Origin of the sequence: Bacteroides sp. ZJ-18 (assembly GCF_011038705.2) — a bacterium.
GTDB lineage: Bacteria > Bacteroidota > Bacteroidia > Bacteroidales > Bacteroidaceae > Bacteroides > Bacteroides hominis.
The window spans coordinates 4,729,065-4,786,590 of sequence record NZ_CP072198.1; the positions used below are offsets into that span (position 1 = coordinate 4,729,065).

Sequence of the window (57,526 nt, forward strand, 5' to 3'; positions counted from 1 at the left end):
GGATCTACTTCATCTGCTCCATCGAAGGTCCAGTCGGGACGGCACATCCATAAAGTAGTCTGCGGAATGCCCAAGCGGACACATTCCATCGATATCTCCATCGAAGCAGGAATCACGGTGACGTGCAGATTCTCCGTACGTATCCTTTCGGCAATAGCGAGCAATGCCAGATATACGGTCGATCCGGAGCCAGCCCCAATGACCTCGCCTTCTTGTACGCGCATGGCAATCATACGGGCCAACCTCTCTTTACTCTCCCGGTTGGTTATCGTGTCCGACCATTGGAGATGTTCCATCAAACTACTTTCCCATTTCATAATAAAACCTGTTTATAACAGATAACAACTTATTTCACCCTACGGTTCAGCTGGTTATTGGCTTTTGAGGGTTTCGACTTTCCGATCCGCTTACCGGTAGGTTTCTTGCCTCCCGAAGCTTTGGGACGTCCGCTACCCGGACGGTCATTGCTATTTCCGCTCTTCTTCATAAAAATCTTCATTATAATATTTACCTAAATACCTGCGGGCTATGAAATCCCAGTTCTCGTGCAACAGCCTCCTGCCATCCCCGAAAGGAAAAGCGACCTCCGGCAATAAGCCGTGCTGCATGGCATAGTGCAACAAGTCGATGGGACAAAGCCCCGGAATATAAAACAATTCGGCCCCTTCTTGTTCGGCAATCTCCGGATTATATTCCGGATTTCGTTCGTCGCGGAAACAAGCGGCAATATTGGGAGCCAGCAAGACACCTTTCGGATTGGCAAAAAACACAAAATCTTCTTCATCGGCCAACTCGGGCATTAACGAATCTTCTTCATCGGCCCACTTCAACGCATCGACACAGAAGCGACGCAAATCAACATAGTCTTTTAAATATACAATCTGTTTTCCTCCGGAAGCACTCAGGAAGTTCGCTACATCACGGGGGAGATTCATTTCCGGCAAGACATCCAAAACAGGACCCGGAGGGGGTAACAAGGCACGGACATCCGGAAACCACTCCGTGGATTCATCACCGGTAAGGGGAGCCTGTTCAAAATGGGCATCGAGCACCGCATATACATCGGATGCGAGCTGAAGCAGAGAACTGTCAAACGGATTCCAAGGAGACGGAGAACTATCCGTGACAGGAGAAAGAAGCGTCCACAGCAGAAAAGATACATCCTCGGGATTTATTTCATCATCGGCATACGACTCTGTCAGTGTGTAAAAAGGCAGGAAACGTCCATACAACTGTTTATGCAACCGGATGAATGTATTCCAGCTACCGGAATTATTCACACAATCTTCCAGATACCAAGTGAAATAGAGAACAGCCCGGTTCTTATGAATCATCTGTCCGGTAAGCTCCGACTTCTCAAATACGGGCAACAGCCTGTTGGCAAAATCCACGTACCACTGATCGGTATCTGCCGATTGCATGCGTGGATGGGCTTCCATCCACTGTTGACGATATATTTTTTGCAATTTCATGAATTGTAGTGTTGATTTACGGAAACAAATGTACTTCTTTTCTGATAAGATTAGCTACATTTGCGGCAATTAATGAACTTTACGGCAATGGATATTACGCTCAGAACGCTCACGGAAAACGACTTGCCTTTTGTAAAAGACATCTACGATTATTACACCCTCCACACGACAGTGGTGTACTTTGTACACTGCGCCTCCATCGACGAACTGAAAAACTACATCCCCGTAGGCGATCCCGTCTACCGGTCGTTCATCATTGAAACTCCCGAAGGAACTCCTTGCGGATTCTGCTATTTCGCACGTTTCAAGCCCCGAGAAGCCTTCCGCATTTCGGTAGAACTGACCCTCTACCTGAAGCCGGAGTTCACAGGTCAGGGGTATGGAAAACAAACCATACTCCGACTGGAAGATATCATCCGGCAAGAAGGCTTCAGCAATATAATGGCACTGGTTTCGGGAGAAAACGAAGCCAGCATACGCCTGTTTGAGAGATGTGGCTTCGAGTGTTGCGCAAACATCCGGCAGGTAGCGGAAAAGTTCGGCAAAAAACTGGATTTGAGGATGTATCAGAAAATTATTTCAGACAATTCATACCTCACTCCCTGAAAGTCATGAAAGCCGATGATAAAAACACATCCACACAAAAAGTTCTCTTCAAATCTGAAGGCACGATTAGATAAAGAACTATAAATGAGGAAACATTACGTGGCAATATTTGTATATACAGAAAATTATAGGTAATTTTGCCACAGAATATAGAAGAAGAGCAGAATGAAAACGGTTAATCAAATTATTGGAGAGAATCTAAAAAAGATTAGAGAGTTATCCGGTTTTACGCAAGAACAAGTAGCACGATCTATTAATATAGAACGCTCTACTTACAGCAATTACGAAGGAGGAACAAGAGAGGTTCCTTATACTATTTTGGAAGATATCTCAAATTTATTCGGCTGTGAACCTTTTATATTGTTTGAGGACAATATTCAGACGAATAATGAAATCATGGCTACAGCTTTCAGAATTTCAGATTTAGGAGAAAATGACCTGAAAGAAATAGCTGCTTTCAAGGATATCGTAAAGTCTTATCTCAAAATGGAACGCATTGCCCAAAATGAAGCCGAATAAATTTATCATAGAGAAGCAAGTCTCAGAATTTCGCACGGACAATGGGCTTAGTGCCACCGAGCCCATCACCTTGAAAAGTTTACTTTTGAAACTAAACATACTCACTGTTTTCAGACCTTTATCCGACAACTTCTCAGGAATGTGCTTGAAAGATAATTCAGAGCACCGTTTCATGCTTATCAATTCTAATCAACCACGAGGAAGGCAACACTTTACGATAGCTCACGAATTATACCACCTTTATATAGAGAAAAAACCGGCTCCTCACAAATGTAATCCGGGATGTGGCAGCAAAGATCCGATAGAACAATGTGCCGACATGTTTGCTTCCTCTCTATTAATGCCGGAGGGCGGTATATGCCAGTTAATACCTGAAATGGAATTAAAAACCAAAAACATCTCGATGGCAACAGTCCTAAAACTTGAACACTATTTTTCCGTTTCCCGTTCCGCTCTATTGTATAGATTACAAAATATCGGACTTATAACAGAAAGTACACGTTCCAAATTGGCAGAAATAAAAGTAAAATACTCTGCCAAATGTTTCGGATATGACACAGCTTTATACGAACCGGCCAACGAAGGACTGGTTATCGGTGATTTTGGTGAAAAAGCCCGCAAGCTATTCGAACAGGAAAAAATTTCAGAAGGTCACTATATAGAGTTACTCCATAAAATAAACATCAATGGAACACAAGAAAACGAAGATAGTACTCGATGCTGATGTAATTATCCATTTCATGGAGGCTAATTATTTCTCAATATTACCCGATATATTTCCGGAGTACGAATACTTGATATTGGATGTGGTATATAATGAAATTTCCCAAAATTCCGGTACAAAAGATTTTATAGATAAGTATCTCCATTTCTTCCCTAAATTGAAAAAAGAGTTTTTTTCCCCAAAGAGGGAATCAATGAAAGAGTTCTTTTTATTGCAACGCACTCTGGGAAAAGGAGAAAGTGCATGCATGATCTATTGCAGAGACAACCGAGACGTATTGGGGAGCAGTAACCTGAAAGACATAAAAGAATATTGCTCCAAGAATAATATTACCTATCTGACTACACTTGATTTTTTATATTATGCTTACTGCAGAAAGAAAATGACAGAGCAGGAGTGTAAGGAATTCATGCAGGAAGTAAATAATGCGGGAAGTAAACTTCCAATCATCGACATAACCCAATATGCATGTACCGTACAAATTTAAACTCACACATTTCAAGAAAACAAGACCAACACAACGACAAAGCCCTATCGCAGATTACATAAACAATCACATTTCCTTCCTCTACGCTGTAACTCTATTATGCAATCTGCGACAGCAATGCCCCTTCCGTCCGCTCTCAGAGTCTTTTTAAAGCCAGCTTAATGACTTTCTCCACCGGAGCATCGGGCTCTTCCTTCAGAATGGCAAGCACCACTTTCTGAGAAGGCGCTGCGGCAAAGCCCAGCATCGTCAAGGCGGCAACGGCTTCTTCCTGCACTTCCGCATTCATGGCCGGAAGCAATGTACCGGTCACTCCTCCGGTGGCAGCAGCCACAGCACCCGTTTTAATTTTGTCTTTCAAATCGACAATGACCCTTTGCGCTGTTTTCAGTCCGATACCCTTCACCGTCTTCAGCATATTGGCATTTTCGGTACTGATCACATTTACCAGTTCGGCCGGTGAAAGAGCGGAAAGAATCATGCGGGCCGTGTTTCCTCCAATGCCCGAAACGGAAATCAGCAGCAGGAAAAGTTCCCGTTCCTGCTTGTCGACAAAGCCATATAAAACGTAAGCATCTTCGCGGATGGCTTCGTAGATATAGAGTTTACAACTGCTCTTACCCTGAATGGCAGAATAAGTGTTGAGTGATATATTAACGGCATATCCTAATCCGTTACAATCGATAACTGCGGTTGCCGGACTCAGTTCGGCAATCTCGCCTTTGATGTATTCTATCATAATGGTTATAATCAGAACGCAAAGATAATAAATATTGTGCTTCACGAACCTTGAATAACAAAAACTAACTTTAACACCCCTAAGAGACCTGAAAACAAAGAAAATGACTAATTTTGCAACCGAAATAAAGAAATGTGTTAAACAAAACCAATAAAAAGATGAAAAAAGTAAGAGCAGCCATCGTAGGTTATGGCAATATTGGTCGTTATGTGCTGGAAGCCCTCCAAGCGGCTCCCGATTTTGAGATAGCAGGTGTGGTTCGTCGTGCAGGTGCCGAGAACAAACCGGCTGAACTGAATGATTACGCAGTAGTTAAAGATATAAAGGAACTTCAGGGAGTAGACGTGGCTATTCTTTGTACTCCGACCCGCAGCGTTGAGAAATACGCAAAAGAAATCCTCGCAATGGGAATCAATACAGTGGACAGTTTCGATATCCACACCGGAATCGTAGATCTCCGCCGTGAACTGGGTGCTTGTGCCAAAGAACACGGGGCGGTATCGATCATCTCGGCCGGATGGGATCCGGGAAGCGACTCCATCGTACGCACCATGCTCGAAGCAATCGCCCCCAAAGGCATCACTTACACCAACTTCGGTCCGGGTATGAGCATGGGCCACACGGTAGCCGTGAAAGCAATCGACGGAGTGAAAGCGGCTTTATCGATGACTATCCCTACCGGAACAGGAATCCACCGCCGCATGGTATACATCGAACTGAAAGACGGATATAAATTTGAAGACGTGGCAGCCGCAATCAAATCGGACGCTTATTTCGTGAACGACGAAACCCACGTAAAGCAAGTGCCGAGCGTGGATGCACTCTTGGACATGGGACACGGTGTAAACCTGACCCGCAAAGGTGTATCGGGAAAAACCCAGAATCAGTTGTTCGAATTCAACATGCGCATCAATAATCCCGCACTGACCGCACAGGTACTGGTATGCGTGGCACGCGCTTCGATGAAGCAGCAACCGGGATGCTACACCATGGTGGAAGTACCGGTAATCGACCTGTTGCCGGGCGACCGCGAAGAATGGATCGGACATCTGGTATAAATCTGCTGCCTGATACAAGATACTTCTAAAAAGGAAAGGATGACCGCAGATTTTAAGAGGGTGTGTCGAAACTCTCAAATCTGCGGTCATCTTATTAAATTGCTACCACATCACCTATATACACACGAATGGAGAACAAGCGATATTCACACGGCGAAGAATTATCCAACACCCTAAGTCATGGTGCAGGTATTCTGTTAGGTATCACCGCAGGATATTTTCTGTTGGAAAAAGCACTTGCCAACCCACATCCCTATTGGGCGACAGGTTGTGTGCTGGTCTACCTGGCGGGAATGCTGGCATCCTATATCAGTTCGACCTGGTATCACGGTTCAAGACCCGGCAGCCGTAAAGAACTTCTCCGCAAATTCGACCACGGCGCCATCTATCTGCACATAGCAGGCACTTATACCCCGTTTACCTTATTGGTATTGCGCCATGCCGGTGGCTGGGGCTGGGGAATATTCGCTTTCGTATGGCTGTCGGCCATCGTAGGCTTCATACTGGCCTTTAAAAAACTGAAAGAACACAGTAATCTTGAAACAGTCTGCTTCGTCGGAATGGGTTCTGCCATCCTGGTAGCCCTGAAACCTTTGATGGACTGCCTCTCCGCCATCGGAGCTTCTCCCGCCTTCTGGTGGCTTATCGGAGGAGGGGCTTCCTACATCATGGGAGCCGTATTTTATTCGTTGCGAAAACCTTATACACATGCTGTTTTTCACCTGTTTTGTCTGGGCGGAAGCATAGGGCATATCATAGCTATCTGGCTGATTCTTTAGCAAACTTCATTTAAATTTCATGCCCGAAAGTTTCCCGTTTTGGAAAACTTTCTGTATCAGGAAGAAAGAAAAGTTCTCCAAAAATTCTTGTTAAAACAAGAACAACTTATTGCTTTAACTGTTACCTTTGTAGCAGATTTCAGCACTAAAAAGAGGTTTAGTCACGAGGGAACGCTGTGCAAATCGGCGACAGTACCCGCTGCTGTAATTCTCTGAGAATCCGCACACTATGCCACTGCGCCCAGCGTGGGAAGGCGTTGCGAGGGAGAGATAAGTCAGAAGACCTGCTGAAAAAGTAAACATATTAAAAAAAATCTAAAGCTTTCGGGAGTTAAAGTTATGAACTACGCGGAAATTTGTATCATCAAACGAGATGGTAAAAGGGAGGACTTCTCCATCAGTAAAATCAAGAACGCTGTATCAAAAGCGTTTAGTGCCACAGGAATCAATGATGAACAGCAATTGATTGCTGACATCACGATGAACGTAATCGGACAATTTGCATCTCCTACCATTACGGTAGAAGAAATTCAGGACCTGGTAGAAAAAGAGCTGATGAAGGTTCGTCCGGAAGTAGCCAAAAAGTACATCATCTATCGGGAATGGCGAAACACCGAACGAGACAAAAAGACCCAGATGAAGCATGTGATGGACGGTATCGTAGCTATCGATAAAAACGATGTCAACCTGAGCAACGCCAATATGAGCAGTCATACCCCCGCCGGACAGATGATGACATTTGCCTCGGAAGTAACCAAAGACTATACATATAAATATCTGTTGCCGAAACGTTTTGCCGAGGCGCACCAATTGGGAGACATCCACATCCATGACCTGGATTACTACCCGACCAAAACCACGACTTGTATCCAGTATGACATGGATGACCTCTTCGAACGTGGATTCCGCACCAAGAACGGCAGTATACGTACTCCGCAAAGCATTCAAAGTTATGCTACCCTGGCTACCATTATTTTCCAGACTAACCAGAACGAACAGCACGGAGGTCAGGCCATACCGGCATTCGACTTCTTTATGGCAAAAGGGGTAAGCAAATCATTCCGTAAACACCTGGCATCATTCATCAGCTTCTATGTACAGATGAACAAGGGTGAAGAAATAGAAGAAAAGGCTATCCGTACAGTGATTGCCGAACATCTGTCGTCCATCAAAGCATCGGAACTGGAACGCGAAACGCTGCGCATGGCCCTGACTGCCCTACAGATCAATATCGACAAAGAACATCTGAACCAAATTATAGAGAAAGCATTTGTGCAGACTCAGAAAGATACGCACCAGGCCATGGAAGGCTTTATCCATAACCTGAACACAATGCACTCACGCGGTGGAAACCAGGTAGTGTTCAGTTCGATCAATTATGGAACAGACACTTCGGCCGAAGGACGCATGGTGATTGAAGAATTACTGAAAGCAACCGTAGAGGGACTGGGCACAAGGGGAGAAGTGCCGGTATTCCCAATCCAGATATTCAAGATAAAAAACGGAGTATCGTACACAGAAGCCGATTATGAAAAGGCTATGGCTAATTTCGATGCTGCCATGGAAGGTAAATTAAAATTTGAAGCACCCAACTTCGACCTGTTCCTGAAAGCTTGCCACACTACGGCAAAAGCACTCTTCCCTAACTTTATGTTTCTGGATGCCCCGTTCAACCAAAACGAAAAATGGGACGCCAACGACCCGCAACGTTACCGTTACGAACTGGCCACCATGGGATGCCGCACACGTGTGTTTGAGAACGTAGCCGGCGAGAAATCGTCTTTGGGACGCGGAAACCTTTCGTTCACTACACTCAATATGCCGCGCCTTGCCATCGAAGCCCGTATCAAAGCAGAAAATATGACGGAGGACGGACACAATAAAGATGCCGTCGAGAAAAAGGCTAAAGAAATTTTCATCGAATCGATACATGAAACGGCTACCTTGATAGCCGAACAACTCTACGAGCGCTATCAATATCAGCGTACAGCCCTGGCACGCCAATTCCCCTTCATGATGGGAAATGATGTATGGAAAGGAGGAGCTGCCCTGAACCCGAACGAACAAGTAGGCGACGTGCTGCGCAGTGGTACGCTGGGTATCGGCTTCCTGGGTGGACACAATGCCATGGTGGCTCTCTATGGAGAGGGACACGGACACAGCCAGAAGGCATGGGACACCCTTTATGAAGCCGTGCTGGAAATCAACAAGGTGGCTGATGAATACAAAGCCAAATACAATCTGAACTATTCGGTGCTGGCTACACCCGCCGAAGGACTTTCAGGACGTTTCACCCGTATGGACCGCCGTAAATACGGAAAAATCAAAGGAGTGACAGACAACGATTATTATGTCAATTCTTTCCATGTGGATGTAAAAGAGCCGATCAGCATTGTAGAAAAAATAAAAAGAGAGGCTCCGTTCCACGCTATCACCCGCGGAGGGCACATCACTTATGTGGAACTGGACGGAGAAGCCCAGAAAAACGTACGCGCCATTGCCAAGATCGTAAAAGTAATGTTTGACGAAGGTATCGGCTACGGTTCTATCAACCACCCGGTAGACACCTGCCACAACTGCGGATACAAGGGAGTGATTTACGATAAATGTCCCGTATGCCAAAGTGAGAATATCCTGCGCATGCGCCGTATCACAGGTTATCTGACGGGCGACCTGAGTTCGTGGAACTCCGCCAAACGGGCAGAAGAGAGAGATCGCGTGAAGCATCTGTAATAAAGTCATGAATATACTTTATACATATCCGGAAACGATTGTCGACGGAGAAGGTATCCGGTATTCCATCTATCTGGCAGGTTGCCGGCACGGCTGTCCGGGTTGTCATAATCCGGAAAGTTGGAATCCGCAGGCCGGAGATGAATTGACAGAAAAGCGTCTGGACTGCATCATCCGTGAAATCAATTCGAATCCGTTGCTGGATGGAGTGACTTTCTCCGGTGGAGATCCCCTTTACAACCCGGAAGCGTTTCTTCCGCTTATCCGGAGGATAAAAGAAGAGACAGGACAGAATATCTGGTGCTATACAGGATATACGTACGAAGAGATTCAGGCAGATCCGGCACTGGCTGCCGTACTACCTTATATAGATGTATTGGTGGACGGACGCTTCAGACAAGAACTTTACTCTCCACATCTGGAATTCAGAGGTAGCAGCAATCAGAGGATTATCAGGCTGACATACACATGAAGGCGTATCGGAAGCAGAACTACAGATGACACAGATTTACATGGATTGCTGATTCATTTTGCTGATTATCAACAATAAGATCCAGTGTAAATCTGTGTCATCCGTATTGAAAAAGACTTCCGCTACATGCCTCGCTGAAATTCATGAATTAAAAAAACTTATATATCATTGTACTCTCAAACCGAAGAAGCTTGACTTTGTTTACCTTTGTGGCAGTTCTTTTAAAAGGTTCTTTATGGCTCAGCTTACACAAACTTCGGAAATTGACGAAACTGACGGTCTCCCCCTCCATCGCCGCATCTGGGCAGTTGTCGGCATCTCTTTCGCCTTATGTATGTCGGTGCTCGACATCAATATCATCAATGTAGTACTCCCGACCCTCTCGCACGACTTCGGAACTTCACCTGCGGTCACAACCTGGATCATCAACGGGTATCAGCTCGCCATTGTGATATCGCTGCTTTCGTTTTCGTCGTTAGGCGAAATATACGGATACCGGAAGATCTTTCTTTCAGGCATTGCCATGTTCATAGTCACTTCCCTGATATGTGCCCTCTCCCATTCGTTCTGGACTCTGACCCTTGCCCGCATTTTCCAGGGCTTCAGCGCCTCAGCCATCACGAGTGTCAACACTGCCCAGTTACGTACCATCTATCCCCGAAATCAGATAGGAAGAGGAATGGGGATCAATGCCATGGTAGTGGCCATATCGGCTGCAGCCGGACCTTCGGTGGCAAGCGGCATTCTTTCCATCGCCTCGTGGCATTGGTTGTTTGCCATCAATGTCCCTCTGGGGCTTGCAGCCCTGATATTGGGATGCAAGTACCTGCCGAGAAAAGAAGAACGTTCCAACCGGAAATTCGATAAGCTCAGTGCCATAGCCAACGCTATCACCTTCGGACTGCTTATCTATACACTGGACGGATTTGCCCATCACGAGAAAAACGATTATATAGCCATCCAACTGGCTGTATTGGCCATTGTCGGCACGTATTATGCCCACAGGCAACTGAACCAGCCGTCCCCTCTTTTACCGCTCGACCTGCTGGGAATACCTATCTTCAGGTTATCGATCCTGACTTCCATCTGTTCGTTCACAGCACAGATGCTGGCTATGGTTTCTCTTCCTTTTTTCCTGCAAAACTCACTGGGATACAGCGAAGTAATGACGGGATTGCTGCTGACTCCGTGGCCCATCGCCACATTGGTGACAGCACCGGCAGCCGGATACCTTGTGGAGCGCATCCACCCCGGCATACTGGGTAGTATCGGTATGGCATTATTCTGCATCGGGCTCTATTCTTTATCTACATTAACAGCAGATTCATCGGTCATCAGTATCATTCTGCGATTGATGCTTTGCGGTGCAGGTTTCGGTATTTTCCAGACGCCCAACAACAGTACAATCATCTCTTCCGCCCCTACACAACGTTCGGGGGGAGCCAGCGGAATGTTGGGTATGGCACGGCTTTTAGGACAGACATTCGGTACAACGCTGGTTGCTTTACTCTTCAGTTTCGTAGTACACGAAAAAAGTACAGCGGTCTGTCTGATAGCAGGCAGCGGATTTGCTTTTGTCGCAGCAGTAGTGAGTAGTATGCGGCTTTCACAACCTTCTACGTTAAAGACAAAAACTCAATAATCATTCATTAGTATTCAGTCTCTCTCACAACTTCTACCAAGCGGGCAAAGTCCTCCGGATGTACATCTCCGATGTTACCGATACGGAAAGTATCCGCTTTTGAGATTTTTCCGGGATAGATAACAAATCCCTTAGCTTTCAGAGCAGTATAGAAATCTTTAAAATCGAATCCTGCTTTCGGGTAAAGGAAGGAAGTGATGATAGGCGACTGGATAGCATCATCGAGCAAAGTCTTGAATCCCAGCGAACGCATACCCTCCACCAATACCCGGTGATTCTCGCAATAACGCCGGTAGCGCGCCTCTACTCTTCCCTCTTCAATCAGTTCGGTAAGAGCTTGCTTGAATGCACGCACCACGTGGGTGGGTGAAGTGAAGCGCCATTTGCCATGTCCTTTCTCCATTGTCTCCCACTGGTCATAAATATCGAGTGAAAGTGAGCGGGCAACTCCTTTGCAACGCATCAACTCGGAACGACGGGCAATGATGAATCCAAAACCCGGCACACCCTGGATGCACTTATTGGCACTGCTGATCAGGAAATCGATTCCCAGTTCACTGACATCCATCGGGATACCTCCGAAGCTGCTCATAGCATCCACAATAAGCTTCTTACCATGCATTTTCACGACATGCGCCAACTCTTTCAACGGATTCAGGATACCGGTAGTCGTTTCGCAGTGAACGAAAGCCACGTGAGTAATGTCTGAGTTATTGCTCAGGTAATCGTCTACATAGTCTACCGATACCTGTTCCGTTTCTTCAAAAGCAAGGAGATCATAGTCGATATGATAATATTCGGCAATATTTCCCATACGGTCACCATAAGCACCATTACTGCAAATCAGAAGTTTATCGTTCTTTCCGATGGCAGCACCGATAACTGCTTCCACACAATAAGTGCCGCTACCTTGCAAAAGTACGGAAGTGTACTCCTCCGTATTGCGAGTGGCAATGCCTACCAGTTGTTTACGCATTTCCTCCACAATGTGCAGGTTATAATCCTCGTCCCATGTACACCAGTCGGTCATCATGGTTTCTTTTACGGTTTCTGATGTGGTAAGAGGTCCGGGAGTTAATAACAAATAAGGTTTCATATCGTTTTAAGAATTGAGTTTTGAATTAATAGTTTGAATCAGTGCGGGAAGTTCTTCGATGCTACGAATGACGTAAGAGGCTCCCGCAGCCAGCATACGTTCTTTGACTTCGGAGACGCGGGCTTCGAGTTCAGTTTCGGACAGACTGCCGGCCTCCTTCTCAGTAAGTGCCATTTCATTACTGCCCAACACGATTCCCACACTCCATACTTTAGCGTTGACACCTTCTTTGATGTCAGCAATGGTATCACCTACTTTAACCACGGTATCGAGACACGGCACGCCCAGTTTTGTGAGATTCTCGAAAACCATGTACGGAGCCGGACGTCCGGCAGGCAGCAGATTCGGAGTAGCACAATAGTCTACACGATAACCTTTAGCCTCAGCCGCAGGTTGCACCACGTCCATCATTTCACGTGTATAACCGGTAGTAGAGCCTATCTTCAGTCCTTCGGCACGGAGTTTTTCCAAGGTAGGGATTACACCCGGAATAGGATCTGTGTACTCTTTCAGAGAAGCAAAAAGATATTTCTCAAACAGCCGGTTCAGTTCCACCACGTCTTCCTCCGTCCAGTCACGCTGATAGCGGGCAGTGAATTGCTCGTTTACTTCGGGCATAGTCAGCAGTTCACGAATGTGCTGAATCTTGGGCAACCCCATCGGTTTCCGGGTTTGCACGACGTCAATCGTCAGCCCTTTTTCGGCAAAGGCCTTGATGAAGGCGGCCACCGGAGCGAAACATCCGTAGTCGACCGCAGTTCCGGCCCAGTCCATAATGATACATTCAATCTTTTTCATTTTATATCTATTTTTCCTTGTTTTTGAATCCGGTGCAAATGTAGGGCATAGCGGACAGAGCAAAAATGAATTTGCAGGATTCATTTCATTTATATTCTGCAGGGTTCTGCTGAAATATTAATGTAACATTCATATCATGATTATATAATCCAAAAGTCATATATTTGCAATGCAAACAACGTGTCGATATACCATGAACGAACTTGAAGAGATATACAAAAGAATAGAATACCTCCGTAACAACGGAGTGAAAATGAAGGAAATAGCCGACTGGATCAATATGGCCCCCAGTGTGTTGTCCGCACTCTATTCGAGTGTACTTCCTGCTTACCTGAATCTGCAAAAAACCAAAACACAGGAAGAGGCACTGGACGAAGCACTGGCTTTGGTGAACAATGTGTCGAAAAAACGCCTGCTTGGCAATCTGAGCGGAATGAAGGAGCGCTTGTTCGACCTGGAACCCGACCAGGAAACAAACAACATGGGAAATACGTTCCTGAAACTCCTGGAAAAAGAAATGCAGGGGTCTGTAGAAGAAGTGTATAATTATAGCGGTACATATCTGAGTTACAGTCTCTCTTCATCGACTGACAGTCTCAAGGCAGAACCCTATCTGATCTGCGCATCAGAGAATAATGATTACGTCAAAGTAGGCATGATCAATGCTTATAAATCGGTACATTGGGGAAGCGGCATCATCAGCAATCATCAAAACTCCTATCTGATGTTCAACGAACGGGAACTGCCACAGTTTGCCATGGTCACCATTTATCTGCAACTGCCACATTATGAATATCCCAACATGCTAAAGGGATTGTATCTATGCCTGGACTACAACCACAACCCGATAGCGCGGAGAATCGTCCTGGTGAAGCAATCGGACAGCACGGATATAGACGCATTTCTGAAAATGGAAGGCAGACTGATTCCCAAAGCGGAACTGACACCGGAAGAAGAGATCTATTATAACTATACATGCCAGGAAGGCGACTACATAAAAACCTGTACAGTACCGTCACCCAAGTTGGATGAATCGGATCTGGAGAGAGAAAAGAAGATGCTGAAAATATAAAAAACTACCATTAACGATCATAAACCACGAGCTGCAAGTATCCGCGGAATAATCACGCAATCACTTGCAGCTCGTAGTTTATTTATAAGATGTTACTTCCGTCTAAAAGAAGAACCTCAGTATATCATTGAAATTTGCCCAAATCAAGAGACCGAACAACAGGATCATACCCGTCATCTGTGCATATTCCATAAATTTATCACTCGGCTTGCGGCGGGCAATGATTTCATAGAACAAGAACAGTACGTGTCCACCATCCAGTGCAGGGATAGGCAAGATGTTCATAAACGCAAGGATGATAGACAGGAAAGCGGTCATGTACCAGAACAGATGCCAGTTCCAGGTTGCAGGGAAAATACTGCCGATGGTTCCGAAACCACCCAACTGTTTGGCACCCTCCTTGGAGAAGAGATATTTCATATTACCCACATAACCTTTCAACGTCTTCACCCCCAACGCCGCACCGGCAGGGAATGATTCGAAAAAGCCATACTCCTTCTTTATAACAGGAAGAAGCTGATCTGTATACTTATTGATCACTACTCCCATCTTAAAAGCAGAGTCAGTGACCACAGTCAACATATCCGTCTTTCCGTCGCGTACATAAGTCAACGTGATCTGGTGCGGATCGATGCTATCTTTCTGTAATGCTGCTGCATTCTTTCTTCGGTCAGCCATAGCCATCAGGAAGTCCGAATAAGAAATCGACTTTCCATCGAGGGCAATGATACTGTCCCCCTGTTGGATACCGGCCATTGCCGCAGGTGAATTGACCATCACACTGTCTACTACATAAGGATAGCGGAATTCGGCAAAACGAACACTGTCTGCCAGCAAACGCTGCATCATATCTTCCGGGATGTATACAGAGGCCTTTTTACCTTCACGCAACACCGTTACCTCACGTGCATCGGCAATCTGACTGAGCATGTCGGGATCATAACGTACAAAGTCCACTCCATCGGCAGACAACAAAATGTCTCCGTCCTGGAATCCCACCGCTTTGGCCGTTTCATTAAAATCCATACCCAACGGAGCTTCCTGCACGGGAACGTACTGATCTCCCCATTTAAACAAGATCATGGAATAAATGAACAAGGCCAGGAGGAAGTTGAACAACACGCCGCCTACCATAATCAACAGGCGTTGCCATGCAGGTTTGGAGCGGAACTCCCATGGTTGTTCGGGTTGTTTCATCTGCTCCGTATCCATTGACTCGTCAATCATACCGGCAATCTTGACATAACCTCCCAAAGGCAGCCAACCGACAGCATATTCTGTCTCACTTTTTTTAGGTTTAAATTTGAATAGTGTGAACCAAGGGTCAAAGAATAAGCAAAATTTTTCTACCCGTACTTTAAACAGGCGGGCAAAGAGAAAGTGCCCCCCTTCATGAATGATGACGAGCAAAGATAAGCTCATAATCAATTGCAGGGCACGGATTAAAAATGTTTCCATCAGATTATTTACAATTTATTTATTTACAAATTAATTCACGGGCAATCCGGCGTGCTTCCGCATCAGTTGCCACATAGTCATCATAGGTAGGAGTCTGTACGAAAGATACCTGCCCCATGGTCTGTTCTATCACATCACTCATGTCGAGAAAGCTGATTTCATCACGAAGGAAAGCAGCCACTACCACTTCATTAGCCGCATTGACAATGCAGGGCATATTCCCTCCCCTATACATCGATTCGTAAGCCAAGGCCAGATTACGGAACCGCTTGGTATCGGGTTGCTCAAAAGTAAGGTTCGTACATTTCGAAAAGTCAAGCCGGTCAAAAGACGAGTTGACACGATCCGGATAAGAGAAAGCGTACTGGATAGGCAGACGCATATCCGGCATACCCAACTGGGCCTTTACGGCTCCATCCTCGAATTGTACCATCGAATGGATAACAGACTGCGGATGTACTACCACCTCTATCTGACTGGGATGTACTCCAAACAGCCATTTAGCTTCAATCACTTCAAAGCCTTTGTTCATCATCGAAGCAGAATCAATGGTGATCTTGGCTCCCATTTCCCAATTCGGATGCTTCAATGCCTGCACCTTCGTCACGGTTTTCAGCTGATCCATGGTACATGTACGGAAAGGACCACCGGAAGCAGTCAGAATTACTTTCTCGATCGGATTGCCCACCTCTCCGGCCAAACACTGAAACACGGCTGAATGTTCAGAATCGACAGGAAGAATCGGTGTACGGTATTGCTGTGCCAACTGATTAATCAGCTCTCCGGCAACAACCAGCGTCTCCTTGTTGGCAAGCGCAATCGCTTTTCCGGCACGAATGGCATTCATGGTCGGCTTCAGCCCTGCATAGCCTACCATAGCTGTCAGTACGACGTCAATAGGACCGGACTCTACAATCTGGCATAAAGCGGCAGTACCGGCGTAAACTTTAACAGGCAGATCGCTGAGGGCCTCTTTCAGTTGTACATATTTCTCTTCGTTAGCTATAACCACAGCCTCAGGCAGGAACTTACGTGCCTGAGCTATCAGGAGATCTACCTTATTATAGGCAGTCAGTGCATAAACTTCATACAGTTCGGGATGCTCCTCGATAACCTGTAAGGCCTGTGTACCGATAGAGCCCGTAGAACCTAAGATAGCTATTTGTTTTTTCTTTATCTCGTTCATTATTAGAATACAATGTATTTTTCAGGATTAACCGGCCGTCCTCTGTGCCAAAGTTCAAAATGGAGATGCGGACCGGTAGTGAGCGTTCCGCTATTCCCGACCAGAGCAATTGCTTCACCGCCTTTCACAGTATCTCCCTCACGCTTCAGCAACGAACCGCAATGTTTATAGACTGATACAAAATCCTGGTTATGCTGTACCTCGATCAGATAACCGGTTTCGGCCGTATAAGTACTCAATATGACTGTACCGTCAAGGGTAGCCAGAACACTTTCATTGGGATTAGCGGCAATATCGGTTCCAAAATGTTTCTTCTCAGCATTAAAATGATCGGATATCATACCACGGGTCGGACGATAGAAAATCAATCCGTTCACATCGGGCTGAGAGGTAATAGAGGTCAGATTATATTTTTCGGTCTCTTCATATTGGCGACGGAAAGCTTCTTCACGTTCGGAACGGGCTATCAACGAATCTTCACGCATAGTGGTCAGTGAATCCATTGACTGTACGGTATCCACCCGCACTGTTCCGCTGAAAATATCTTGTATATTCATGATATACATATTCTGACGGTCCACCAGCTGTTGCAAAGAATCCACCCGCAAGGCATTCTCAACAACCTGCGCACGAATATCACTGTTCATATATCCCGGCAAATAGTTGCGTAAAGGGGTGAAAGTGATAATGGCAGCAGCAAACAGGAAAAGCAGGGTCAGAACCGAAAGTAACACGGAAAGCCCGTTCAACTTGGATACATGAAGTCCCACCACCTCTTCGAGCGTATTCTCGTTGATGATAGTGAGTTTGTACTTGAACTTAATATTGTTCCAAAAAGCTTTACTGCGTTTCTTTTTCGGCATTATTATAGGATATAGCGTACAAATGTAAGCATTTCGCTTTACTTGCCGCCTGTTTCTTTATGCTATTTAACTTTCTTCATCATCGCACTCGTCCAAAGACAGCAGGCCCTCGGGCAAATCGACTGTAATGATTTTGTGTTTCTGGTCAATACCGGCTATAAATTCTTCCTGTGCCGGAATCAGCAGTTCATCTCCATCCCGGTCCACCACAAACAAAGTGTTAACGGTAGATGTATCTACGTCTGTCACCTCACCTAAAGCACCGTGGTGAACATCTTCCACCCGAAAACCCACAAAAAAGCTCCATGACAGCTCTCCCGGTTCGGCCTCTTCTACATGCTCCACCGGGAAATAGACTTCCACATTGGTAAACATCCGGGCACGTTCGGCCGTATCCACCCCTTCAAGTTTTACCAAAGCGGTAGAGTCGGACCGAAAACGGTACTCTTCTATAAAAAAGGGAACAAAGATATCATCCAGCCGGCAAATCAGGTAATCGCAGTCCACCCGGTCAAAAATATCATCCGTAAAGGTAAACGACAATTCTCCGTGGATACCATGCGGTTTATTGAATAATCCGATCTTATATACGTCTTCTCTTCTTATCATATGCGTGTGATTCTGGCTCCGATGGCATTCAGACGCCCTTCAATGTTTTGATATCCCCGGTCGATCTGCTCAATATTATGGATCCGGCTAATGCCTTCGGCACTCATCGCAGCGATAAGCAAGGCGATACCGGCACGTATATCGGGAGATGTCATATTGCCACCCCGCAAAGTAAATCCATGATTATGACCGATAACGACTGCACGGTGCGGATCGCAAAGAATGATCTGGGCCCCCATATCAATTAACTTATCCACAAAGAAGAGGCGGCTTTCGAACATCTTCTGATGAATCAGCACACTCCCTTTCGCCTGGGTAGCCACTACCAGCATGACACTCAACAAGTCCGGAGTCAGCCCCGGCCAGGGAGCATCGGCAATGGTCATAATAGATCCGTCGATAAAAGATTCGATTTGATAACAGTCCTGAGCCGGTACATAAATATCATCTCCTCTCTGTTCGAGCTTAATGCCCAACCGACGGAAACTTTCAGGAATAATGCCTAAATTCTCGTAAGAGACATTCTTAATGGTTATTTCGCTACGGGTCATTGCAGCCATACCGATGAAACTGCCTACTTCAATCATATCCGGCAATACGGTATGATCCGTTCCATGGAGTTCGTCCACCCCTTCAATCGTCAGCAGGTTCGAAGCTATGCCGCTGATTTTTGCTCCCATCCGGTTCAACATTTTACAAAGCTGCTGCAAATAAGGTTCACAAGCGGCATTATAAATCGTAGTCATCCCTTTGGCAAGCACGGCAGCCATCACTATATTGGCTGTTCCGGTAACAGAGGCTTCATCGAGCAGCATATAAGTGCCTTTCAGCTCTTGTGCCGAAATCTCGTATACACCACGTTCTTCATTATAAGCAAAGTCAGCTCCCAGGTTCTGGATCCCCACAAAGTGCGTATCCAATCGCCGACGACCGATTTTATCTCCGCCCGGTTTGGATATCATTGCTTTGCCAAAACGGGCAACCATCGGTCCGATCAACATCACCGATCCCCGCAGGCTGGAACATTTCTTCAGGAATTCATCACTCTCCAGATAAGCGAGATCTACATTTTCAGCTTTAAAGCTATATGAATCGACACCTGTCTTCGCCACCGTTACTCCCATATCCCGCATCAATTGAATCAGGTTATTGACGTCCAGAATATCCGGGATGTTATTTACTGTCACTTCTTCGGCGGTAAGCAACGTAGCGCAGATAATCTGCAACACTTCGTTTTTGGCACCTTGCGGATGAATGTCCCCACTGAGCCTGTGTCCTCCTTCGATTACAAATGAAGCCATGTTTTAGGTGATTAGTGGTTAATGATTAATGATAATAATCTCCTTACTTAGAATTTTCTTCTCTGATTATTATTTCTCTGGTTATTGTTGTTATTCGTACGCGGACGATAATTCTGGGCAATACGTTCAGACATCAAACGCAAAATCTCGTCATCCATCTGCAATTTACCTCCTGAGAATTCAGCCAGATCTTCAGCGATCTTCCGGTCGTCCACCGTATCTTTGTTCCAAGCCATATAATCTTTCTTCATGTGATTGCAGATAAGGGCTACCAGATTCTTCTTTTCGTCCCCTTCCGGAAACTCACATGCCTTTTTAATCAACACTTCCAGTGTACGGCCATAGTGGCGATAACGGATCTTAGTGCTCGGATAAGGAATCGAATCGGGTTTCGTCACCAGATTGTCCTTGCGGATAATCTCGTAAGGATAGTCTATATCCAGCTTAAAGTCTGACATAATGGCCAGATGATCCCACAGCTTATGTTTGAAATCGGGTACATCTCTCAAATGAGGAAACATGTTACCCATGATATTGATAACGGTATTGGCACAACGCTGGCGTTCGGAACGGTCTTGTATAGTCAATGCAAAATCGACCATATTCTGGATACTGCGCCCATATTCGGGCAGCGGCATTCTTTTCTGTTGAGTATTATACTGCATGTAGTTAAATTTTAATTTGAAAATAGAAAATCCAAAGGGTTGAAAAGTATCAAAGTAACTTCTTGGGTTGGGAAGCCACAAACTCTTTCAGATAGAAGGGCTCAAAATAAGCCACATCTTTATAATCATTAATAGCAATCGCTTTTTCGGCAAGTGGAAACATCATCTTTGCCAATGGATGGATGTCGTCAATAAAATGCGCGTTGGGATGCGTAATCTTTTCACGGCACTTTGCTGCTCCGTTCCCAAAGAAATAAACCGGGTGCTTCTCTAAAAACTCAAGATAAGAATTTTCGTCTACAATGTCGGCTGAAATCTCACGCCTCACATTCAGCGCACGGTCGTATATAGCCGCATATACCTCCATTCTCCGGGCATCGATCATCGGACAAATCAGTGCGTCTTCGGGCAATTCGTGATAAAGCAATACCGGTACACTCAGTACCTCCAGTGTAGGAATACCGATTAACGGGACATTACGCCCGTAACAAATGCCCTTTGCCATTGAAACACCGATACGTAATCCGGTATACGATCCGGGACCGCAACTGACGGCAACCGCATCCAACGGAATAGCATGACTATCGATGAAAGACAATGCTTCATCTACAAATACTCCCAACGAAACGGCATGTGAAGGCCCCTTAAGGTCCTCTTTCACAAAAATATTCTGCCCGTCTTCACTCACAGCTACCGAACAAACGGCGGTAGAGGTTTCAATATGTAGGATACACGACATAATAATCAGATTATTAAATTGACGCAAATTTACATGATTATTTTCAGATTACCGCACCGAGATATAAATAAAGCGCATTTCCATTCAAAATCATTGCATTAAATTAAGTTTTTGCGTACTTTAGCAGACTATTTTATACAAGCAAAAGATAAATATAACAAGTTTTAAAATTAGAGATGAAACAGGCATGCTACTATATAATGCTGTTATTATTTGTAGAGTTGGCAGGTATCCCGACGACCGTACAAGCTACAGAATCAAGCGAAACGAAGCATTTTGCCGTTTTGTCAAATGACAGCCCGGCAGAAAAGTACAGTGACTACGGTACATCTGCAAAGGGGAAGTTCCTTCCCGACAGTTGTTACCTGTCACTCACTCAAGCACAAAAAGAAAAAGCACTCGCACGGCATGACTCACTAATCCGCAGCATAGAAGCAGGAAAAGCTCCGGAAAACATCAACATCGTCGAAATTTACCAGAACAGAGGGCATCTGTTGCGTTGTCTTCACCGATATAAAGAGGCTTGCGCAGCCTACGACCGATCAATGATCGTTTCCGACTCACTAATTAAGAAAGAGTATGGTGCACAAGTCGACTCCCTCCGCCAGAAACATGATGTAAATACATTATTACTTGAAAAAATAAATTTGCAGTCAGAAAAGCGTCAGGTAGCTTTCATCTTTGCTCTATGCATCTTGTTCATAGCTATCTGCATCAGCTTATATTACTACCAGACACTGGCCAAGACTCAAAGACTTCAAAAAGAGGTATTGCAACAGAGCATCAAAGCACAGGAGAGCGAAGAGGTGAAAGCATCTTTTATCAAATCCATCTGTCACGAAATACGTACACCGCTCAATTCTATCAACGGCTTCTCCGAAATATTAAGCGATGACTTCTCTACTCCCGAAGAACAAAAGGATTACCAGCTTATTATTCAGGAAAACACCCGTCTGCTCACCTCACTGCTCCATAGCCTGGTAGAAGTGGCCAATCTGGATAGCCTGACAGCAAGTCTCACACTGAAACCTATAGAAATAAACCACTATTGCCGTCTCGAAATGCAATATCTGGAAGAAACGGAAGGAAAACCGGAAATAGATTATCAACTCAATTTACCGGAGAACGATTATAAAGTCTATGCCCACCCGCAATATCTCAGCTTATTGCTCCGGGCTTTGCTGAACAACGCCAATAAGTTTACGACTCAGGGGTTCATCAATCTCAGTTGCCGGAAAGACAGCAGACGGAAGATGCTGATGGTCAGTGTTACAGATACGGGATGTGGAGTACCGACGGGCAAGCACGAATATGTTTTCCGGCGCTTCACCAAACTGGATACTTTCAGGCAAGGAAGCGGATTGGGACTTTACCTTTGTAAACTGATCATCAGGCACATGCAAGGAGATATCTACATTGACAAGACGTATACGAAAGGATCCCGCTTTATATTTACCCTACCGATGGAGAACGCTAAGAAATGAAAAAGAAATACTACATCTGGATTATATTGCTATTCATTGTAACAATATCCCAAGCCGCCCCTTCGATCAAGGACAGTTTACAAAACATACTGCAAAAAACGAAAGAGCCTACTCAACGTGCCGAATTACTAATCAATATATTAGACCTGTCCGATTCCTCACCCGATGAATTGGAAATCGCCCGGAAACTTTATTCCGAAGGGAAGAAAGCGGACGATAAAATGGCCATCGGCGCATCTCTCAGCACACTCACCATTCACTATATGCAGGATCTGGAAAAGAAAGATTCACTTACCCTTCTGCTGAACGAAGCAGAAAAGTTGCTGGAAAACTCAGATGAAGAGGGACTTGCCACCTATTACAAAATGACTTATAAAGCCCGGCTCCTGCAACTTGCTCCCCGGGAAGAAAGGGTAAAAGTCTGCAACCGGATACAGCAGGAACTGAACGACCGGAAAGAGTCGGAAACGCCTTATGAAAAGGCCGAACGTCTATTCCTCACCGGAGTGATCCATTATCTGTTAATGGCTATGACCGAAAATATAGATTATAAAAACGCCCTTCCCTATTGGGAAGAAGGATGGAATTTGGCAGAGGGTTTTCCACCTACTGCCCGCAAAAACTTTACAGGCAATCTATATATCATGCTAAGCGTGAGTTACCGCAGTCTGAAAGACAGCAAACGCCTGATGGAAGTATCTAACCAGTACTTGCAAAGACTGGATGAATATTTCAGTCGGGAAGATGTAATCCACCGGCGCCCTTACTTCTACAAAAACAGTTTATATGTGCTGTGCTACCAGCAACTGATGCTAAACCATCAATTGATAGGGCGACAGAAAGCACATGAATATTATCTGCGTTATTGTAACTATGTCCGTCACGGAAAAGGAGATGCCCTGTTACGCAATAAACTTTTTTTCTACGATTTAAGTCAAAGTTATTTCAGTAGTCTGGGCGAATATCCACAAGCACTCGCCTTTTGTGATTCACTGATCCAGATGGTAGAAACCGGTAAGGCTATCAATACGGCCTCGGTGACTCACTATAAGACCAAAGCCAAATTACTCCGGGAAATGGGACGTGCCGAAGAATCCTGTCAGGTTTACGACCGGGCTATGTTTCTGGCCGATTCACTGACCCGTAAAGAACAACTCGGCGAACTTGGAGAAATACAGGTAAAAAATGAAGTCGCACAACTGGAACTGGAAAAAGCGGACATTATTACCCGAATCAGGAACATTGCTTTTTACAGTACCATCCTACTGACTTTCGTTGTCATCGGCTTTACTGTTTATCTTTCAATCAACCTGAAACGTACCCGCAAACTACAAAAAGAGTTGCTACGCCAGACCCAAAAGGCTCAGGAAAGCGAACGAATGCAATCAAACTTCATCCGGTCGATGTATAACGATGTGCACATTCCTCTCAATCACATCAACAAACAGACTCAACTGATAGTAGGCACTTCACTTTCGCCCACCCAAAAGGCAGAATGTTCGGAACAGATAAAAGAGAGCTGCCAGCAATTGACTTCGCTATTGGATGAAATGCTCGAAAAGGCTTACCACGAAAGTTCGGCAGAAGCAAAAGATGCTCCGCCGGACCACGACTCTTTCATTTAACAACCGCCTTCCTCCCTTGCCCCCCCACAAAACCCTCCATTCGCACACAACGATGCGGAAGCAGCGCTTCGTTGTTTCTTTTTTAAGAAAGAATCCGACCGGCTATTACCGGAGAAGTGTAGTAGATTAACCATTGTCATACAACTCTTTATCCCAGCCCGCATACCTGGGCTGATAAGCCCACATACCCGGGCTGATGAGCCCGCATACCCAGGCCGATGAGCCCACATGCCCGGACTGAGATAAAGATCCGACCATTTGCACTAAAGAGAGTAAGGGAAATGAAATGCTTTTAGAGAGATTAACGGATAAGAAATTGGACATATCCATTTGTTTTCCAAACCGTTACTGCTGAAACACCCCCTAAAACAGCGGGTGGAAGATGGAAGATGGGGGTGGAAGATAAATGGCATAAAAACCGCATCTTCCACCAATCTATACATCTCACAATCAACGATATGCACTCTAAAAGGTGGAAGATGGAAGATCGAAACGTGTTTTTTGTATGGGAGGAAGACGGTTGTTAAATGAAAGAGCCGTGCCGCCCGATTAAACAAAATGTCTTTTTTATCCATTTACAGCGGTTATCTTAAAATTATCCCGTATTTTTGCACAAAACTTTTGGTAATATGATACAATCCATGACGGGATATGGCAAAGCAACTGCCGAACTTCCCGATAAGAAGATTAATGTAGAGATAAAATCGCTCAATAGTAAAGCGATGGATTTGTCGGCACGAATCGCACCGGCATACCGTGAAAAAGAGATGGAACTCCGCAATGAAATTGCACGTGTGCTGGAACGTGGAAAAGTAGACTTCAGCCTCTGGGTGGAAAAGAAAGAGTGCGCAGAAGCCGCCACTCCCATCAACCAGGTATTGGTAGAAGGATATTATAACCAAATCAAAGCTATCTCCGAAAACCTCCACATTGCAGTACCCACTGACTGGTTTCAGACTCTGCTCCGCATGCCGGACGTGATGACACGTACCGAAACACAGGAGCTAAGCGAGGAAGAATGGGGAATAGTATATGCAACCGTCAAGGAAGCTGTTTCACATTTAGTAGATTTCCGTAAGCAGGAGGGTGCCGCCCTTGAAAAGAAGTTCCGTGAAAAGATTGAAAACATTCATCGTTTACTTGAATCGGTAACACCTTATGAAAAAGAACGGGTGGATAAAGTTAAAGAACGAATCACAGATGCGCTGGAAAAAACACTGAGCGTAGATTATGATAAAAACCGTCTTGAACAGGAACTGATTTACTACATCGAGAAACTCGACATCAATGAAGAGAAGCAACGCTTGAGCAACCACCTGAAATATTTCATCAGTACCCTTGAAAACGGTAGCGGACAAGGTAAAAAGCTGGGATTCATCGCTCAGGAAATGGGACGTGAAATCAATACGCTCGGCAGCAAATCGAATCATGCTGAAATGCAAAAGATTGTGGTACAGATGAAAGATGAGCTGGAACAGATCAAAGAACAAGTGCTGAATGTGATGTAACAACGACAGATTATGAATTTAACAGAAAGAATAACTACCCCACCTCAAAAGGGTGAAGCCAAAATCATCATCTTTTCTGCTCCTTCCGGATCGGGCAAGTCGACAATTATAAATTATTTGTTGGGCCAGCAGCTGAATCTTGCATTCTCCATTTCAGCTACCAGCCGTCCGCCACGAGGAAATGAAAAGCATGGAGTAGAATATTTTTTCCTCACTCCCGACGAATTCCGCCAGCGCATTGCAAACAATGAATTTCTGGAATACGAGGAAGTTTATACCGATCGATTTTACGGAACTTTAAAAGAACAGGTAGAGAAACAGCTTGCTGCCGGCCAGAACGTAGTGTTCGATGTAGATGTGGTGGGCGGTTGTAACATAAAAAAATTCTATGGTGACCGTGCACTTTCACTTTTTATCCAGCCCCCTTGTATCGAGGAGTTACGTCGCCGCCTGATCGGGCGTGGCACAGATGCTCCCGAGGTCATTGAGAGTAGAATAGCCAAAGCCGAATATGAACTAAGTTTCGCTCCGAAATTTGACAAAGTAATCATCAATGATGACCTGGCAACAGCCAAGGCACAGGCATTAAAAGTGATTAAAGAGTTTCTGGGTATCGATGCGGAATAAGATCTGTGTTCTCTTATTTGTGATTATAGCATATGGAAAAAACTAAAACCGGAATCTTCAGCGGCTCTTTCAACCCGATACACATCGGACACTTGGCACTTGCCAACTATCTGTGCGAGTTTGAAGGGCTGGATGAAGTTTGGTTTATGGTCACTCCGCACAACCCCTTCAAAAAGCAAGCAGATTTATGGTCTGACGAGCTGCGTCTGCAACTGGTACAGCTTGCTATTGAAGGATATCCACGATTCCGTGCATCCGATTTTGAATTTCATTTACCTCGTCCCTCCTATACTGTCCACACACTCAACCGTCTGAAAGAAGTATATCCCGAAAGGGAATTCCAACTGATTATAGGCTCTGACAACTGGAAAGTATTTGACCAATGGTTCGAATCGGAACGTATTGTCTCAGAAAATAAAATACTCGTTTATCCTCGTCCCGGTTTTCCGGTAGATGCCTCACAACTACCCCCGAACGTACACTTAGCGCATTCTCCGATATTCGAAATCAGTTCCACCTTTATCCGTCAAGCTCTGGCTGCCGGAAAAGATGTGCGCTATTTCCTTCACCCGGCTGTGTACACGAAAATCAAAGCTATTCATTCCGCAAACGATGTAATGTAATCATCACAATTTCGGCCGGTGCTCCAATACGGATATTCTTGTTTGAAGTACCGATCCCATTGGTTACAATCATCGGAATTTTAGCTGAATTATATTTCAATCCTGTCAGGAACCGACTGCCATAATGCGAAGGAATGATGGGAGCATAGCCAAAAATACGTACCTGCCCTCCATGCGTGTGTCCGGCCAGCACCAGATCAGAATTAGCGACAGACACATCTTCGGCATAATCAGGAGTGTGTACCAACAGAATCACAAAATCCGATGAAGAGAGGGACAGAGTAGGAGAAACACCGTTATTGGCAAGATCAAACGGGTTACGTACACCGGCCAGAATAATCTGCTCACCATTGCGCCTCAACGTGTCAAGCTGATGTTCAAGAGGGCGCATGCCATAACGTTTCATTTCACGGATAATCTCATCATGACAACGTTCATAGTCGTTATTTCCCATCACACCATAAGTACCCAACGGTGTTTTCACTTTAGCCAATGCCGCAAAAAGTTCGGGTACAAACTGACACCCTTCCTGGTAATCACCTCCCATCAACAATACATCGGCATGCTGTGCGTTAAGCAAACGTACCAGACTCTCCAGCCCTTTCTCCTTGAAAAGGCTTTTATAATGCAAGTCCGAAATAAAGGCGATACGGAAACCATCAAAAGCTTCGGGAACATCACGATGGGTGAAATCGTATCTTTTCACCCGGTCGATCCCCGGATAAACAGAAGATACACTGACAGCAGAACTGGTGATATTTGTTCCCCGGGCTACAACAGGCGGAATCGAACGCGTTATCCCGGAAGAGGCAACCTGCCCCTTTTCTGCTGCTTTCCGTCTGGCAGAAAGTCTTTTGAGTCCGGAAGTATCAGGAGCAAACAACCGGGCCACTACATCGGAGCTGTCCGGACGAATGGAATCGGTATTCAATACCGGACAGGCAATCGGAGAAACCAGGTTTTTCTTTGATTTACAGGACGAAAGCAGCAATAAAAGTGCCGCCAATAAGTATATTGTTTTCTTCATATTCTCTAATATCAGGAGCGCAAAGATAGGCAAAAAAGCAAAAATATACATTTTTTTGCCCTATCTTTGTTCTCTTGAAACGAATTATATAGAAAAAGAGAATGGAAGAAGTAAGACGGAACTCGTTACAGGCATGGATACTTGCTGCCCGTCCCAAAACATTGGCAGGTGCCATTACCCCGGTAATGATTGGTTGTGCATTGGCTTATGCCGACGGAAAATTCAGTTGGATACCGGCATTAATCTGTTGTTTGTTTGCCGGCTTAATGCAGATTGCCGCCAATTTTATCAACGACTTATTTGACTTTCTGAAAGGTACCGACCGGGAAGACCGCCTCGGTCCGGAACGTGCTTGTGCACAAGGCTGGATTTCGGCGAACGCCATGAAGAAGGGCATATTCATAACAGTAGCCCTCGCCTGCCTGATTGGTTGTAGCCTCCTATTATATGGCGGCTGGGAATTGATCCTTGTAGGTACGCTATGTGTATTATTTGCTTTCCTGTATACCACAGGTCCTTACCCGTTATCCTACAAAGGATGGGGAGACGTATTAGTCATCGTGTTTTTTGGTTTTGTCCCGGTAGGCGGTACTTATTATGTACAGGCCCTCAACTGGACACCGGACGTTACGGTTGCTTCATTGGTGTGCGGACTGATTGTAGATACATTACTGGTAGTTAATAATTACCGGGACCGGGATGCCGACCGGAAAAGCGGGAAAAAGACGGTTGTTGTTCGTTTCGGTGAACCTTTCGGAAGATATTTCTATCTGTTGCTCGGCATCATAGCCGCTTGGCTCTGTTTCTGGTTTTTATTCAGCGGACATTTATATGCGACTCTCCTGCCTCAGTTTTACCTGTTTTTTCATATCCGGACCTGGAGAAAGATGGTACAGATACACAGCGGTAAAAAGCTAAACAGCATATTGGGCGAAACTTCGCGAAATATGCTGCTTATGGGGATCCTATTATCAATAGGACTGATTATAAACGGTTAACGTTTGCTATACATCCGTTCGTAATATTTCTGATAATCACCGCTGGTAACTTCTTCTACCCATTCCTGATTATTCAAGTACCATTCAATTGTTTTCACAATGCCCACCTCGAATTTCGTTTCAGGATACCATCCCAAGGCATTGGTGATTTTCGTCGGATCGATGGCATAGCGCTGGTCATGACCCAGACGGTCCTTTACAAACGTAATCAAGTCTTCATTGATCCAGTCAACCGAGATTTCACCATCGGCATTCTTTTCTTTCTTCTTCAATACTTCACGATATTCGGGATGTTCCGACATCAGGCGATGAATCGTTGCAATGGTCAACTTCACTATCTCAAGATTTGTCTTTTCGTTATGTCCACCCACATTGTACACTTCACCTTCACGTCCTTCACGAACTACCAAATCGATGGCCTTGCAATGATCTTCTACGTACAGCCAGTCGCGCACATTGCTGCCATCGCCGTACACCGGAAGTTTCTTACCCTCAAGAATATTCTTGATAATAAGCGGAATCAATTTCTCCGGAAAATGATAAGGACCGTAATTATTTGAACAGCGGGTGATGGTCACCGGCATCTTATACGTATCATGATAAGCCATAACCACCATATCGGCACTGGTCTTTGATGCACTGTAAGGGCTATGCGGACAGAGTGGAGTTGTTTCATGGAAATACCCCTCAGCCCCCAGCGAACCGTAAACTTCGTCGGTGGATACCTGATGATAGCGTACTCCTTTACGCCAGGTAGGATACCCGTATTCATCCTTACCGGTCACCCATGCACGACGTGCCGCATCCAACAGGTTTTGTGTTCCCAAAATATTGGTCATCAGGAACAGTTGAGGATTCTCAATGCTACGGTCTACATGACTTTCGGCAGCAAAGTTAACTACATAGTCAAATTTATACTCACCAAAAAGACGGTCAGCCAGTTCACGATCACAAATATCACCTTTTACAAAAAAGCAACGTTCGTTATCAATGTCGTTTGCAATTGTTCCGAGATTTCCGGCATAAGTCAGTGCATCGAGCACTACCACTTTGATATCGCTGTGTTTAGCCAGAATATACTTCAGATAATTGGCACCGATAAATCCGGCAGCACCGGTTACAAGATAAGTTTTCATATTCTTTATGATTGATTTATTAATTTGCTAAGTCTATCAGATATTTACCGTATTCGGTTTTTCCCAACTTCTCGCCCAGAGCTTTCAATTGAGATGAAGAAATCCATCCGTTACGCCAAGCTATTTCTTCAATACAGCTCACATAAAACCCCTGGCGGTTCTGAATAGTGGCTACAAAGTTGGATGCCTCAAGCAGGCTGTTGCAGTTTCCCGTATCCAACCAGGCAAAACCGCGCCCGAAAAGTTCCACTTTCAGCGTTCCCTCACCGAGATATAATTTATTCAAATCAGTTATTTCATATTCCCCCCGAACAGACGGTTCCAGAGCAAGTGCCTTTTCCGTCACCGTGGCATCATAAAAATAAAGTCCGGGTACCGCATAGTTACTTTTAGGTACAACCGGCTTTTCTTCTAACGAAATCACCTTTCCACTTTCATCGAACTCCACTACTCCGTAAGCACGAGGATCTTTCACATAATATCCAAAGATACAAGCTCCCTTCTCAAGAGTAGCCGCCCGGCGAAGCATGGCTGAGAAACCCTGCCCATAAAACAAATTATCTCCCAATATCAGGCACCCCGGTTCGCCATCCAGAAAGTCAGCTCCCAATACAAAAGCCTGAGCAAGTCCATTCGGCTGCTCTTGCACCCGATATGAAAAAGACATTCCAAACTCCTCACCGGTACCCAAAAGTTCACGGAACAACGGCAGGTCACGGGGAGTAGAGATAACCAGCACTTCCCGTATTCCGGCCAACATCAATGTAGAAAGCGGATAGTATATCATCGGCTTGTCATACACCGGCATCATTTGCTTCGATATGGCTTTTGACAGCGGATAGAGTCGGGTGGCACTGCCACCGGCAAGAATAATTCCTTTCATATTTTGAACATTATGAGTTACGGGCTACAGGTTACATACTGTAATAAACAATACATAAGTATCTCGCACAGTTACTTGTAATTTGTAGCACATTGCTTATGGCTTACATCTCTCAAACCTGTGACAAAGAACGGAAAGAAATCTGACGTGACAAAATAAAAATACAAATTTATTAACCGGCCAGTTCAATCACTTCCAAATCCTTGAACACACCATTATCTATGGCAAAACGGACCATTGTACGTACTTTATGAAATCCGGACATTCCCGCAGCACCGGGATTGATATGAAGCATGTCCAGTGTCTTATCATATTTTACCTTTAATATATGCGAGTGTCCGCTGATAAACAACTTAGGTGGATGCACCAATAAGCTTCCCTTGACAGACGGGTCATAATTTCCAGGATATCCCCCGATGTGCTTCATCAGCACTTCGGCACCGTCCACCGTAAAACGACTCACCTGAGGAAACATCCGGCGAATTTCCTGCCCGTCAATATTACCATACACAGCACGGAAAGGGCGGAAAGCCGCCAATTTCTGCGCTACCTCCACTGAACCAATATCTCCGGCATGCCAGATTTCATCGCAAGTTTCAAAATATTGCAAGTATTTTTCGTCCCACCAGCCGTGTGTGTCGGACAATAAGCCAACTTTTGTCATACTTTCTTTGTTTATCTCTGCAAAGGTAACTATATTTGGGCAAACCTTATATGCAAATGGGAAACAAATACCAATACTTTAAGAGAGATATCAGTTGGCTGTCATTCAACTACCGGGTACTTCTGGAAGCTGATAACGATCGATTGCCACTCTACGAACGTATCAATTTTATCTCTATTTATTCTTCCAACCTGGAAGAATTTTATAAAATCAGAGTAGCCGACCACAAAGCTGTCGCCTCCGGCGTAACAGAAGGATCAGAAGAATCCCAGCAGTCAGCCAAGGTTTTGCTGGAAGAAATCAACAGGGAAGTGAACCGGCAACTGGAAGACCGTATCCACATTTATGAAAAGAAAATTATACCTGCATTACGCAAAAACCATGTCATTTTTTACCAAAGCCGTAACGTTGAGCCTTTTCACCAGCAGTTCGTAAAAGACTTTTTCCGCGAAGAGATATTTCCCTACTTGCAACCGGTACCGGTATCCAAAGACAAAGTGATCTCTTTTCTACGCGACAACCGGCTCTACCTGGCTGTCCGCCTGTTTCTGAAAGACACAAAGAAAGAAGATGCCAACCATTTGCAATACTTTGTAATGAAACTGCCATATAGTAAAGTGCCCCGTTTCATCGAACTGCCCAAACATGGGAAATATTATTACCTGATGTTTATCGAAGATATTATCAAAGCCAATATTGGTGTCATCTTCCCGGGCTACGAAGTGGACTGTAGTTATTGCATCAAGATATCGAGAGATGCCGACATCATGATAGACGATACCATCAGCAGCGTCGATTTGGTGGAGCAAGTAAAGAAAAAGATTAAAAAACGCAAGATAGGTGCCGTATGCCGTTTTGTATATGACCGTGCCATGCCTGACGATTTTCTGGACTTTCTGGTAGATGCCTTCCGAATCCAACGTGAAGAGTTGGTACCGGGAGACAAACATCTGAATCTGGAAGACCTGCGCCATCTGCCCAATCCCAGCCATTCTATTCCCCGGATGGAGAAACCTGTACCGATGAAACTGAACCGGCTGAATGATAAGGAGTCTATTTTCAGTTACGTAGAAAAGAAAGATCTGTTATTATACTACCCTTACCACTCTTTCGACCATTTCATTCATTTCCTTTACGAAGCCGTGCACAATCCCGAGACCCGGGAGATCATGGTGACGCAATATCGGGTAGCGGAAAATTCGGCTGTCATCAATACCTTGATTGCCGCGGCACAGAATGGCAAGAAAGTAACGGTATTTGTAGAACTCAAAGCCCGCTTTGATGAAGAAAATAATCTTGCCACTGCCGAAATGATGAAAGCTGCCGGCATCAATATCATATATAGTATACCGGGACTGAAAGTTCACGCCAAAGTGGCCCTTATACGTCGCCGTAGTTTCAACGGAGAAAAGATTCACAGCTATGCTTACATCAGTACCGGCAATTTCAACGAAAAGACAGCAACGCTATATGCGGACTGCGGATTATTCACCAGCAATCCGGTCATCGTACATGACCTTACCAACCTCTTCCGTACCTTGCGCGGTAAAGAAAATCCCAAGTTCACCCGGCTGCTCGTGGCCCGTTTCAATCTGATTCCCGAACTAAACCGATTGATCGATAAGGAGATCGAACTGGCCGAGAAAGGAAGAGGCGGCAGGATCATTCTGAAGATGAATGCCTTGCAGGACCCTATCATGATTGACCGACTCTATGAAGCGTCACAAAGGGGTGTAAAAATAGACCTGATTGTGCGGGGCATTTGTTGCCTGATCCCCGGACAGGAATACAGCCGTAACATACGTGTCACCCGTATTGTAGACAGTTTCCTGGAGCATGCCCGCATCTGGTATTTCGGTAACGCCGGACATCCCAAAGTATATCTGGGTTCACCCGACTGGATGCGCCGAAACTTGTACCGGCGAATAGAAGCCGTGGTGCCTGTCCTCGACAGTGAATTACGGGAAGAAATCGTCGACATGCTGCATATCCAGCTATCAGACAATCAAAAGGCCTGCTTCGTTGATGAAAAGCTGAATAACATATTCAAATTCAAAGCAAGTGCTGCACCGGTCAGGGCACAGTATACTTTTTATAATTACCTTAAAGAGAAGAATGAAACATTTCTGTAACATGTATGACATTTCTCTGCAATACGAAAATCCGTCCTTTGCAGCCAGAAATAACATACACATTTATGGAGACAATTTATCTATGTATCATTATCTTCCTATTCGTGCTTGCCGTATTCGATTTGATGGTCGGCGTAAGTAACGATGCGGTAAATTTCCTGAATTCGGCTGTCGGAGCGAAGGCGGCATCTTTCAAAACAATATTGTTTATAGCCGGTGCTGGCATCTTCATCGGGGCCTCCTTATCAAACGGCATGATGGACATTGCAAGACACGGCATCTACCAACCGGAGCATTTCTACTTTGCCGAAATCATGTGCATCCTGCTTGCCGTAATGCTGACGGACGTCGTCCTGCTCGACGTTTTCAACTCAATGGGAATGCCTACCTCCACCACCGTTTCGATGGTATTCGAACTTCTCGGAGGTACTTTTGCCCTGGCACTGATTAAAGTGCACAACAGCGACACGCTGGGACTGGGAGATCTTATCAACACCGACAAAGCCCTGTCCGTCATCATGGCAATCTTTGTCTCAGTTGCCATTGCCTTCTTCTTTGGTATGCTTGTACAGTGGTTGGCACGTATGGTGTTTACATTCAATTATAAAAACAAGATGAAATACAGCATTGCCCTGTTCGGTGGCATTGCTTCCACTGCCATCATCTATTTCATGGTAATAAAAGGATTGAAGGACAGCTCGTTCATGACTTCTGAAAACAAGCAGTGGGTACAAGAAAATACAATGATGCTGGTAAGCTGTTTCTTCGTCATCTCTACCATCCTGATGCAGATATTACATTGGTTGAAAGTAAATGTATTCAAAGTAGTTGTCCTGCTGGGAACTTTTGCATTGGCATTGGCATTTGCGGGTAACGACCTTGTCAACTTCATCGGTATACCTTTGGCGGGTTACTCTTCTTTTATGGATTATACAGCTAACGGAACCGCTGTAGGCCCTGATGGTTTCCTGATGACCTCACTGATGGGTTCAGCCAAAACACCGTGGTACTTCCTGATAGGTGCCGGAGCCATCATGGTATATGCCTTGTGCACCTCCAAAAAAGCACATGCAGTAATCAAGACTTCAGTAGACCTCTCCCGCCAGGATGAAGGAGAAGAGAACTTCGGAAGCACACCGATAGCACGTACCTTGGTACGCTTCAGCCTCACGCTTGCCAACGGCATTTCACGTATTACTCCCGAAAGCGCCAAACGCTGGATGGATACCCGCTTCCGCAAAGACGAAGCCATCATAGCCGACGGAGCGGCATTCGACCTGGTTCGTGCCTCTGTCAATCTGGTACTTGCCGGCCTTCTGATCGCCGTGGGTACTTCACTGAAACTCCCCCTCTCTACCACTTATGTTACTTTCATGGTGGCCATGGGTACTTCACTTGCCGACCGTGCCTGGGGACGTGATTCAGCCGTTTACCGCATCACAGGTGTGCTAAGTGTCATTGGCGGATGGTTCATCACAGCCGGAGCCGCTTTCACCATCTGTTTCTTCGTTGCTATGATCATCCATTTCGGAGGCAGCATTGCCATCATCGCACTGATCGGACTGGCAGCATTCACATTGATCCGCAGCCAGTTGATATACAAGAAGAAAAAAGAAAAGGAAAAAGGCAATGAAACCCTGAAACAACTGATGCAAGCTACAAGTAGCCACGAAGCCTTGTCGTTGATGCGCAAACACACACGTGAAGAACTGGGCAAAGTATTGGAATATGCAGAACAAAACTTCGAACTGACCGTCACATCGTTCTTACACGAAAACCTCCGCGGACTACGCAGAGCAATGGGATCTACCAAATTCGAAAAACAACTGATCAAACAGATGAAACGCACCGGGACTGTAGCAATGTGCAAACTGGATAATAACACCGTACTTGAAAAAGGACTTTATTACTATCAGGGAAATGACTTTGCCAGTGAATTGGTATACAGTATCAGCCGTCTGTGCGAGCCCTGCCTTGAACATATCGACAATAACTTCAATCCGCTGGATGCCATCCAGAAAGGTGAATTCGGAGATGTAGCCGAGGACATCACCTATCTGATCCAGCAATGCCGCCAGAAGTTAGAAACCAACAATTACAATAACTTTGAGGAAGATTTGCGCCGTGCAAACGAACTGAACTCACAACTCTCACATCTGAAGCGCCAGGAGTTACAGCGTATCCAGAGCCAAACAGGCAGTATTAAAGTGAGCATGGTTTATCTGACCATGATTCAAGAAGCACAAAACGTAGTGACTTACACGATCAATCTAATGAAGGTAAGCCGTAAATTCCAAATGGAAACAGAAATCTGAAAACAAATATCCTCTTAAAATAAATAGGGCTGATTTCATTATTGAAGTCAGCCCTATTTATTTTAAGAGGATATAATCTTACCATTTAATCTCGGGGAAATAACTATTCAGGCAATTCCGGAGAGCACTTACCGTAATGGGCTTTACCAGCACCTCGGTTGCACCGGCCTCGATGGCATTATCCCGGTCCGAACTGAAGGCATAAGCAGTCTGCATGATGATAGGCAGGGTAGCTCCTTGTTGACGAATGATCCGGGTTGCTTCCAGTCCGTTCATAATCGGCATCTTAATATCCATTAAAATAGCCCACGCTTCTTTTCCGTGATCACGGTATAAATTCAGCATTTCTTCACCGTTCTTTGCCCATAGAATGTCGCATTTTTTACCGATAATAGCTTTAATCAATTTGAAGTTACTATCATCATCTTCGGCCACAAGAATAAGAGGACGAAGACTTTTTATTTCTTCATTTTCCATTTTATATAATAGGTTTACTTTTAATTCTACATTCAATCTTATTCGATTCAGCCCGCAAGGTATAAAAAAAAATCATAGTTTTGATTATCTTTGCGGCTAAAATTTAAAGAAGCGATATGATTTCAGTAGACGGATTGGCCGTGGAATTCGGCGGAACCACTTTATTTAGCGATATTTCATTTGTTATTAACGAAAAAGACCGCATCGCGCTCATGGGAAAAAACGGTGCCGGCAAAAGTACCTTGCTCAAAATTCTGGCAGGAGTACGCCAGCCTACCCGTGGCAGAATATCTGCCCCTAAAGAGTGCGTCATTGCTTATCTGCCCCAGCACCTGATGACAGAAGACGGACGGACGGTTTTCGAAGAGACAGCGCAAGCTTTTGCTCACCTTCACGAGATGGAAGCCGAAATAGAACGTATGAACAAAGAGTTGGAAACACGCACAGATTATGAAAGCGACAGCTATATGGAGCTAATAGAAAATGTGTCGACCCTCAGCGAAAAGTTCTACGCCATCGATGCCACCAACTACGAAGAGGATGTAGAGAAAGCACTGCTCGGTTTAGGATTCATGCGTGAAGACTTCCACCGGCAAACAAGTGACTTCAGTGGCGGATGGCGGATGCGCATCGAACTGGCAAAACTTTTATTGCAAAAGCCGGATGTACTTTTACTGGACGAGCCTACCAACCATTTGGATATCGAATCCATTCAATGGCTGGAGGATTTCCTGATCAATAACGGAAAGGCGGTAATTGTCATCAGTCACGACCGAAAATTCGTCGATAACATTACTACCCGCACCATCGAGGTGACCATGGGACGTATTTACGACTACAAAGTAAACTATTCCAAATACCTGGAATTGCGTAAAGAACGCCGCGAACAGCAACAGAAAGCCTATGAAGAACAACAGAAGTTTATCGCTGAGACAAAAGACTTCATCGAACGCTTCAAAGGTACCTACTCGAAAACACTTCAGGTACAAAGCCGTGTAAAAATGCTTGAGAAACTGGAAATATTGGAAGTGGACGAAGAAGACACATCAGCATTGCGCCTGAAGTTTCCACCTTCCCCACGTTCGGGAAACTATCCTGTCATTATGGAGGGAGTAGGTAAAACCTATGGTGACCATGTTGTTTTCCGAAATGCCACACTTACAGTCGAACGCGGAGATAAGGTAGCATTTGTCGGCAAAAACGGCGAAGGTAAATCAACGTTGGTAAAATGTATCATGAACGAAATAGAACATGACGGTACCCTGACGTTGGGGCACAATGTGCAGATAGGATACTTTGCGCAGAATCAGGCATCGTTACTGGACGAGAACCTGACTGTATTCCAGACTATCGATGACGTGGCCAAAGGAGAGATACGTAATAAAATACGTGACCTGCTGGGAGCATTCATGTTTGGCGGACCGGAAGAGTCGATGAAAAAAGTAAAGGTACTCTCGGGAGGTGAGCGTACACGCCTGGCCATGATCAAGCTGTTGCTCGAGCCTGTAAACCTGCTGATTCTTGACGAGCCGACCAACCACCTCGACCTGAAAACCAAAGACATCCTGAAACAGGCGCTGAAAGATTTCGATGGTACACTGATTGTAGTATCACACGACCGCGACTTCCTGGACGGGCTGGTGACCAAGGTATATGAATTTGGCAACAAAAAAGTAACAGAACACCTGTGTGGCATTTATGAATTCCTTGAAAAGAAAAAAATGGATTCGCTGCGGGAGCTGGAGAAATAAAATTGCCGCACCTTATCTTATTTAATATTTGATAACTAACATATGGTAACTTTTACCCGTTTAATTAAAACAGAGAGGTACAACCCCCATTTTAATCAACTAAAAAAGAAACTGTATGAAGAAATTAGTTTTCTGTGCTGCTTTTGTTGCAGCAATGTGTATGGCCGGTACTACTGCCCAAGCTCAGGACGTGAAAAAGAAAGAAGTCAAAAAAGAGCAATGTGACAAGAAAGACGGTAAAGCATGCTGTAAAAAGGAAGAAAAAGCATGTTGCAAAAAAGAAGCTGATAAGAAAACATCTGACGGATGCAAAGAAAAAGCCAATTGCAAAACTAAAACCGGATGTAAAGACGCCCAATGCACCAAAGACAAAGGAGGAAAGAAAAAATAAACGTTTCTGACGTTCTCTTCTGAAAAGACAAGTAGTTATCTGCTTGTCTTTTTGTTTTTTAAGTAACACTGTTTGTTTTTTACCCGATGATAGACTATCTTTGTGGCTCAATATAAAAATAAGAATGAGGAATAAACGGTACATACTCTCTTTTCTGCTCTTCATCAGCATTATTATGCTGGTGGTACCTGTCATTCCCCATCACCACCATGCCAACGGCGTGATTTGCATGAAAAACGACGTGACACCGGAACCCCAGTGTCCCAGACACCATCATCATCCGGGCAACGATTCGTGCTGCAATGACGGATGTATGACACGTCTCAATTCGCCAACCCCATCCGTACAGGCAGACTACAGCCCTCACTATCTGTTTACTGCCATCTTATTTACGGACCTTATCATAGAGAATTTATTTAAGCCCCAAGAGCGGCGTATTAAGAATTATTACGCCTACCGGGAATCTCTTCACAGCACGGTTATCAACTGTGCCTTCGGCCTTCGTGCCCCTCCATACCCTGTTGTATAGGCTTATAAGCCCTATTTCGTAAGGTTAGGAATCTACTGACCGTTGGTTTAAAATCAATGGGATATTCCTTTAAAACCAACGATGCCTTGTTTTTAAACCAAATGCCCTTTGGTTTAAAAACTACACAGATCTACTTCCCAGAATCATCAAAAGTAAAGAATTTATATCATCATGAAGAAACTTATCTTTATGGGAATCCTCGGATTGTTTATCCTGGGTTCCTGCAACAGTAAACCGGGTGGCAATCACGAAGGCCACGACCATGGAACAGAAGCACATGACCACGACCATGAAGGTGAAAACCACAATCACGAAGGCGAAGATCATGAAGGGCATGATCACGAGGGTGAAGAACACAGCCAAGGTACCGAACCGGCAGCCGGACACAGTGACGAGATCATCCTGCCGAAAGTAAAAGCTGAAGCAGCCGGAGTGAAAACAAGCGTCATCGCACCGGAAGCTTTTGAACAAGTGATAAAAACGAGCGGGCAAGTGCTGGCTGCACAAGGAGACGAATCCGTAGCGGTAGCTACTGTGGCCGGTGTCGTTAATTTTCGCGGTAAAGTGACCGAGGGCATGAGTGTGGGCAAAGGCACTGCATTGGTGACCATTTCATCCAGCAACATTGCCGATGGCGACCCGGTACAACGTGCCCGCATCGCCTACGAAATATCCAAGAAGGAGTACGAGCGTATGCAAGCACTTGTAAAAAACAAAATAGTATCCGACAAAGAGTTTGCACAAGCAGAACAAAATTATGAAAATGCCCGTATCAGTTATGAAGCACTTGCCAAGAATCATTCGGCAGGCGGACAAGCTGTGGTTTCCCCTATTGCCGGATTCGTAAAGAATATCCTGGTGAAAGAAGGAGATTACGTGACCATCGGCCAGCCATTGGTCAGCGTTACACAGAACCGCCGTCTCTTCCTGCGAGCCGAAGTTTCGGAGAAATACTATCCGTCTCTGCGCACCATCGGTTCGGCCAATTTCAAGACACCGTATGATGATAAAGTATACGAACTGAAAGGATTGAACGGCCGCCTTTTGTCATTCGGCAAATCGGCCGGCGACAATTCATTTTACGTGCCGGTCACTTTCGAATTCGACAATAAGGGTGACATCATTCCGGGTTCGTTCGTTGAAGTATACCTGCTGTCGTCACCCATGGAAAACGTGATATCGCTTCCACGCACCGCACTAACCGAAGAACAGGGCCTATTCTTCGTCTATCTGCAACTGGATGAAGAAGGATATAAGAAACAGGAAGTCACCCTCGGAGCCGATAACGGCAAGAGCGTACAGATACTTTCGGGTGTTAAAGCCGGTGACCGGGTAGTGACCCAAGGTGCTTATCAGGTAAAACTGGCTTCAGCAAGCAACGCAATACCTGCACACAGTCACGAACATTAAAAGATTTACGATTGGAAGATTTACAATCGAAGTAAGTCCGGCAATCATAGGTTACAAACTATAAACAAAGAATATTGTGTTAAATAAAATCATACATTTCTCACTTCAGAACCGTATCCTGGTGCTTGTAGCCTCGGTACTGTTGCTGATTGGCGGAACTTATACCGCCATGCATACCGAAGTAGACGTGTTCCCCGATCTCAATGCCCCGACGGTGGTCATTATGACCGAAGCCAACGGTATGGCAGCCGAAGAGGTGGAACAACTCGTGACTTTTCCCGTAGAAACAGCCGTAAACGGTGCCACCGGTGTGCGCCGTGTACGTTCGTCTTCGACCAACGGATTCTCTGTCGTATGGGTAGAATTCGACTGGGGAACCGACATATACCTCGCCCGCCAGATTGTAAGCGAAAAGCTGGCCATCGTAGGCGAAGAACTTCCTTCGAATGTAGGTAAACCGACACTGGGACCACAGTCGTCCATTCTGGGTGAAGTCCTGATTGTCGGATTAACAGCCGACTCGACTTCCATGCTCGACCTGCGCACCATTGCCGACTGGACCATCCGTCCGCGCCTGCTCTCTACCGGAGGTGTAGCACAGGTAGCCGTATTGGGAGGTGAATTGAAAGAATATCAGATTCAACTCGATCCGGAACGTATGCGTCATTACAGTGTATCGATGAACGAGGTGATGACCGTCACCCGGGGAATGAACCTGAATGCAAACGGAGGAGTACTTTACGAGTATGGCAACGAGTACATTGTACGCGGCGTACTTTCTACCGCTAAAGTAGATCAGTTGGGCAAAGCAGTGGTAAAAAGCATCAATAGCGTACCCGTACTGCTGGAAGACATAGCCGATGTCCGGATTGGCCCGAAAGCTCCCAAACTGGGTACCGCCTCGGAAAGAGGAAAACCCGCAGTACTGATGACCGTCACCAAACAACCTTCCACCAGTACATTGGAACTGACCGATAAACTGGAAGCTTCACTGAAAGACCTGCAAAAGAATCTGCCACCGGATGTAAAGGTATCTACCAACATTTTCCGCCAGAGCCGTTTCATCGAGAGCTCCATCAGCAATGTAAAGAAGTCACTCTTTGAGGGCGGCATCTTTGTAGTCATCGTCTTGTTCCTGTTCCTTGCCAATGTTCGGACTACGGTCATTTCACTGGTGACACTGCCTCTCTCACTGCTTGTCTCCATCCTTACCTTACACTTCATGGGACTGACCATCAATACCATGAGTCTGGGAGGTATGGCTATCGCCATCGGTTCGCTGGTGGACGACGCCATTGTCGATGTAGAAAACGTATACAAACGGTTGCGTGAGAACCGCCTCCTGCCCGAGAGTGAACGCCTTTCGGTTATCCAGGTAGTATTCAACGCTTCCAAAGAGGTTCGTATGCCTATCCTGAACTCTACGCTGATTATTGTCGTCAGCTTTGTGCCTCTCTTCTTCCTTTCCGGTATGGAAGGACGCATGCTGGTTCCGCTGGGCATTGCCTTCATCGTAGCATTATTTGCCTCGACGATAGTGGCATTGACACTGACCCCGGTACTTTGCTCTTATCTGCTGGGTAAAGACAAAGGGGACAAACTCCCGAAAGAGGCCCTCGTAGCGCGCTGGATGAAAGGAGGGTATAAAAAAGCACTGACTTGGGTATTATCCCACAAACGCGTAACTTTGGGAAGTACCATCGGGCTATTCATCATCGCTCTGGGATTCTTCTTCACTTTGGGACGCTCGTTCCTTCCGCCGTTCAACGAGGGGTCGTTCACTATCAACATCAGTTCGTTGCCGGGTATCTCACTCGAAGAGAGCGATAAGATGGGACACCGTGCCGAGGAACTTCTGCTATCCATCCCCGAGATACAGACAGTGGCCCGCAAGACCGGACGTGCCGAACTGGACGAACATGCCTTAGGTGTGAACGTATCGGAAATAGAAGCGCCATTCGAACTGAAAGACCGCTCGCGTACCGAACTGATGGCGGATGTACGAGAGAAATTAAGTACCATCACCGGAGCAAATATCGAAATAGGACAGCCCATCAGCCATCGTATCGACGCTATGCTCAGTGGTACCAAAGCCAATATCGCCATCAAACTGTTCGGTGACGACCTGAACAAGATGTTTTCTCTGGGCAACCAGATAAAAGGGGCTATCGGCAACATTCCGGGCATCGCCGACCTGAACGTAGAACAGCAGATCGAACGTCCGCAATTGAAGATCACCCCCAAACGGGAAATGCTGGCTAAATATGGCATTACTCTGCCGGAATTCTCTGAATATATCAATGTGGCATTGGCCGGTGAAGTGATTTCGCAAGTATACGAACAGGGTAAGAGCTTCGACCTGATTGTGAAAGTGGAAAACAATTTCCGTGACGAAGCCGAAAAGATACGCAACCTGATGGTAGACACACAGGACGGAAAGAAAGTGCCGTTGAGTTACATTGCCGACGTAGTTTCGGCTATGGGGCCGAATACCATCAACCGCGAAAACGTAAAACGCAAAATCGTCATTTCTGCCAACGTAGCCGATCGTGACTTGCGAAGTGTGGTAAATGATATTCAAAAGCAGGTGGACGAACAAATCAAGCTCCCCGAAGGTTATCACATCGAATACGGCGGACAATTTGAAAGCGAGCAGGCAGCCAGCCGCACTCTGGCACTGACCTCATTCATGTCCATTGTAGTGATCTTCTTGCTGCTGTATCATGAGTTCCGCAGCGTGAAGGAGTCGGCGGTCATCCTGATAAACCTGCCTCTGGCACTGATCGGAGGTGTGTTTGCCTTGCTGATCACAACGGGAGAAATCAGCATCCCGGCCATCATCGGTTTCATTTCGCTGTTTGGTATCGCCACACGTAACGGTATGTTGCTTATCAGCCATTACAACCACCTGCAACAGGTAGAAGGATTGGGAGTATACGACAGCGTTATCCGTGGATCACTCGACCGTCTGAACCCGATTGTAATGACAGCCCTCTCGTCCGCTCTGGCACTGATACCGCTGGCATTAAGCGGAAGTCTGCCCGGTAACGAAATTCAAAGTCCGATGGCAAAGGTAATCCTGGGCGGTCTGTTGACGTCGACTTTCCTGAACGGATTTATTATCCCGATTGTTTACCTGATGATGAACGGAAAAAGAAAATAATAAAAGGCCTCACTCCTGAGAGTGTGTCATCATGCACCACAGATGTGGAACTCTGTGATACTCTGTGGTGAATACGAATTTCGATATACCCTCAGAGATGTGAAGCCATAAACCCCAATAATCATATGAAACGAATAACCATACTTGCCGCCACCCTCTTTGCGCTATCCGGATTGCAGGCACAAACCGGTATAGACGGGGTACTGCGCAACATCGAAACCAATAATAAAGAGTTGCAAGCCAACGCACAATTGATTGCCTCACAAAAGCTGGAAGCCCGGACGGACAATAATCTGCCTGACCCTACCCTTTCGTATGCCCATTTGTGGAACAACAAAGATAAGAATAATACGATCGGTGAGCTTGTAGTCTCCCAAAGTTTCGACTTTCCGAGCCTGTATGCCACCCGCAATCAACTGAACCGACTGAAGTCCGGTGCTTTTGACGGGCAAAAAAATGTATTCCGCCAAAGTATCCTGTTACAAGCTAAAGATGTTTGTCTGGATATCATCATGTTGCGCAAGCAACAACAGATACTGGCAGAACGTTTGCGAAACGCCGAGGAGCTATCTGCCATGTATGCCAAACGTTTGCAAACAGGAGATGCCAACGTGATCGAAACCAATAAGATCAATCTGGAACTGCTGAACGTGAAAACAGAAGCATCGTTAAACGAAACGGCCCTTCGAAATAAAATACAGGAGCTGACGGCACTGAACGGAAACATACCGGTCGTGTTTGAAGACTCCGACTATCCGGCTGTTATCTTTCCTACCAATTACGAAGAACTGAAAACGGAAGTTCTGGCATCGGACTACACACTGCAGGCTCTCAACAGTGAAAGTGCCGCCGCCCGCAAACAAATCACAGTCAACAAATCGCAATGGCTTCCGAAGCTGGAACTGGGATACCGTCGGAATACCGAATCGGGCGAGCCTTTCAACGGAGTTGTCGTAGGTTTCTCATTCCCCCTGTTCGAAAACCGCAACAAAGTGAAGATAGCCAAAGCACAGTCACTGAACATCGACTTGCAACGGGCCAATACTTCGGTACAGGTGGAATCGGAACTGACACAACTTTACCGCGAAGCCCACACACTACGCACTTCAATGGAAGAATACGAGAAAACCTTTCAGGCGCAACAGGATTTATCTTTGCTGAAACAAGCACTGACAGGCGGACAAATCAGTATGATAGAATATTTTGTAGAAGTATCGGTAGTATATCAGAGCAAACAGAACTATCTGCAACTGGAGAACCAGTATCAGAAGGCCATGGCAAAGATATATAAGAATAAACTATAAGAGTTGGGTTGCCCCCCCTTTTCACCACAGATTACGCAGATTAACATAGATTGAATTGCAAGCTGTTGATTATCAAAATGACTTCTCTATGAGAATCTGTGTAGTCCGTGGTAAAAAAGACTTTTGACACCTCAACTGAAAGTCCGTCAGAATATCCGATAAGATAACTGGAAGTTCAGTACGGGATAAGCCTTAAAGTTTTTCAGGAATTTATTGAAACGGCTCAGTTCCTGGTCAACCGCATCTTCCACGATCTTTCCGGTAGTTGCTTCAATCTTCGGATTGCCATGGAACATAGCTCCCAATTCGAACTTGAAACCTACGCGTGAGTGAGCCACCGAACGCCCGAATCCGAGTCCGACGTAAGGCTTCACGGCATTGGTTTTCAGAGCAGCTTCCACACGTCCGTCCGCTCCCGGCTCGATGATAATATCTCCCACCTCAATCCGTTCGTCTGTCTCACCCGACACTTTCAGGATGGACGATGTTCCGAAAAGCAGTCCGGCAGTCACATGGAAGACTGATCTTCTGAACGGGAAATAATCAAGCAACACCATTCCGTTTGCCATATTTGCTTTGGCCTTCAAAGGAACCGTATAATATCTATCCGTATCCTCATTACCGACACGGGCATTTGCCGGCAACGGACCTTCATAGGTTCCGTCATAATCATAATTATAATTGAACTTCAACAAAGAGAATCCGGCACGAAGTCCCAGATAATCGTTCAACGGAGCAGCCACCTGCAATCCTCCTCCCAGTGTTCCCGCATTCAGCGAAACAGATAAATGACTGAAAGGTTTTACCCTTTCCGTAGCAGTCTGAGCCATAGCCGGAACACCTATACTAAAAGCAACCAGCCAGACCAAAAGATGATAAAAGTTTGTTTTCATTAATAAGCTTGTTTGTGTGAATATTGAGTGAACTATCATAATGTCCGTATGTCCTCGGGCAAATATCCGCTTCGGATACGCCACTCTTGCGGATAAAGATTATTGGCGCGATTGCCGATGTTCTTCACAAATCCTAAAGGTGTCTTTTTATAAGTGACCAGCACATATCCTCTGGGAACAGAGGGTGAGAGAGTGATGGCTTCTTTCCGCAGATAGGCAATGGCTTGTTCGTAAGTCAGCTCTTCGGTCGGGAAAAGCGATGTTTCCAGCAGACGGCTCATGGCAAGCCCATGTGCCGGAATCAGATCTTTCCCTTTGACTTCGGCTACTTCCGTGCCTGCCTGGACAATGCGGAGAGACGAACGAAGCATAGCTAAATCATCCAGAAAAAGTGCAGGAAAAGCAGTAATCACAGCACCGTTCACCAACAAATCATACTTGTCGGAAGCTGGCAACCAGCCTCTGGCAACGGCCAGATTCTCTTTGGATACCGATGAAGCAGCCGTTTCACCTTTCGGCTTCTTTTTCTTCGGAAAATGGAAGCCTCCATCCGTTTCTTCTGCTTCTTCCGGCTTGCGAAGCACGGCGAGGAAAAAACCTTCTCCCTGTGTTTTATGAGGCAGGAAGCGGTAGACAGGCGCATCGGCCCCGACGAGCAAACCACCGGTAATGTTCCACTCTTCGGGAACGGTAAGTGGCAGCGGTTCTGCTCCGAATTCCTGCCTGATCCAGGCAATGTTCTCTTCGTCTTCCCGAGTATTATAGGTACAGGTACTGTAAATCAGGATTCCTCCCGGTTTCAGACAAGGCCAGATGTCGGTGATAATCCTGCGTTGGCGTTGCCAGCAGATTTCCACGTTTTCAGGGCTCCACTCTTCTATGGCACCGGGATCTTTACGAAACATCCCTTCACCCGAACAGGGCACATCAGCCAATATGACATCGAAGAAGGAACCGATCCGCGAAAAATCAGAAGGGTCATTATTGGTAACCACAACATCGGGATGTCCCCATTTCGTCAGATTCTCTGCTAATATCTGCGAGCGGTTACGGATGACCTCGTTGGCCACTAACAGGCTCCCGTCCGGCAACAGGCTGCGGGCATGAGTAGACTTCCCCCCGGGAGCGGCGCAGAGATCGAGCATTTTCACCGGAGCCGTGACATACCGGCGCAACACCTGTTCCACAAACATCGACGAGGCCTCCTGCACGTAATAGCATCCGGCATGAAAAAGGGGATCGAAGGTGAACGTCAGCCGCTGATTGAGATAATATCCTCCTGCCGCCCAGGGAATGCGCCCTGAAATGGAAGAACAGGACAGCGAATCAGTAAACTTGCTGTTCAGCCGGACACTAACAGGCGGCTCTTGCTCCAATGCAACGGATAATTTCTGATACTCTTCATCCCCCATCAGCGCACGGGTCGATTCGATAAATGATATAGGTAATTTCATTCTCCTTTATTATAAGATATAAAACCGATCGGATTACGGGATTTCCCGTCCGGTCGTTTGTCATTGACCTGCAACTCGGCAATTGCCTGATTAATCAATTCTAATTGCATCCTCGTATCTTCATTGATGTCATTGTAATCGGCAAATGCCCCTTCTACATATTCTTTTAATTCTTTGATTTCATTTTGCAACCTGGTGATATCATTCACCGGAAGAGCCGAAACCAATTGGCGGACAGCCACAAAAGCGCGCATAATGGAGATATTCACTTCGATGGCAATATCACTGTTCAACACCCCGGAAAGCATGGCCAGCCCCTGTTCGGTAAAAGCAAAAGGAAGCTTGCGGGTACCTCCCCAACTTGATATCACAATTTGTGACTTCAAGATTTCCCATTCTTCCGCATTCAATTGGAACATAAAATCGACAGGAAACCTTTTACTATTCCTCTTTACTGCCTGATTCAGAACACGGGTTTCTACCTGATACAACCCTGCCAGATCAAAATCCAGCATCACTTTCTGCCCCCGTATCTCGTAAATCTTGCTCTGTATGATTTGTAGCTCCATCACTTTTGTGTATTAATAGCTGCAAATATCAAAAATATTTCGTCTCTTTGCAACTTTCTGCGCTATGAACTACGTCTAACAGACAAATAAACAAAAACAATTAAAAAACAACAGTAATATGAAACGTATCTTTATCGCTTTGATGGTAGCTATGACCTTCTGTTCGCTGGCAATGGCACAGAACCAAACCATCACCCAAAACAACAATGACTCTTCAGACTCTACCTTCGTTGCTGAATACACGGACATTGTGGACAGCAGTACCGTAGACACCGACTACCAGAGCAGCAGCTTCGATTTCGGAAACGAATTTCCGTTCAATATGGGCAAAGGAGCTATTAACGGAGGTATACTGACAGGTTTAATAGTCGTCATACTGATATTCGGATTCCCTTTCTTTATCGTATTCGTTGCTTTCTACTTCCGATACAAAAACCGGAAAGCAAAGTACAAACTGATGGAACAGGCACTGGCAACCGGACAACCCCTGCCGGAAGGAATCTTCAAAGATAGCCTGCCACAGGACTACCGGACGAAAGGCATCAAGAACATCTGTACCGGAATCGGACTGTTCATCTTCCTTTGGACCATCACAGACGAATTCAGCATAGGATGTATCGGATTGCTGGTGTTGTTCACCGGAATCGGGCAGTGGATCATCTCACGCAACCAGCAGCACGGACGCCCGGAAGACCCTTTCACAACTCCTACACACAGAGACGAAACCCAGAATGAACAGAAATGAGCCAGCTCAATGATATATCGTTAGTCGCACAGGTCGTGGTGTTCAGAAACACCAGGGCCTTCGACCAATTGGTACAGAAGTATCAGTCGCCCGTCCGGCGCTTCTTCCTGAACCTGACCTGCGGCGACAGCGAACTGAGCGACGATCTGGCACAAGATACGTTTATAAAAGCCTACACAAACATTGCAAACTTTAAAAACCTTTCAAGTTTCTCAACATGGCTTTACAGAATTGCTTATAACGTATTTTATGATTATATTCGCAGCCGAAAGGAAACAACGGATCTGGATGCCCGTGAAGTGGATGCTGTCAACAGCACCGAACAAGTGAACGTGGGCGAACAGATGGATGTTTACCAATCACTCAGAACGCTGAAAGAAATAGAACGCACCTGTATCACTTTGTTCTATATGGAAGATGTCAGTATAGAAAAGATTGCGGGAATAACGGGATGCCCGGTAGGAACGGTCAAATCGCACCTGTCGAGGGCTAAAGACAAATTGGCAATTTACTTAAAACAAAACGGTTATGACGGAAACAGATGATAAACTCCTGAAGCAATTCTTCAGCGAGCAAAAACAAGAAGTAAAAGATAATGGGTTCAGCCGCCGCGTCATGCGTAATCTACCGGGACGAAACCACCGGTTGATCCAGATATGGGGAACGGTCTGCACAGTATTGTGCGTCATCCTGTTCTTCGCCTTCGGAGGTCTGCAAGCCACTATCAGTACGCTGCGCGAAGTTTTTGTATCCATGGTACAACACGGGCTTACGGCGGGATTCGATCCGAAATCTCTCTATATCGCCATTCTGGTACTCGCTTTCTTCGGAGCACGCAAGGTATGGTCTATGGCTTGATGCGGAGATAATCCGGAAGCCGTACAGAGATTTGTGCGCAACAGCCCTAAAAAACAGGTGAAAAACTTGCTTTCGGGATCAAAATATGTTATCTTTGTAAACAAGATACATACAATATATTCAATTTAATATGAGGTAAAAGGGAAGAGTTGCAACTCTTCCCTTTTTTTGTGGTATCACCGGCAGATCTTCCGGAAGACGGTGCGTCCGGAGGAAACAGACGGTGTCTTTCGGTCCGGAAGACGGTGTATTCCTGCCAAAAGCAGTAAGCTTTCGCCCCCGAAGCCCGGCTCTTCCACCCGATAACATCAGGAGTAAATCAATTATCTCCTGATGTTATCAAGCATTACTCCTATTCTTTCCTGAAAAAGCGGCCCACTGTTAATATATACTAAATCTGCTCTTGACAAAAAGAAGCCAAGAACAGAGATGTTGTATCTTTGTTTCCTTGTAAACTAAATAAAGACTGAGGTTTTGAAATTATACGTTTTAATAATAGCGACCATTCTCTCTATAGGCACTGCCCGAACACAGAATATTGACAGCCTGCTGATGCAGCGGGAGGACACTACACAATTTATTCGAAGCGACTCCCTTGTCATGCAGTTCCTCGAGTACTCTAACATCCCTATCACTGACAACAATAAGGTGAAACTTATCAAAAGCGGGCGGGAGAAATTTGAAGACTTGTTCGAAGCCATCCGCGGAGCGAAGCATCACATTCATCTGGAATATTTCAATTTCCGTAACGACTCCATAGCCAATGCACTGTTCGACCTGCTCGGCGAAAAAGTGAAAGAGGGTGTCAAGGTACGGGCATTGTTCGATGCATTCGGTAACTGGTCGAACAACAAGCCGCTCAAGAAGAAGCATCTGAAAGCAATCCGGGAAAAGGGAATCGAAATCGTAAAATTCGATCCGTTCAAGTTCCCGTATATCAATCATGCAGCCCATCGTGACCATCGGAAGATTGCGGTCATCGACGGAAAAATAGGATATACGGGCGGAATGAATATTGCGGATTACTACATCAACGGGCTACCCAAGATAGGTACCTGGCGCGATATGCACATCCGGATCGAAGGCGACGCGGTGAATATTCTGCAAGAAATCTTCCTCGACATCTGGAACAAGACTACCAAACAAAACATCGTGGGCGAAGAATATTTCCCGAATCATCCGGAACGTGCAGACAGTTGCAACACAATCATCGCAATCGTAGACCGCACTCCCAAACGGAACTCCCGAATGCTGAGCCACACGTATGCCATGTCTATCTATGCCGCGCAACACGATGTACGCATCGTGAATCCATACTTCGTTCCGACTTCATCCATCCGCAAGGCCCTCAAAAGGGCACTGAACCGGGGAACGAAAGTAGAGATCATGATTTCTTCCAAATCGGATATCCCTTTCACACCGGATGCCTCGCTTTATGCCGTGCAGAAACTGATGAAAAAGGGGGCAAATATCTATCTGTACAACGGCGGATTCCACCACTCAAAGATCATGATGGTGGACGATCTGTTCTGCACCGTAGGTACAGCTAACCTGAACAGCCGGAGCCTGCGATACGATTATGAAACGAATGCCTTCATTTTCGACAAGAACATCACTCGGCAGTTGAATGACGTTTTTGAAGCCGACACCCTGCATTGCACCCGTCTGACTCCGGAAATGTGGAGACAAAAATCGGCCTGGAAGAAGTTTAAATGTTGGTTTGCGAACTTATTCACACCGTTCCTGTAAGTTATTCGGGCTGTTTTTGTAACTTTGGCAGGAATTTTTAGTAACTCAAAAAGTATAACCATCCATATGAAACAATATTTAGATCTGCTCAACCGGGTGTTGGCAGAAGGAACAGAAAAAGGTGACCGCACCGGAACGGGAACCATCAGTGTCTTCGGACACCAGATGCGTTTCGACCTGGACGAAGGCTTCCCTTGCCTCACTACCAAGAAACTTCATCTGAAATCGATCATTTACGAACTGTTGTGGTTCCTGAAAGGAGACACAAATGTGAAATATCTGCAGGACCACGGTGTACGCATCTGGAACGAATGGGCGGACGAGAAGGGCGACCTGGGACATATTTATGGTTATCAGTGGCGTTCGTGGCCCAACTATGACGGCGGATTCATCGACCAGATCAGTGAAGCGGTGGATGCCATCAAGCACAATCCGGATTCACGCCGCATCATCGTCAGTGCCTGGAACGTCGGTGATCTGGATCACATGAACCTCCCTCCCTGCCACGCGTTCTTTCAGTTTTACGTAGCGAACGGACGATTAAGCCTGCAACTCTACCAGCGCAGCGCCGATATCTTCCTGGGTGTACCGTTCAACATAGCCTCCTATGCACTGCTGCTACAGATGATGGCGCAAGTCACCGGTTTGAAAGCGGGAGAGTTCATCCACACGCTGGGTGATGCACATATCTACCTGAATCATTTGGAACAGGTGAAACTGCAACTTAGCCGGGAGCCCCGTACACTGCCGCAGATGAAAATAAATCCGGATGTGAAAAGTATCTTCGACTTCCGGTTTGAGGATTTTGAATTAGTAAACTACGATCCGCACCCGCACATTGCAGGGAAAGTTGCGGTATAACATAACTCCACCGGACTATGAGTAGAATTAGCATTATTGCCGCTGTAGACCATCGAATGGCCATAGGATTTCAAAACAAGCTTTTATTCTGGCTGCCCAACGACCTGAAACGTTTCAAGGCGCTGACCACAGGAAACACAATCATAATGGGACGAAAAACTTTCGAATCACTTCCTAAAGGAGCGTTACCCAATCGACGGAATGTGGTACTCTCTTCCAATCCGGCAACCGAATGTCCCGGAGCAGAGGTGTTCACTTCGCTGGAAGCCGCTTTGAAAAGCTGTCAGGAAGAAGAGAAAGTATACATCATCGGAGGAGCAAGTGTCTACCGCCAAGCCATGCCTTTGGCCGACGAACTGTGCCTGACCGAAGTTGATGACACAGCTCCGGAAGCAGATGCCTTTTTCCCGGCTGTAGATACAGCCATATGGCACGAAAAAAGCAGAGAAGTCCATCCTGCGGATGAGAAACATCTCTGCTCATATGCTTTCGTAGATTACGTTCGGGGATAAACTTAATCCTCGTCCGTTTCTACCATGATCGGCATTTGCCGCTTGATAGCTTCATGGAATGAAATAAGCGTCTCCGTACGAGCCAATCCCAACGGTTGAAGTTTATCATGGATCACACTGAGAAGGTGATGGTTGTTCCTTGCGTATATCTTGATAAACATATCGTATTTCCCGGTGGTGAAATGGCATTCCACTACTTCCGGAATCGCTTCCAAAGCTTTGGTCACAGAATCGAACGACTCAGGATCTTTCAGATAAATCCCAATATAAGCACATGTCTCATATCCAATCTTCTCCGGGTCGATAACATACTCCGAACCTTTCAATATACCCAGATTAGTCAACTTCTGTATGCGTTGATGAATAGCCGCACCCGAAACGTTGCACGCTCTTGCCACTTCCAGAAACGGAATGCGGGCATTGTCGGCAATCAACTTCAGAATCTGCTCGTCTAAAGTATCTAATTGATGATGTCCCATTTTAAATCAATTTGTTTTAATATATCAATCACTAATGCAAAGTTAGTTATTTCCCCGGCAATAAATACTATAGTTTATTACTTTTATTTGTAAAAATAGAATAAATCGGCAATAGTTCGTACCTTTGTAAAAACAATAAATTCACACGATATGAAGCTAATATTGACCTTATTCACCTGTCTTTTCGTGACAGGATGTGCATACGCACAAAACTTTTCGGACTACTTTACGAACAAAACACTGCGCGTCGATTATCTTTTCACCGGAAATGCGGAAAAGCAATCAATTTGTCTCGACGAACTTTCGGAACTGCCCACATGGGCAGGCAGACGGCATCATCTTGCAGAATTACCACTGGAAGGAAACGGGCAAATTGTCATGCGTGATGTGGAAAGCGGAAAAGTTATCTATACCACTTCGTTTTCCTCACTATTCCAGGAATGGCTGGAGACAGACGAAGCTAAAGAAGTAACCAAAGGATTTGAGAATACTTATCTCCTGCCCTACCCTGTAAAACCGGCGGAAGTAGAAATCACGCTGCGCAACAACAAACACGAAGTAAGCGCAAGCCTGAAACATATCGTCAAGCCCGATGATATCCTGATACATAAAAAAGGACTCACACACATCACCCCACACAAATATTTGCTGAAAAGCGGAAACGAAGAACAATGTATCGATGTGGCAATCCTGGCCGAAGGATATACCACAGCCGAAATGGAAACTTTCTATAAAGATGCAGCCGTGGCATGCGAAGCACTATTTTCGCACGAACCGTTCCAGTCTATGAAGAACCGTTTCAATATCATAGCCGTAGCCAGTCCTTCCGCAGACAGCGGAGTCAGTGCTCCGAAACAGGGAGCATGGAAACATACTGCCTTCGGTTCGCACTTCGATACTTTCTACTCTGACCGCTATCTGACTACCAGTCGTGTAAAAGCAATTAACGACGCATTGGCAGGCATTCCCTATGAACATATCATAATCCTCGCCAATACAGAGCAATATGGCGGAGGCGGCATCTACAATGCTTTCACATTAACCACCGCACACCACCCCAATTTCCGCCCGGTAGTGGTACACGAATTCGGACATAGTTTCGGTGGTCTGGCCGATGAATACTTCTATGACGAAGATGTGATGAACGGCCTCTATCCACTCAATATCGAACCATGGGAACAAAACATAACCACACGTGTCAACTTCGCTTCCAAATGGGAAGATATGCTCACTAAAGACACCCCGGTTCCGACTCCGGTAGCAGATAAGGCCAAATACCCCACAGGTGTATACGAAGGAGGAGGTTACTCAGCTAAAGGTATCTATCGTCCGGCATTCGATTGCCGCATGCGCACAAATGAATATCCCACATTCTGTCCGGTTTGCCAGAGATCCATCAAACGAATCATAGAATTCTATACAGGTAAATAAGATCATCTCAAACCAACGAAAAGGAATACATTAACCACTGTACGAATTACACAGACTTCACAGGTCTTATCAAGATTATCGACTATTTCAATCTTTATATCTGCATGTGAGTCTGTGTAATCGCCCATACAGGAGTTACGATATCGCCACTAAATACATACAGGCAACCCATATAAGTCCCAAGGGATATTAGTCCTATAAGGGCTGAAAGCGATAAGCCCGGGTATCTCATAAAAAAAGGCCGTCTGAAACAAATCAGACGGCCTTTTCTATGTATAGAATAACTTATTCGCGAGCTCTCGCAGAATAGTTAATTTTCAGTGCATAAGCTTGACGAAGAGCCTGTTTAATATCGGTAACGATACCCATTTTTGTATCCTGGTCAATTTTCAAAGACACAGTCATAAAGGGTTGGTCTTCCTCTTTCATACTTGAGCGCTCGTTAGTTACGTAAGCCTGAATTTCGTCAACTTCAGCATATGCGTCATTCAACTGGATACGGCTTTCAGACCCCAGTTTTTTACGAAACTCTGCTGTCGGTTTACCTACATAGATAAACGTAACCAAAGATTTCTTTTCAAGCTTTTCCAACTCAGTACCTTGCGGAATCTTAAACTCAACCTTCAAAGAAACTTCACGCATTGTTGTTACAATCATAAAGAAGAACAACAATGTAAAGATCAAGTCAGGTAGAGAAGAAGTATTCAGCGTAGGCATCCCGCGCTTACCTGTTTTATTAAATTTTCCCATTAATTATTCTTTTTAACTCCTTTAGGTTCAGCCTCAGAGATCTTCTGAGGAAAAATTTCACGAATAGCTTTCTGCTGGTCTTCATTCAACTCAGCATAATTCTTCTGCCACTTTTCCTGAGCCAATTCATCTCTTAACTCGTTGTAAGCAGCAACCAGCTCATTTTGAACATCAAAATAAGCCTGATAAGAAGATCCGCGGTCACTCTGCAAAGAAATTACATGATTCTCCGTAACCATGGTATTACCAAAGAAAGGCACATCTTTCGCATGTTTTTCCGGTAATTTTTCATCGTTATATGGATTGGCAATGAATTCTTTGGCTTTTTCCCTCAATTGCTTCACATCAACAACTTCGCCACCGCACATCAACTGATTCTGAAAGTTCAGAAAAATCTGCAGAACGTTACGATCCTTAACAACGATGTCATTGTCAACCTGATCCTTATCGGGAGGTGGAGGCAATTGTCTTGCCAAACCACGGTCAGTATCCATAGATGTCGTAATCAAGAAGAAGATAAGCAATAAGAATGCAATATCCGCTGTTGAACTTGAATTAATTTCAGGAACTTTTCTATTTCCTTTTGCCATTGTAGTTACTGTATTTTATTGAGTTTCCCCAATTAGTTATGATAATTTCTTTTTAATACTACTTCCGATGATAGCAACAACTGTTACCAACAACAAGAAATAAATACTGTAAAGGAACATATCAGTCAGTTTCAACCAGAAAGGAACATTGTCAGTTCCTTCATATCCCTGAATTGTCAGTGTTTCACCACTACCCATAGACCATGCTACAACCAATACAAGAACAAGAAGAATAAGTCCGAGCAATGATCTGATAGCACCCTTAGGATTGTCTTTCAAAGCAGAACCGAACTGGAAGATAGCAGCAACAACAGTTGCAACTACAGCAATGCCAAACAGACCGTACATCAGGTACAGCAAGGCATCTGTGTTTGCAGGATTATCCATGTCGTATACAAGCGGAGTTTCCATTTGTCCACCAAAATAGAAAAGACCTAATACGATCACGATAAGAGCAAACATCGCGTATAGTACGTAATACGATACTTTATATGTTAACTTACTCATCTCAGATTATTTTTTGTATTTCAAGTTATATTTGATTACCATGTCAAGCAAAGAGATAGAAGAGTCTTCCATTTCGCTTGTAAGAGCTTCAATTTTAGCAAGGATGTAGTTATAGAATACCTGAAGGATCAAAGCTACAACCAAACCGAAGATAGTAGTAATCAAGGCAACCTTCATACCACCAGCAACAACTGTCGGAGAGATATCACCCTGCTGTTGGATTTTATCGAATGCCATAACCATACCTACTACAGTACCCAAGAATCCCAATGACGGAGCCATCGCGATGAACAGTGTGATCCAAGAGCATCCTTTTTCAAGGTAACCAGCCTGAACGCCACCATAAGATACTACAGATTTCTCAACCACGTCGATGCCTTGGTCGATTCTCATCAAACCTTGATAATAGATAGAAGCAACAGGACCTCTCGTGTTACGAGCGATATCTTTAGCAGCTTCAACATCACCTTTTTCCAAAGCAGCTTCGATAGAAGACATAAATTTCTTTGTGTTGATTTCAGCCAAGCTCAAGTAAATGATACGTTCAATACAGAAAGCCAAACCAATAACCAATGCGATAGCAACCAAACTCATGAAAGATGCAGTACCTTCGATGAATTTTACTTTAATTTCTTTGTGGATACCACCTTCTTCTTCAGCACCAGCAAGAGGAGCAGAAGCTTCAGCAGCCTCAGCTACAGCGTCAGCAACCGGTTTGTCTGCTGCAGGAGCAGCTTGTTCGGTAGCAGCAGCATCCTGAGCCTGAACGAGTTGAGTTGAGCCAAATGTTAAGACTCCCATCACAGCAACAATTGCAAATAACTTTTTCATTGTGTGTCTAATTTTTAAGATTAATTAATTAAATTATTATTATTGTATTTACTTATCGTCTTTTGTTTAATATTTCCTGCGGAGAGAGCGGGATTCGAACCCGCGATACACTTTTGGCGTATACACGCTTTCCAGGCGTGCCTCTTCAACCACTCGAGCATCTCTCCAATTGGTGCTTTCCTCAAATCGGGTGCAAATTACAAAAAAAATGCGAACCACAAGCGTTTTCAGC

At 45.3% G+C, this 57,526-nt stretch carries 57 protein-coding genes, 1 tRNA gene and 1 riboswitch (1 of these 59 running past the window's edge); of the genes, 31 read left to right on the forward strand and 27 right to left on the reverse strand.

The features are described 5' to 3' along the window. The 3 genes in view from rpiA to G7Y45_RS19150 are tightly spaced (at most 29 nt apart) and all read right to left on the reverse strand, a layout consistent with a single transcriptional unit that may run on beyond the window. Positions 1–317, reverse strand: the 5' portion of a protein-coding gene (rpiA, locus tag G7Y45_RS19140) for a ribose 5-phosphate isomerase A (RefSeq protein ID WP_005781172.1). The gene continues 385 nt to the left of window position 1, outside the view; the window shows 317 of its 702 coding nt (coding positions 1–317); the start codon lies at positions 315–317; its stop codon lies beyond the left edge, outside the window. A 29-nt stretch (positions 318–346) separates the two neighbouring features. After that, a complete protein-coding gene (locus tag G7Y45_RS19145) occupies positions 347–487 on the reverse strand; it encodes a hypothetical protein (RefSeq protein WP_022011774.1) in 141 nt (46 codons plus the stop codon). After that, positions 468–1,472: a DUF3843 family protein gene (locus tag G7Y45_RS19150; protein ID WP_165016121.1), complete on the reverse strand. Its 1,005-nt coding sequence runs from the start codon at positions 1,470–1,472 to the stop codon at positions 468–470. The genes G7Y45_RS19145 and G7Y45_RS19150 overlap by 20 nt, the downstream gene beginning before the upstream one ends. A gap of 72 nt (positions 1,473–1,544) precedes the next feature. Between G7Y45_RS19150 and G7Y45_RS19155 the strand changes: the two genes are divergently transcribed. From G7Y45_RS19155 to G7Y45_RS19170, 4 genes are all read left to right on the forward strand, one after another. Next, entirely contained in the window at positions 1,545–2,078 is a 534-nt protein-coding gene (locus tag G7Y45_RS19155) for a GNAT family N-acetyltransferase (RefSeq protein ID WP_165016123.1), read from the forward strand. A gap of 165 nt (positions 2,079–2,243) precedes the next feature. Then, positions 2,244–2,597: a helix-turn-helix domain-containing protein gene (locus G7Y45_RS19160; protein WP_005808213.1), complete on the forward strand. Its 354-nt coding sequence runs from the start codon at positions 2,244–2,246 to the stop codon at positions 2,595–2,597. Next, positions 2,584–3,321 carry an ImmA/IrrE family metallo-endopeptidase gene (locus G7Y45_RS19165; protein WP_165016125.1) on the forward strand — a complete coding sequence of 246 codons (738 nt, stop codon included), beginning with the start codon at positions 2,584–2,586 and terminating at the stop codon, positions 3,319–3,321. Before G7Y45_RS19160 ends, G7Y45_RS19165 begins: the two co-directional genes overlap by 14 nt. Continuing rightward, positions 3,284–3,808, forward strand: coding sequence for a hypothetical protein (locus G7Y45_RS19170; protein WP_032535438.1), 525 nt, complete (start codon positions 3,284–3,286; stop codon positions 3,806–3,808). The genes G7Y45_RS19165 and G7Y45_RS19170 overlap by 38 nt, the downstream gene beginning before the upstream one ends. A gap of 136 nt (positions 3,809–3,944) precedes the next feature. On the opposite strand, the gene ruvA is transcribed toward G7Y45_RS19170, so the two are convergent. Continuing rightward, a complete protein-coding gene (ruvA, locus tag G7Y45_RS19175) occupies positions 3,945–4,547 on the reverse strand; it encodes a Holliday junction branch migration protein RuvA (protein ID WP_005821598.1) in 603 nt (200 codons plus the stop codon). 158 nt (positions 4,548–4,705) lie between these two features. On the opposite strand from ruvA, the gene G7Y45_RS19180 reads away from it, so the two are divergent. From G7Y45_RS19180 to G7Y45_RS19200, 5 genes are all read left to right on the forward strand, one after another. Next, positions 4,706–5,605, forward strand: coding sequence for a diaminopimelate dehydrogenase (locus G7Y45_RS19180; RefSeq protein WP_005821599.1), 900 nt, complete (start codon positions 4,706–4,708; stop codon positions 5,603–5,605). Between the two features lie 128 nt (positions 5,606–5,733). Next, positions 5,734–6,384 (forward strand): hemolysin III family protein, encoded by a 651-nt coding sequence (locus G7Y45_RS19185; RefSeq protein ID WP_165016128.1) that lies wholly within the window; start codon positions 5,734–5,736, stop codon positions 6,382–6,384. Positions 6,385–6,507: 123 nt separating this feature from the next. Continuing rightward, a riboswitch (cobalamin riboswitch) is annotated at positions 6,508–6,691 on the forward strand. 32 nt (positions 6,692–6,723) lie between these two features. Next, positions 6,724–9,117: an anaerobic ribonucleoside triphosphate reductase gene (locus G7Y45_RS19190; RefSeq protein ID WP_032539763.1), complete on the forward strand. Its 2,394-nt coding sequence runs from the start codon at positions 6,724–6,726 to the stop codon at positions 9,115–9,117. A 7-nt stretch (positions 9,118–9,124) separates the two neighbouring features. After that, the gene (gene nrdG / locus G7Y45_RS19195) at positions 9,125–9,589 is read left to right on the forward strand and encodes an anaerobic ribonucleoside-triphosphate reductase activating protein (RefSeq protein ID WP_005781186.1); all 465 of its coding nucleotides are present in this window, start codon (positions 9,125–9,127) and stop codon (positions 9,587–9,589) included. Between the two features lie 235 nt (positions 9,590–9,824). Beyond that, positions 9,825–11,231 (forward strand): MFS transporter, encoded by a 1,407-nt coding sequence (locus G7Y45_RS19200; RefSeq protein WP_165016131.1) that lies wholly within the window; start codon positions 9,825–9,827, stop codon positions 11,229–11,231. A gap of 7 nt (positions 11,232–11,238) precedes the next feature. Here G7Y45_RS19200 and phnW read toward each other — a convergent pair whose 3' ends face one another. Continuing rightward, positions 11,239–12,327: a 2-aminoethylphosphonate--pyruvate transaminase gene (gene phnW / locus G7Y45_RS19205; RefSeq protein ID WP_165016134.1), complete on the reverse strand. Its 1,089-nt coding sequence runs from the start codon at positions 12,325–12,327 to the stop codon at positions 11,239–11,241. 6 nt (positions 12,328–12,333) lie between these two features. Next, positions 12,334–13,125: a phosphonoacetaldehyde hydrolase gene (gene phnX / locus G7Y45_RS19210; protein WP_005808231.1), complete on the reverse strand. Its 792-nt coding sequence runs from the start codon at positions 13,123–13,125 to the stop codon at positions 12,334–12,336. Positions 13,126–13,318: 193 nt separating this feature from the next. Here phnX and G7Y45_RS19215 point away from each other — a divergent pair, with 193 nt between their 5' ends. Then, positions 13,319–14,197: a hypothetical protein gene (locus G7Y45_RS19215; RefSeq protein WP_005808233.1), complete on the forward strand. Its 879-nt coding sequence runs from the start codon at positions 13,319–13,321 to the stop codon at positions 14,195–14,197. A gap of 102 nt (positions 14,198–14,299) precedes the next feature. On the opposite strand, the gene rseP is transcribed toward G7Y45_RS19215, so the two are convergent. The 7 genes from rseP to tsaB form a co-directional block, all read right to left on the reverse strand. After that, positions 14,300–15,655: an RIP metalloprotease RseP gene (rseP, locus tag G7Y45_RS19220; protein ID WP_165016137.1), complete on the reverse strand. Its 1,356-nt coding sequence runs from the start codon at positions 15,653–15,655 to the stop codon at positions 14,300–14,302. A 19-nt stretch (positions 15,656–15,674) separates the two neighbouring features. Next, positions 15,675–16,841: a 1-deoxy-D-xylulose-5-phosphate reductoisomerase gene (locus tag G7Y45_RS19225; RefSeq protein ID WP_165016140.1), complete on the reverse strand. Its 1,167-nt coding sequence runs from the start codon at positions 16,839–16,841 to the stop codon at positions 15,675–15,677. A 2-nt stretch (positions 16,842–16,843) separates the two neighbouring features. Next, complete coding sequence (locus tag G7Y45_RS19230; RefSeq protein WP_005821606.1) at positions 16,844–17,704, reverse strand: M23 family metallopeptidase; 861 nt, start codon at positions 17,702–17,704, stop codon at positions 16,844–16,846. 66 nt (positions 17,705–17,770) lie between these two features. Continuing rightward, on the reverse strand, positions 17,771–18,313 hold the full coding sequence (rimM, locus tag G7Y45_RS19235; RefSeq protein WP_005808241.1) for a ribosome maturation factor RimM: 543 nt from the start codon (positions 18,311–18,313) through the stop codon (positions 17,771–17,773). Then, complete coding sequence (gene murA / locus G7Y45_RS19240) at positions 18,310–19,614, reverse strand: UDP-N-acetylglucosamine 1-carboxyvinyltransferase (protein WP_005808243.1); 1,305 nt, start codon at positions 19,612–19,614, stop codon at positions 18,310–18,312. The genes rimM and murA overlap by 4 nt, the downstream gene beginning before the upstream one ends. Positions 19,615–19,661: 47 nt before the next feature. Further along, on the reverse strand, positions 19,662–20,279 hold the full coding sequence (locus G7Y45_RS19245; RefSeq protein ID WP_005781202.1) for a DUF4290 domain-containing protein: 618 nt from the start codon (positions 20,277–20,279) through the stop codon (positions 19,662–19,664). Positions 20,280–20,328: 49 nt separating this feature from the next. Continuing rightward, on the reverse strand, positions 20,329–21,018 hold the full coding sequence (tsaB, locus tag G7Y45_RS19250; protein ID WP_005808245.1) for a tRNA (adenosine(37)-N6)-threonylcarbamoyltransferase complex dimerization subunit type 1 TsaB: 690 nt from the start codon (positions 21,016–21,018) through the stop codon (positions 20,329–20,331). 176 nt (positions 21,019–21,194) lie between these two features. Between tsaB and G7Y45_RS19255 the strand changes: the two genes are divergently transcribed. From G7Y45_RS19255 to nadD, 5 genes are all read left to right on the forward strand, one after another. Next, positions 21,195–22,502 carry a sensor histidine kinase KdpD gene (locus G7Y45_RS19255; protein WP_032539759.1) on the forward strand — a complete coding sequence of 436 codons (1,308 nt, stop codon included), beginning with the start codon at positions 21,195–21,197 and terminating at the stop codon, positions 22,500–22,502. Next, the gene (locus G7Y45_RS19260) at positions 22,499–24,127 is read left to right on the forward strand and encodes a histidine kinase (RefSeq protein ID WP_165016143.1); all 1,629 of its coding nucleotides are present in this window, start codon (positions 22,499–22,501) and stop codon (positions 24,125–24,127) included. Before G7Y45_RS19255 ends, G7Y45_RS19260 begins: the two co-directional genes overlap by 4 nt. Before the next feature lie 629 nt (positions 24,128–24,756). Next, positions 24,757–25,635, forward strand: coding sequence for a YicC/YloC family endoribonuclease (locus G7Y45_RS19265; protein WP_005781209.1), 879 nt, complete (start codon positions 24,757–24,759; stop codon positions 25,633–25,635). 12 nt (positions 25,636–25,647) lie between these two features. Further along, positions 25,648–26,262 (forward strand): guanylate kinase, encoded by a 615-nt coding sequence (gene gmk, locus G7Y45_RS19270; protein WP_005781211.1) that lies wholly within the window; start codon positions 25,648–25,650, stop codon positions 26,260–26,262. Positions 26,263–26,294: 32 nt separating this feature from the next. Next, on the forward strand, positions 26,295–26,885 hold the full coding sequence (nadD, locus tag G7Y45_RS19275) for a nicotinate (nicotinamide) nucleotide adenylyltransferase (RefSeq protein ID WP_005808251.1): 591 nt from the start codon (positions 26,295–26,297) through the stop codon (positions 26,883–26,885). Here nadD and G7Y45_RS19280 read toward each other — a convergent pair. Then, on the reverse strand, positions 26,857–27,912 hold the full coding sequence (locus tag G7Y45_RS19280) for a metallophosphoesterase (protein ID WP_165016146.1): 1,056 nt from the start codon (positions 27,910–27,912) through the stop codon (positions 26,857–26,859). The two genes, nadD and G7Y45_RS19280, sit on opposite strands and share 29 nt — an antisense overlap. A 101-nt stretch (positions 27,913–28,013) precedes the next feature. Here G7Y45_RS19280 and G7Y45_RS19285 point away from each other — a divergent pair, with 101 nt between their 5' ends. Continuing rightward, positions 28,014–28,910, forward strand: coding sequence for a 1,4-dihydroxy-2-naphthoate polyprenyltransferase (locus G7Y45_RS19285; RefSeq protein ID WP_165016148.1), 897 nt, complete (start codon positions 28,014–28,016; stop codon positions 28,908–28,910). On the opposite strand, the gene rfbB is transcribed toward G7Y45_RS19285, so the two are convergent. The 3 genes from rfbB to G7Y45_RS19300 all read right to left on the reverse strand — a co-directional run bounded on the left by rfbB (position 28,907) and on the right by G7Y45_RS19300 (position 31,593). Next, entirely contained in the window at positions 28,907–30,046 is a 1,140-nt protein-coding gene (gene rfbB, locus G7Y45_RS19290) for a dTDP-glucose 4,6-dehydratase (RefSeq protein ID WP_005781217.1), read from the reverse strand. The two genes, G7Y45_RS19285 and rfbB, sit on opposite strands and share 4 nt — an antisense overlap. Before the next feature lie 19 nt (positions 30,047–30,065). Continuing rightward, complete coding sequence (rfbA, locus tag G7Y45_RS19295) at positions 30,066–30,929, reverse strand: glucose-1-phosphate thymidylyltransferase RfbA (RefSeq protein WP_165016150.1); 864 nt, start codon at positions 30,927–30,929, stop codon at positions 30,066–30,068. Positions 30,930–31,101: 172 nt separating this feature from the next. Then, the gene (locus G7Y45_RS19300; RefSeq protein ID WP_122296283.1) at positions 31,102–31,593 is read right to left on the reverse strand and encodes a metallophosphoesterase; all 492 of its coding nucleotides are present in this window, start codon (positions 31,591–31,593) and stop codon (positions 31,102–31,104) included. A gap of 56 nt (positions 31,594–31,649) precedes the next feature. On the opposite strand from G7Y45_RS19300, the gene G7Y45_RS19305 reads away from it, so the two are divergent. Continuing rightward, the gene (locus G7Y45_RS19305; protein ID WP_005821616.1) at positions 31,650–33,725 is read left to right on the forward strand and encodes an RNA degradosome polyphosphate kinase; all 2,076 of its coding nucleotides are present in this window, start codon (positions 31,650–31,652) and stop codon (positions 33,723–33,725) included. 65 nt (positions 33,726–33,790) lie between these two features. Further along, complete coding sequence (locus G7Y45_RS19310; protein WP_032532029.1) at positions 33,791–36,040, forward strand: inorganic phosphate transporter; 2,250 nt, start codon at positions 33,791–33,793, stop codon at positions 36,038–36,040. 78 nt (positions 36,041–36,118) lie between these two features. Here G7Y45_RS19310 and G7Y45_RS19315 read toward each other — a convergent pair whose 3' ends face one another. Then, the gene (locus G7Y45_RS19315) at positions 36,119–36,517 is read right to left on the reverse strand and encodes a response regulator (RefSeq protein ID WP_005781227.1); all 399 of its coding nucleotides are present in this window, start codon (positions 36,515–36,517) and stop codon (positions 36,119–36,121) included. 116 nt (positions 36,518–36,633) lie between these two features. Here G7Y45_RS19315 and G7Y45_RS19320 point away from each other — a divergent pair, with 116 nt between their 5' ends. The 6 genes from G7Y45_RS19320 to G7Y45_RS19345 all read left to right on the forward strand — a co-directional run bounded on the left by G7Y45_RS19320 (position 36,634) and on the right by G7Y45_RS19345 (position 45,065). Further along, positions 36,634–38,268 (forward strand): ABC-F family ATP-binding cassette domain-containing protein, encoded by a 1,635-nt coding sequence (locus G7Y45_RS19320; protein WP_044302039.1) that lies wholly within the window; start codon positions 36,634–36,636, stop codon positions 38,266–38,268. Between the two features lie 115 nt (positions 38,269–38,383). Continuing rightward, positions 38,384–38,659 (forward strand): hypothetical protein, encoded by a 276-nt coding sequence (locus tag G7Y45_RS19325; protein WP_005781230.1) that lies wholly within the window; start codon positions 38,384–38,386, stop codon positions 38,657–38,659. A gap of 124 nt (positions 38,660–38,783) precedes the next feature. Continuing rightward, positions 38,784–39,188: a DUF6769 family protein gene (locus G7Y45_RS19330; RefSeq protein ID WP_165016152.1), complete on the forward strand. Its 405-nt coding sequence runs from the start codon at positions 38,784–38,786 to the stop codon at positions 39,186–39,188. Between the two features lie 171 nt (positions 39,189–39,359). Further along, positions 39,360–40,598 carry an efflux RND transporter periplasmic adaptor subunit gene (locus G7Y45_RS19335; protein ID WP_165016154.1) on the forward strand — a complete coding sequence of 413 codons (1,239 nt, stop codon included), beginning with the start codon at positions 39,360–39,362 and terminating at the stop codon, positions 40,596–40,598. Positions 40,599–40,674: 76 nt separating this feature from the next. Then, positions 40,675–43,761 (forward strand): efflux RND transporter permease subunit, encoded by a 3,087-nt coding sequence (locus G7Y45_RS19340; RefSeq protein ID WP_165016156.1) that lies wholly within the window; start codon positions 40,675–40,677, stop codon positions 43,759–43,761. Between the two features lie 125 nt (positions 43,762–43,886). After that, entirely contained in the window at positions 43,887–45,065 is a 1,179-nt protein-coding gene (locus tag G7Y45_RS19345) for a TolC family protein (RefSeq protein WP_005781236.1), read from the forward strand. 146 nt (positions 45,066–45,211) lie between these two features. On the opposite strand, the gene G7Y45_RS19350 is transcribed toward G7Y45_RS19345, so the two are convergent. Genes G7Y45_RS19350 through G7Y45_RS19360 form a run of 3 tightly spaced genes read right to left on the reverse strand, consistent with a single transcriptional unit; the run spans position 45,212 to position 47,981 of the window. Further along, a complete protein-coding gene (locus G7Y45_RS19350) occupies positions 45,212–45,958 on the reverse strand; it encodes a hypothetical protein (protein WP_165016158.1) in 747 nt (248 codons plus the stop codon). A gap of 35 nt (positions 45,959–45,993) precedes the next feature. Then, positions 45,994–47,412 (reverse strand): rRNA cytosine-C5-methyltransferase, encoded by a 1,419-nt coding sequence (locus tag G7Y45_RS19355; protein WP_032539751.1) that lies wholly within the window; start codon positions 47,410–47,412, stop codon positions 45,994–45,996. Then, positions 47,409–47,981 (reverse strand): ORF6N domain-containing protein, encoded by a 573-nt coding sequence (locus G7Y45_RS19360; RefSeq protein ID WP_022011680.1) that lies wholly within the window; start codon positions 47,979–47,981, stop codon positions 47,409–47,411. The genes G7Y45_RS19355 and G7Y45_RS19360 overlap by 4 nt, the downstream gene beginning before the upstream one ends. 118 nt (positions 47,982–48,099) lie before the next feature. Between G7Y45_RS19360 and G7Y45_RS19365 the strand changes: the two genes are divergently transcribed. The 6 genes from G7Y45_RS19365 (at position 48,100) to G7Y45_RS19390 (ending at position 52,706) form a co-directional block, all read left to right on the forward strand. Beyond that, positions 48,100–48,726 (forward strand): DUF6249 domain-containing protein, encoded by a 627-nt coding sequence (locus G7Y45_RS19365; RefSeq protein WP_005808272.1) that lies wholly within the window; start codon positions 48,100–48,102, stop codon positions 48,724–48,726. Further along, positions 48,723–49,271: an RNA polymerase sigma factor gene (locus tag G7Y45_RS19370; protein WP_005808274.1), complete on the forward strand. Its 549-nt coding sequence runs from the start codon at positions 48,723–48,725 to the stop codon at positions 49,269–49,271. The genes G7Y45_RS19365 and G7Y45_RS19370 overlap by 4 nt, the downstream gene beginning before the upstream one ends. After that, the gene (locus tag G7Y45_RS19375) at positions 49,255–49,584 is read left to right on the forward strand and encodes a DUF5056 domain-containing protein (RefSeq protein ID WP_022011682.1); all 330 of its coding nucleotides are present in this window, start codon (positions 49,255–49,257) and stop codon (positions 49,582–49,584) included. The genes G7Y45_RS19370 and G7Y45_RS19375 overlap by 17 nt, the downstream gene beginning before the upstream one ends. 474 nt (positions 49,585–50,058) lie before the next feature. Beyond that, a complete protein-coding gene (cls, locus tag G7Y45_RS19380) occupies positions 50,059–51,333 on the forward strand; it encodes a cardiolipin synthase (protein ID WP_005808280.1) in 1,275 nt (424 codons plus the stop codon). Positions 51,334–51,399: 66 nt separating this feature from the next. Continuing rightward, positions 51,400–52,194, forward strand: coding sequence for a thymidylate synthase (locus G7Y45_RS19385; protein WP_005781248.1), 795 nt, complete (start codon positions 51,400–51,402; stop codon positions 52,192–52,194). Positions 52,195–52,211: 17 nt separating this feature from the next. After that, positions 52,212–52,706 carry a dihydrofolate reductase gene (locus G7Y45_RS19390; RefSeq protein WP_005808285.1) on the forward strand — a complete coding sequence of 165 codons (495 nt, stop codon included), beginning with the start codon at positions 52,212–52,214 and terminating at the stop codon, positions 52,704–52,706. A 2-nt stretch (positions 52,707–52,708) separates the two neighbouring features. Here G7Y45_RS19390 and G7Y45_RS19395 read toward each other — a convergent pair whose 3' ends face one another. Beyond that, on the reverse strand, positions 52,709–53,185 hold the full coding sequence (locus G7Y45_RS19395; RefSeq protein ID WP_005781250.1) for an Lrp/AsnC family transcriptional regulator: 477 nt from the start codon (positions 53,183–53,185) through the stop codon (positions 52,709–52,711). A 150-nt stretch (positions 53,186–53,335) separates the two neighbouring features. Here G7Y45_RS19395 and G7Y45_RS19400 point away from each other — a divergent pair, with 150 nt between their 5' ends. Then, entirely contained in the window at positions 53,336–54,616 is a 1,281-nt protein-coding gene (locus G7Y45_RS19400; protein WP_022011683.1) for an IgA Peptidase M64, read from the forward strand. Positions 54,617–54,901: 285 nt separating this feature from the next. On the opposite strand, the gene G7Y45_RS19405 is transcribed toward G7Y45_RS19400, so the two are convergent. From G7Y45_RS19405 to G7Y45_RS19425, 5 genes are all read right to left on the reverse strand, one after another. Continuing rightward, positions 54,902–55,366: a biopolymer transporter ExbD gene (locus tag G7Y45_RS19405; RefSeq protein ID WP_005781259.1), complete on the reverse strand. Its 465-nt coding sequence runs from the start codon at positions 55,364–55,366 to the stop codon at positions 54,902–54,904. Then, complete coding sequence (locus G7Y45_RS19410) at positions 55,366–55,956, reverse strand: biopolymer transporter ExbD (RefSeq protein WP_005781261.1); 591 nt, start codon at positions 55,954–55,956, stop codon at positions 55,366–55,368. The genes G7Y45_RS19405 and G7Y45_RS19410 overlap by 1 nt, the downstream gene beginning before the upstream one ends. 36 nt (positions 55,957–55,992) lie before the next feature. Continuing rightward, complete coding sequence (locus G7Y45_RS19415) at positions 55,993–56,463, reverse strand: hypothetical protein (protein WP_005781263.1); 471 nt, start codon at positions 56,461–56,463, stop codon at positions 55,993–55,995. 6 nt (positions 56,464–56,469) lie between these two features. Further along, positions 56,470–57,294, reverse strand: coding sequence for a MotA/TolQ/ExbB proton channel family protein (locus G7Y45_RS19420; RefSeq protein ID WP_005808294.1), 825 nt, complete (start codon positions 57,292–57,294; stop codon positions 56,470–56,472). Positions 57,295–57,373: 79 nt separating this feature from the next. Further along, positions 57,374–57,461, reverse strand: a tRNA-Ser gene (locus G7Y45_RS19425). Positions 57,462–57,526: the final 65 nt, after the last annotated feature.

Excerpts from the sequence above, each read along its gene's own strand:
- G7Y45_RS19215 (WP_005808233.1), top strand. The coding sequence starts at position 13,319 with ATGAACGAACTTGAAGAGATATACAAAAGAATAGAATACCTCCGTAAC.
- G7Y45_RS19230 (WP_005821606.1), bottom strand. The coding sequence starts at position 17,704 with ATGCCGAAAAAGAAACGCAGTAAAGCTTTTTGGAACAATATTAAGTTC.
- nrdG (WP_005781186.1), top strand. The coding sequence starts at position 9,125 with ATGAATATACTTTATACATATCCGGAAACGATTGTCGACGGAGAAGGT.
- G7Y45_RS19360 (WP_022011680.1), bottom strand. The coding sequence starts at position 47,981 with ATGGAGCTACAAATCATACAGAGCAAGATTTACGAGATACGGGGGCAG.
- G7Y45_RS19180 (WP_005821599.1), top strand. The coding sequence starts at position 4,706 with ATGAAAAAAGTAAGAGCAGCCATCGTAGGTTATGGCAATATTGGTCGT.
- G7Y45_RS19320 (WP_044302039.1), top strand. The coding sequence starts at position 36,634 with ATGATTTCAGTAGACGGATTGGCCGTGGAATTCGGCGGAACCACTTTA.
- G7Y45_RS19315 (WP_005781227.1), bottom strand. The coding sequence starts at position 36,517 with ATGGAAAATGAAGAAATAAAAAGTCTTCGTCCTCTTATTCTTGTGGCC.
- G7Y45_RS19145 (WP_022011774.1), bottom strand. The coding sequence starts at position 487 with ATGAAGAAGAGCGGAAATAGCAATGACCGTCCGGGTAGCGGACGTCCC.
- tsaB (WP_005808245.1), bottom strand. The coding sequence starts at position 21,018 with ATGTCGTGTATCCTACATATTGAAACCTCTACCGCCGTTTGTTCGGTA.
- murA (WP_005808243.1), bottom strand. The coding sequence starts at position 19,614 with ATGGCTTCATTTGTAATCGAAGGAGGACACAGGCTCAGTGGGGACATT.
- rseP (WP_165016137.1), bottom strand. The coding sequence starts at position 15,655 with ATGGAAACATTTTTAATCCGTGCCCTGCAATTGATTATGAGCTTATCT.
- G7Y45_RS19375 (WP_022011682.1), top strand. The coding sequence starts at position 49,255 with ATGACGGAAACAGATGATAAACTCCTGAAGCAATTCTTCAGCGAGCAA.
- G7Y45_RS19370 (WP_005808274.1), top strand. The coding sequence starts at position 48,723 with ATGAGCCAGCTCAATGATATATCGTTAGTCGCACAGGTCGTGGTGTTC.
- rimM (WP_005808241.1), bottom strand. The coding sequence starts at position 18,313 with ATGATAAGAAGAGAAGACGTATATAAGATCGGATTATTCAATAAACCG.
- G7Y45_RS19260 (WP_165016143.1), top strand. The coding sequence starts at position 22,499 with ATGAAAAAGAAATACTACATCTGGATTATATTGCTATTCATTGTAACA.
- G7Y45_RS19415 (WP_005781263.1), bottom strand. The coding sequence starts at position 56,463 with ATGAGTAAGTTAACATATAAAGTATCGTATTACGTACTATACGCGATG.
- G7Y45_RS19265 (WP_005781209.1), top strand. The coding sequence starts at position 24,757 with ATGATACAATCCATGACGGGATATGGCAAAGCAACTGCCGAACTTCCC.
- G7Y45_RS19150 (WP_165016121.1), bottom strand. The coding sequence starts at position 1,472 with ATGAAATTGCAAAAAATATATCGTCAACAGTGGATGGAAGCCCATCCA.
- G7Y45_RS19190 (WP_032539763.1), top strand. The coding sequence starts at position 6,724 with ATGAACTACGCGGAAATTTGTATCATCAAACGAGATGGTAAAAGGGAG.
- G7Y45_RS19405 (WP_005781259.1), bottom strand. The coding sequence starts at position 55,366 with ATGGGAAAATTTAATAAAACAGGTAAGCGCGGGATGCCTACGCTGAAT.
- G7Y45_RS19365 (WP_005808272.1), top strand. The coding sequence starts at position 48,100 with ATGAAACGTATCTTTATCGCTTTGATGGTAGCTATGACCTTCTGTTCG.
- G7Y45_RS19245 (WP_005781202.1), bottom strand. The coding sequence starts at position 20,279 with ATGCAGTATAATACTCAACAGAAAAGAATGCCGCTGCCCGAATATGGG.
- G7Y45_RS19350 (WP_165016158.1), bottom strand. The coding sequence starts at position 45,958 with ATGAAAACAAACTTTTATCATCTTTTGGTCTGGCTGGTTGCTTTTAGT.
- G7Y45_RS19410 (WP_005781261.1), bottom strand. The coding sequence starts at position 55,956 with ATGGCAAAAGGAAATAGAAAAGTTCCTGAAATTAATTCAAGTTCAACA.
- ruvA (WP_005821598.1), bottom strand. The coding sequence starts at position 4,547 with ATGATAGAATACATCAAAGGCGAGATTGCCGAACTGAGTCCGGCAACC.
- G7Y45_RS19225 (WP_165016140.1), bottom strand. The coding sequence starts at position 16,841 with ATGAACGAGATAAAGAAAAAACAAATAGCTATCTTAGGTTCTACGGGC.
- rfbB (WP_005781217.1), bottom strand. The coding sequence starts at position 30,046 with ATGAAAACTTATCTTGTAACCGGTGCTGCCGGATTTATCGGTGCCAAT.
- G7Y45_RS19280 (WP_165016146.1), bottom strand. The coding sequence starts at position 27,912 with ATGAAGAAAACAATATACTTATTGGCGGCACTTTTATTGCTGCTTTCG.
- G7Y45_RS19390 (WP_005808285.1), top strand. The coding sequence starts at position 52,212 with ATGAGTAGAATTAGCATTATTGCCGCTGTAGACCATCGAATGGCCATA.
- G7Y45_RS19335 (WP_165016154.1), top strand. The coding sequence starts at position 39,360 with ATGAAGAAACTTATCTTTATGGGAATCCTCGGATTGTTTATCCTGGGT.
- nadD (WP_005808251.1), top strand. The coding sequence starts at position 26,295 with ATGGAAAAAACTAAAACCGGAATCTTCAGCGGCTCTTTCAACCCGATA.
- G7Y45_RS19300 (WP_122296283.1), bottom strand. The coding sequence starts at position 31,593 with ATGACAAAAGTTGGCTTATTGTCCGACACACACGGCTGGTGGGACGAA.
- G7Y45_RS19330 (WP_165016152.1), top strand. The coding sequence starts at position 38,784 with ATGAGGAATAAACGGTACATACTCTCTTTTCTGCTCTTCATCAGCATT.
- rfbA (WP_165016150.1), bottom strand. The coding sequence starts at position 30,929 with ATGAAAGGAATTATTCTTGCCGGTGGCAGTGCCACCCGACTCTATCCG.
- phnX (WP_005808231.1), bottom strand. The coding sequence starts at position 13,125 with ATGAAAAAGATTGAATGTATCATTATGGACTGGGCCGGAACTGCGGTC.
- G7Y45_RS19185 (WP_165016128.1), top strand. The coding sequence starts at position 5,734 with ATGGAGAACAAGCGATATTCACACGGCGAAGAATTATCCAACACCCTA.
- G7Y45_RS19345 (WP_005781236.1), top strand. The coding sequence starts at position 43,887 with ATGAAACGAATAACCATACTTGCCGCCACCCTCTTTGCGCTATCCGGA.
- G7Y45_RS19165 (WP_165016125.1), top strand. The coding sequence starts at position 2,584 with ATGAAGCCGAATAAATTTATCATAGAGAAGCAAGTCTCAGAATTTCGC.
- G7Y45_RS19355 (WP_032539751.1), bottom strand. The coding sequence starts at position 47,412 with ATGAAATTACCTATATCATTTATCGAATCGACCCGTGCGCTGATGGGG.
- G7Y45_RS19155 (WP_165016123.1), top strand. The coding sequence starts at position 1,545 with ATGAACTTTACGGCAATGGATATTACGCTCAGAACGCTCACGGAAAAC.
- gmk (WP_005781211.1), top strand. The coding sequence starts at position 25,648 with ATGAATTTAACAGAAAGAATAACTACCCCACCTCAAAAGGGTGAAGCC.
- G7Y45_RS19305 (WP_005821616.1), top strand. The coding sequence starts at position 31,650 with ATGGGAAACAAATACCAATACTTTAAGAGAGATATCAGTTGGCTGTCA.
- G7Y45_RS19420 (WP_005808294.1), bottom strand. The coding sequence starts at position 57,294 with ATGAAAAAGTTATTTGCAATTGTTGCTGTGATGGGAGTCTTAACATTT.
- G7Y45_RS19400 (WP_022011683.1), top strand. The coding sequence starts at position 53,336 with ATGAAGCTAATATTGACCTTATTCACCTGTCTTTTCGTGACAGGATGT.
- G7Y45_RS19160 (WP_005808213.1), top strand. The coding sequence starts at position 2,244 with ATGAAAACGGTTAATCAAATTATTGGAGAGAATCTAAAAAAGATTAGA.
- G7Y45_RS19255 (WP_032539759.1), top strand. The coding sequence starts at position 21,195 with ATGAAACAGGCATGCTACTATATAATGCTGTTATTATTTGTAGAGTTG.
- G7Y45_RS19285 (WP_165016148.1), top strand. The coding sequence starts at position 28,014 with ATGGAAGAAGTAAGACGGAACTCGTTACAGGCATGGATACTTGCTGCC.
- G7Y45_RS19170 (WP_032535438.1), top strand. The coding sequence starts at position 3,284 with ATGGAACACAAGAAAACGAAGATAGTACTCGATGCTGATGTAATTATC.
- G7Y45_RS19325 (WP_005781230.1), top strand. The coding sequence starts at position 38,384 with ATGAAGAAATTAGTTTTCTGTGCTGCTTTTGTTGCAGCAATGTGTATG.
- G7Y45_RS19385 (WP_005781248.1), top strand. The coding sequence starts at position 51,400 with ATGAAACAATATTTAGATCTGCTCAACCGGGTGTTGGCAGAAGGAACA.
- G7Y45_RS19310 (WP_032532029.1), top strand. The coding sequence starts at position 33,791 with ATGGAGACAATTTATCTATGTATCATTATCTTCCTATTCGTGCTTGCC.
- G7Y45_RS19200 (WP_165016131.1), top strand. The coding sequence starts at position 9,825 with ATGGCTCAGCTTACACAAACTTCGGAAATTGACGAAACTGACGGTCTC.
- G7Y45_RS19395 (WP_005781250.1), bottom strand. The coding sequence starts at position 53,185 with ATGGGACATCATCAATTAGATACTTTAGACGAGCAGATTCTGAAGTTG.
- phnW (WP_165016134.1), bottom strand. The coding sequence starts at position 12,327 with ATGAAACCTTATTTGTTATTAACTCCCGGACCTCTTACCACATCAGAA.